Source organism: Allosphingosinicella sp. (assembly GCF_036387615.1).
Lineage (GTDB): Bacteria > Pseudomonadota > Alphaproteobacteria > Sphingomonadales > Sphingomonadaceae > Allosphingosinicella.
Map to the genome: position 1 here is coordinate 1 of NZ_DASVTH010000052.1, position 56,360 is coordinate 56,360.

Below are 56,360 nucleotides of genomic sequence, written 5' to 3' on the forward strand. Positions count from 1 at the left end.
GATCCGCTGCTCGTCCGAGATCAGGTACAGCTGCCCCGCCTTGAGCCCATTCCCAGCCGCAAGCGCGTCGAGCGCCGCCCGGCTGCCCCGCTTGTGCTGCACGTTCGGCATTCCCGCCCCCTAACCTGCTCTTTTCAAGGAACTCAGAATGTGCCGCAGTCGACATCGCCGACAGCGAGCGTGACGAAGCCGTTCCCCGCATCCTTGCTCATCAGCATCGACGCATTCATGCGCAGCACGCCGTTGGTGCCGTCAGTCCCGAACAGGTATCCCGACGTCCCGCCGGCCACCGCCGCCACCTTCTCGTCCGACGCTCCCGCCGGAATGTTCAGCGCCGTCTTGAACGCGTCGAAGGTGATCTTCTTCTCCTTCTGCGCGGCCGCCTCCGACGCGTCGTGGAGGATGAGAAGGTCGGCCGCCCCGTCCACCGCTCCCAAGGTCGCCAGATCGTCGATCGCCGGCACGATCGGCAGCTTCGCCGCCGCACCGGTCGCGACGTGCAGCGTCCCCCGATCTGTCGTCACCATCGGCTCGCCCGCCAGCATGCCGCTCACCGGCAGATTGGCCTTGAGCCCCCGCTTCAATTGCAGTCTTGGCATGTCTTCATCCTCCCAAGTGAACTCCGCTCATCCTGAGGAGCCGCTGAGCGAAGTCGAAGCGGCGTCTCGAAGGATCAGTTGAATGTCCCGCCGTCGATCACCGTGCCCTCGGGATCGCCCGGCGGCCCAGGCGGACCGGGCGGCCCGACGATCGCCGCGATCGGGCCCGGCCCGGGGTCCCCGGCCAGCACCAGCGTCCCACCGGGGCCCCGCCACCGCGTCACGATCGGCGGCCGCGGCTTTCGCCAGCGCAGCCGCATCACGACCCGCTCACCGGCTCGATGATCCGCAGGCTGATCGCATCGGTGATCACCACCCCGCTCCCGATCTCCATCCGCGCATCGGCCCGGTACAGCCCGGGCTTCAGCGCGGCGGACTGCGCAGCCCCAATCGTGAGTGTCCAGCCGCCCGGATCCTCTCCCGCCGCCGCCCGCGCACTCACCTCGAATGCAGTCCCAAGCCCTGAAGACACGACCGAGCCACCCGGCCCCACCACCTTCAGCTTGGCCGTCACGGAGGTCACCCCGGCGACCCCACCCTCCACCGCATCCAGGGCGAGCGAGATCGTTTCGCCCCGAGCAAACTCAAACGGCACCATGAGAGGCTCCCAAAAAGCCTCTCTCCCCTCGCGGGAGAGAGGTTGGAGAGAGGGGGTCGCCCGAGCAGGCTCGATGCCTGCTCGGGCGAGTGATCAAGCGCTGAACTTCATCAGCTTGATCGCCTCGCTATTCGCCACCTGCCCCCCAACCCGCTTGGTCGCGTAGAAATGCACGAACGGCTTGTGCGTGAACGGATCGCGCAGGATCTGCGTCTCCGTCCGCTCCGCGATCAGATAGCCCGCCCGGAAATTGCCGAACGCGATCGACAGCGAATCCGCCGCCACATCCGGCATGTCCTCCGCCTCCACCACCGGATAGCCGAGCAACGTGTCCGGCTGGTTCGCCACCAGCCCCGGCTGCCACAGGAACGCCCCGTCGCTGGTCTTGAACTTGCGAATCCGCGCCGCCGTCGCCGAGTTCATCACGAACACCGCCCCCTGCCGGTAAGGCGGCCGCAATGCCTGGACGAGATCGATCAGCCGGTCCTGCGGATTGTTAGCCGCGAAGCCGCCGGCTGCGCCGCTGGTCAGGAACTGCACAGTCCCGAACGGCCGCGTCGCATCCCCCAGCGCCGAGGTCGGGCTGCTGAGGAACCCCTTGGGCTTGTTCACCCCGTCCCCGCCGACGAACGCCGCCCCCTCAGCCCGCGCGAACTCGGTCGCGATCTCGCTCGCCAGCCACGCCTCGACGTCGAACGCCGCATCGTCCAGCATAGCCTGGCTCGCCGCCGGATTGGCGTAAAGCTCCCCGAACGGCGGTGCGATCTCGACGAAGCTCGGCGTCGCCGTTTCCGGCCTTGCCGCCACTTCCGACACCCAGCCCGAAGGCGTGCCGCCCGTCGTCACCAGCTTGCGGTACCCGGCCGATCCCACCTTCACCACATTGGCGATCGCCCGAATGGGAGAGATCGCCGTCAGCGCCTTGTCGATCGCCGCGTCGATCTCCTCCGGCACGGCGTAGCCGCCCGCCGCGTCTGACGTCCCCACCATCGCCTTGAGCTCGACGCCGGCTTCCAGCCCCTTGCGCAAATAACCGTCGACGAACGCCGAACTCTCCGCCTTCGCCCCGCTCAGCACCGGCCGCACCACCGGTGCCTCGATCCTCCCCTTCAGCGCCGCCACCTCCTCCCGAAGCGCCGCCACCTCGTCCGTCTCCCGCTCGATCGCCTCGAACGAAGCCTCCAGCGCATCCGCCTTCACTCCAACCATGCCCATCTCTCCCGCTCTCAGCCAATAAATCGTCATCCCCGCGAAAGCGGGGACCCAGCTTTTTCTTCTTCGAAAACTGACCTATGCCGCCCCCATGCAGCTCGCCCGCGACGGCGCCGAACACATCCGCGCCGCCCTTACCGAGCCCGAGCTCACCACCCTTGAATCCGCTCTGTCCGAACTGCCGCCGAACCGCCCAGGCACACGCATCGCCGACGACCCGGTTCTCTCAGCCCTGCTCGCTCCCGAAGGCCCGATCGGCCGTCACGCAGCCCGTCATCTCGGCCCTGCCGCCCGCCCCGTCCGCACGCTCCGGTTCAACAAGACCGCCGACCGGAACTGGTCGCTTCCCTGGCACCAGGACCGCACGATCGCCGTCCGCGCCCGCATCGACATGCCCGGTTTTGCCAACTGGACCGTCAAGTCCGGCATCCGGCACGTCGAGCCACCGATCGCGCTGCTCGAACGCATGCTCACGCTGCGCCTTCATCTCGACGATACCGGAGCCGACAACGCCCCGCTCCTGATCAGCCCCGGTACCCACCGCCTCGGCCGCATCCCCGAGCCGCAGATCGCGTCGGTCGTCGCCCGGCACGGCGCCCATTCCTGCCTCGCCGCCCGCGGCGATGCCTGGGCTTACGCCACCCCGATCCTCCACGCCTCGGAAACGGCCTGCGCACCGAAAAGCCGCCGCGTCCTCCACATCGACTATGCCGCCGAAGCACTGCCGAACGGGCTTGAATGGCTCTAATCTCGTCATCCCGGACCTGATCCGGATCAGGCTTCTTCCTTTTCCGATTGCCGAGCTTGCTTGGCCCGATGCAGCCCAACCGCTACTTGCGGCAGAGTCTGTCCTTTGCTGCTTGCTTCAGCCGATCATCGCGCCGGCGGTTTACCAGCGCCTGTCTTCTGATCGGTCGGCACCCACCTCGGGGGCTCGATCTGCTGTCCGACATCGCCCGTGAACTCGATGCGGTCCGGCCAGCGCCGCCAGATGCGCGTGTAAAGCTCCACGAACGGCACTCGCCAGCTTGTGCCCGCTTGAGGCTGGTACACGCCGAAGCTCACCTCCCGGAACTCAGGCGAGCCTTGCACGAGGATGTTCGTGCCGGGTTCCTGGCACATGCTAATTTGAAACCACTGGAAGCTCTCGTCCGGACGCACGTCAGAAATAATCGACCAGCCCTTCTCGCGGCCGAATGCTTCCACTTCCTGAGCCACTGCTCGCCATTCCTCGGTGCCGACCATCAGATTAAAGCTAGCCTCTTGGCCGATCGATCGCCGCCCATCCCGCAAGGTGTTGTGGCAGGAGCGATCTTTGGTCACCTCCGGAATGGCGACCGCCGCTCCAACCGTAGCAATCGCAGCAACCGTGAGTGCGGCAGGTTTCCAAGACGGCTTCGTTGGAGCCACCTGCTCCTCGGCAACTGTTGGCACTCCTGCTCGTCCGACGAAGCGCAAGAAGAACAGACCTGCAGCGCTACCAGCGCCCCCGAAAAGTCCTACCAGTGACAGATTCTGAAACCAGCCAAACCAAGTGTAGCTGCCGTCCATAACTGTCGCCACACCGTCAATTGAAGCGCTGTCCGGCGGCCCCGAAAGCATCACTAACGCCGGTATGGCGGCTCCGGCAAAGAACCCAGTTGCTGCGGCCGTGCGCCAGTTGGCTTCGCCTCGTGACCGAATCAGGAAATAAATCGGCAAACCGAGCAGCGCGCCGATAAGCAACACGATCACGAAAGCTGGAGTGAAAAACCGAACGTCGCCGAATGCAAACGTAAGCAAAGCCGCCGCCCCGGAAGCAAGAATAAGGCTCGATCCAACGACAAGCATTGACCGTAGCAGGGGTAAGCTCCGCATGTTCACACGACCATATGCACTCGCGCCTTTGGCTGCATCGGAAAAGTCACCAAACTGACCTCCACCAGCTCCAGCTCGACCAGCTCCCGCGGCCCCGCCCCCTTCGCCTCCCGCACCCGGTATCCGAAACTCAGCCCCGACACCGCGCCCGCCTCCAGCAAAGCCGCCGCCTTCGCATCCGCCACGCGCCCGATCACCCGCAGCCCGCGCCGATCTTCCCGCAGATACTCCACCCGCCCGATCGGCCGCCCCGCCTGGTGCTGCCACAACAAAGGCACCGCCCCGGCGCCGCGCTTCAGCGCCCCCGCAAACGCCCCCGCCCGCACCACATCGCCGCCGCGATCGACCCGGTCGAACACCGCCGCATAGCCGGCGAACCTCACTTCAGCACCAGCCCGGTCAGCCCCAGCTTCACCGCCATGCCGACCAGCAACGCCGCCAGCCCGATCCTCACCACCCACGTCACCACCGCCTGCCAGGCCGATCGCTTCGCGTCTCGCCACGCCTGCAGGAGCTCGCGCAATTCATCCATGTCCCGCCGCGCGCCCGGCCCGGCCAGTCCCAGCGCGCCCATCGCCCGCTCCGCCCCCGCCTCGCTCGCCTCCTCGGCGAGCGCCCGCAAGGTGACGAGGTCCGCCCCCTGTTCCTCCGCTTGGCGCATCAGCCGCGCCAGCATTCCCGCTTTGTCCATCAGCCCTCTCCCAACGACCCGCGCACGCCAAACGGAGCCGCCGAGCTGCCGCACGCATGCTTAGGCAGCGGCAACTCGGTCGGGTTCGCCCCAGTCTCGATCTGTCACTAGTCCGGGCGGCGCACACGGCCCGCTCGCCGCCAGAGCCGCAATGGTCTGGCTGCCGGGTCCCTCGGGTAGAACACCGGCTGAACCTGTTCTTCAGCTCCGGCTCGTCGCAGGCACCTGGCCCCGCGCAGCCGATCTTATTGCGACGATCCCGCTGGCGCCGGCGGCGCTATACCGCGATCATTCTCTTGCATCATCCGCGCGTTGTTCGCGCGACGGTCGCGCCACTGCCGCTCCGTCATGCAGACCTTCTCGAATCTTACGCGCGAGCCCGTGATCGCCTTTTTCTGGCAGATCATTTTCTCGTCGGCTGGCACTGTGGCCTCCGGAGCTGCCTGTGCCGCCGCAAGCATCGCCAGAACCGTCAAGGTGATCATCGTCGCTTCCCATACAGTGAACCGGTATTCCCGCATAACACAGTTCGCAGATGGCAGGCGAGGGCTGTCCGCGTCCCACTTACTCACGCGTCTCGAACCCAAGCATCTCCCGCTTCTCGGTTCGCGTCAGAAAATCCGCCCCGCTCACCTGTGCCCACAGCCGCTCGCGATCCTCGCTGAGCGCCGTCACCTGATCGACATCGACGCGCAGCCGCAGCCCCGGCCACCACGCGCTCAGCCCCTCCGCCAGCCCCGCCGAAATTCGCTCCGCCATCGGCAGCACGGTCAGCCGCCACAAAGCCCGGTTCGCCTCGCGATAGTTCGCGTAGGTGCTGTCACCCGGCAGTCCGAGCAGCATCGGCGGCACCCCAAAAGCCAGCGCGATCTCCCGCGCCGCCGCCGCTTTCAGCCCCACGAAATCCATCTCCGCCGGCGACAGGCTCATCGCCTGCCAGCGCATGCCGCCGTCGAGCAGCAGTGGGCGCCCGGCATTGGCCGCGCCCTGCAGGCTCGCCTCCATCTCGCTTTTCAGCCGCTCATATTGATCGCTCGACAGCACCGACCCATCGCCCGGCTGGTAGCTCAACGCCCCGCTCGGCCGCGCCGCATTGTCGAGCAGCGCCTTGTTCCAGCGCGTCGCCTGGTTGTGGATCGCCACCGCCCCCGCCGCCGCGCCCAGGCACCCCAACCCGTAATGATCGTCGAGCGGATGCAGCGCCCGCAAATGCACCAGCCCGGGCCGACCCAGCCCGTCCCGCACCGGAACGCGCAGCTTCGCCTCACCCACCTTGTACAGGTAAGCCGCGGGCCACCCGCTCGCGTCCGCCTCCACCTTCACCCGCTCCGGCCGAAGCGGAAACAGCTGCGCCAGCCGCCCCTCGCCATCCTGCAGGCACTGCACAAACGCATTGCCATGCAACAGCAGCTGCGCCGCCACCGTCTCAAGAAGCTGCGCCCCTAAGATCCTCCCCGGGACGGGGAGGGGGACCGCCGCCAAAGGCGGTGGTGGAGGGGGCCCGGAGCCCGCGCTATCCTCGGCATAAACCGAAACCGAAGCCACCCCCTCCGCCACCAGCCGCACCGCCCGCTGCGCCACCGGATTGCCCAGGAAAGCATCCCGCACCTGCGCCTCGTAGCTCCGCGGCCACCCAGCCTCCGCCGCCGCCGGCCAACTCCCCAGCCCAAGCCCGCGCAACAAGGCCGGCCGGGGCGCCGCCCCAGCCTTTCGTCCCCACCATTTCATTCAAGCTCTCCCCGCTGGAACCGGCATCGCCGGTCCCACGTATTGCCCCGCAAAACAGGAGCCTCATCCGATGCGCGTCACCACTGTCCTGCTCGCCGCCCTGCTCGGCCTCACCGCGGCCTGCGGCGACGGCCCCCGCGAAGATGCCGGCGAGGTCGCCGACAATCGGTCCGGCGCCGTCGACGGCAAGGACTCGATCGACAGCGGCCCGGCCGAGACGCTCGGCGAGAAACAGGACGATGTCGCCGAAGACATGAACCGCGCCAAGGAAGCGAAAGCCGACGCCCTGGAGGACGCCGCCGAAGAACGCCGCGAAGCCGCCGACCAGCAGGCCGACGCTCTCGAAAATCAGGCCGAGCAGACCAGAGGCAAGTAGAAGATCAGTAAACGCAAAAACTTGTCGGCCCGGACTTGATCCGGGCCAGGGCTAACCTTCTGGATCAGCAAAAAGCCCCGGCCCGGATCAAGTCCGGGGCGACGGCGGAGCGCTGCCTCGAAAACCGCGCCCGCTGCGAATCAGCTACAATTCACCAGCTTGTCCATTTAGTGCCATATCAGCGTCACGCTGTCAAGCTGTTTATCCAGATTGGTTCGCACTGGACTCGCTCTCGCTTGATCAGACACGCGGCTGCCGGCCCTGGGCAGCTACGCAGAATGCGCCCCACTGATCCAATACGCGACAGCGCACATGGTCTTTGGCGATTCACGCTGCTTGCCAACAAGGCTTGCTTAAATATGTTAGGCGAAAGCCCCGCGACGAAAATGCTCAACACCCTTATCGCTGGAGCATTGCCCTCGCGGCCTTGCTTACGCTTACAGGTAACCGCTTTGATTCAATCGCATCCGGCGCTCCAGCTCTTTGTGGACAAGCTGGAGACACATACGGCCCTCGACGACGACGATCGCGCCGCGATTCTCGCTCTGCCGCACACTCTGCGTACGCTCGAAGCCAGCGCCTATCTGTTTCGCGAAGGCGACCACGCCGCCAATTGCTGCGTGATCCTGTCCGGCTTCGCCTGCCGCCACAAGATCGTCGCCGGAGGAGCCCGCCAGATATTGTCCGTGCACATGCGCGGCGACGGGACGGATCTTCAGAATGCGTTTCTTCCGCTAGGCGATCACAGCATCCAGGCGCTGACCCGGGTGGAGGTCGCCTTCATTCCCGCCGACAAGGTGCGCGAAGCCGCTCTGGCGCGTCCGCTGGTCGGCCGCGCCCTGTGGTCCGAAACTTTGCTGGACGCCGCCATCCAGCGCGAATGGACCGCCAATGTCGGCCGGCGCGACAGCCGCACACGCATCGCCCACCTGCTTTGTGAGCTCGGCCTTCGTCAGGAAAGGATCGGCCTGTGCGATCGGCGCTATTACGCGCTGCCGATGACGCAAGAGCAGCTTGCCGACGCGACTGGCCTCACGCCCGTCCACGTCAATCGCACCCTCCAGGCCTTGCGCGCCGAGGGCGTCATCGCCCGGGAAAAGCGCACAATCGACATCGCCGACTGGGACCACCTCACCCGCATCGGGGACTTCCACATGGCCTATCTCGAGCCGCCCGCCCACAAGCCCGCCTGAGCCGACCCAAGGCCGGGACGGTGAACCGCCCGCTCCTGGCCATTCGACGCCTCAGCGCCGCGCGAGCGCTCCGCGTCCTTCGAAGCCTGCGCTGCGATCCCGCCCATAAGCATCGTCGCGAAAGGCGATCCGGTCGCCCTCGGGCGCGGCCGTGAGATAGGTGATGAACACCGGCACCGGTGCCGGCAAGTCGACCCGCTTCTCGGTCCCGCCGGCCTTCACGACCAGCGGCCTGCCGAACAGCCATCTGGCCAGCCGCGGCGCGTCCTCCACCCGCACGCAGCCCGAGCTGAAGCGCCGGTCCGCAGACGCGAACAGCTTCTTCTCCGGCGTATCGTGCAGGTAGATGCCAAGGTCGTTGGGGAACATGAACTTCATGCGCCCCATCGCATTGTCCTTGCCCGGCAATTGCCGCACCGGCAGTTCCTTGGCGCCGCTCGCGACCGCCTTCCAGTCGACCTTGGCGGGATTGATCACCTTGGCCTCGTCCGACCAGTCGTTGGTCACCTGATAGCCCTTGGCCTTCAGGAACTTGGCCCCGCCCTTCAGATATCCGGGCGCGACCCGCAGCTTCACCAGGTCCGGCGGGATGTTCCAGAACGGATTGGTCATCGCAAACCGGATCAGGCCCGCCATCATCGGCGTCTGCTCGGTCGCCTTGCCGACAATCACCTTCATCGAATCGACCGGCCGGCCGTCCTCGTACATCCACAGCCGCGCCGCGGCGGCATCGACCAGCAGGTAACGCGGCCCCGGGTCCGCCGGCAGCGCCCGCGCCCGCTCCAGGTTCAGCCGGAGCAGCCTTTTCTGGTCTCCCTCCCACCCGTCCGTTCCGCCCGCCGCGCGGTAACGCGGAGCCGCATCCTGCTCAGCGAGCGCGCCGCGCAGCTGCGCATAGATCGGGTGCATCCAGCCGACGCTGTCGAGATAGGCCTGCAACGAGGGCTTGCGCGCCAGTCCTTCCAGCGCGCCGCGAATTGTCATCACCTGCGGGGCAAGGCCCTGGTCGACATAGACCATGCTGGCGTCCCGCGGCGCCCTTACGTCCCGCAGATACATTGCGAAGCTGCGCGACAGCATCATCTCGGCCCTGGCCAGCGCCTTCGGGTTGCGGCTTTCCAGCCCGCGGTCCAGCGCCTTGGCCACTTCGCCCGGCCGGTATGCGGCGGGATCGAGCCCGTCGAGGTCGGCGGTGACGAGCAACTCGAGCGCCCGCTCAGCCTCCGGCCCGATCCTGTTGCCCTGGATCCACAACGGCCGGTAGCCGCGCCCGGCATAGAAGCCGCGCACTTCGCGGTCGCCCGGATCGGCCTTGCGCAGCGCAGCCGCGATGTCGCCGCCCCGCCTGCCTTGCGCCGCCGCTCCCGCAGGCAGCAACGCACACGCGATCGCCGCGGCCACGCACCCGCGCAGCCACGACGATCCCTTCACGCTCACATGTCTTGTCATCCGGACGCTTTAGCCGCGCTCACCTGAACGGCGGCGAACCGGCGGCGGAGGCGGCGGCATGTACGGGGCGGGCGGCGGCGGCGCATAGGCCGAAGGCGCTTCCGGCACATACTCGCCTTCGTAATATTGGCCTTCGCGGACATAGCCGTCGGCCATTCCGTCATTGTTGCGGTCGGCCCAGATCGCGCCGGCCAGGCCGCCGACGGCGGCGCCGATCACCGCGCCTTCGATCGGGTTGATACCGCCGACCACCGCGCCGACGCCCGCGCCGAGCGCGCCGCCAACCGCCGCGCCGGTCCCTGCGCCTTCCAGCACTTCGCTGTTATCGTCGCGATAGCCATATTCGTCCGTGGTCGCGCACGCGCCGAGCGAGACCGATCCCGCCAACAGGATGGCAATCATCTGCTTATTCATGGAGCATCTCCCTGAATGCTGCGGTGCCTGGGCAACATGCCCGGCTCATCCTTCCGCCCGTGACGAGTTCCCACCGAAGTACTGCTTCGACGGGTTCCCAAGAACGCTGGGCGGACCACAGCCTGAACCCGCAAACGATGCGGCCCCCGCAACGTTCCGGCAAGCGCCTCTGTCATCGAGTCCCGAAACGGAGCAGCGCCTCCGCGCTCGGTTACCGCCCCTTCGTCATCCCCCGGAAAGGGGGACTCCCGCTCCAGTGGAATGGCCGCGAACCCAGACTTCCCTGCGTTCTGCCGGGCAAAGAAAAGGCTCCCGAAGCATTCGCCCCGGGAGCCTTTCCTATCGCAAGTCAGGATGCGATGACCTTAGATCATCACGTCGCTGTGCAGCGCAGAATAGTCCGCCTGCACGCCCATCCGCGACAGGCCGGCATTCCAGTCCGCTTCGTTCAGGACGAAGTCGCTGCGCTTCAACGCGAGCTTGCCGGTCAGCTCCAGGGTGAAGTCGGCAATCCCGTCCCCGGTCCAGTCGCCGGTCACGAAAGTGGTCGTGCCGTCGTTATAGACCGCAACGTCGTAGGCACGGAGGTCTTTCAGGTCGGTCACTACCGAGAAGCCCGTCTGGGCCTCCGCAGAGCTGTAGAACCGGCTGAAGTCGATCTTGTCGAAACCCACCACGAAGTCGGTGATCCGGTCGCGTTCGCCCGCCTTCATGCCGATGTCCTCGGCGCTCTGGAAGATGAACATGTCGTTGCCGGTACCGCCGGTCAGCACGTCCGCCCCGGCGCCGCCGTCGATGATGTCGTTGCCGGTGCCGGCAAGGATGGTGTCGCCGCCAGCCCGGCCGAACAGCTGGTCATTGCCTGCGCCGCCGTCGAGCTTGTCGTTCCCAACGCCGCCGTCGAGCTTGTCGTTACCGTTGCCGCCGACGAGGCTGTCGTCGCCCGCGCCGCCGAACAGCGTGTCGTTGTTGCTGCCGCCGGTCATGGTGTCGGTGAAGCCGCTGCCTTCCAGCGCTTCGATCGAGATGAAGGTGTCGCCCGCGCCTTCGCCGCTGACGGTGATGCGCCCGCTGTTCGCGATCGTCACGGTGACGCCCTCCTTGGCGTCGCGGAAGCTGGCGATGTCGAAGCCTGCGCCGCCGTCGAGCACGTCGGCACCCTCGCCGCCGTTCAGCCGGTCGTCGCCACTACCGCCGGTCAAGCGGTCGCTGCCGGCCAGGCCCGTCAGAGTGTTGGCCAAAGCGTCGCCTTCCAGGGTGTCCCCGGCTGAGCCGCCTTCCAGGTCTTCGATCCCGGTGAAGGTGTCGCCCGCCGCCTCGCCTGCGGTCCCCTTGAGGGTGAGAAGCGAAGCCGCCACCGCCGCCGTCGCGAAGCGATAGCTCGCCACGTCGCGACCGCTACCGCCATTCTTCTTGTCCGCACCCTCGCCGCCGATCAGCAGGTCGTCGCCCTCGCCGCCATCGAGCGTGTCGTCGTCTGCGCCGCCGAGCAGGGTGTCGGCTCCGGCGCCACCGTCGATGGTGTCCTTGCCTCCCTTGCCCTCGAGCGTGTCGTTGCCCGCTGCGCCGTCGATCACGTTGGCGCCTGCGTCACCCTTCAACGTGTCGTCGAAGCCCGAACCGGTCAGGTTCTCGATCCCGCTCAGGGTGTCGGAGCCTGCGCCGGTCGCCTGGGCGACTAGGATGCTGAGGTCCACGGTCACGCCCGCCGTGGCGTCGCTGTAGCTGGCCGTGTCGGCATCGGCACCCCCGATCAGGGTGTCGTCGCCCGTCCCGCCCCGCAGCACGTCGTTGCCGCTGCCACCGTCCAGCGTGTCGTTCCCGGCCAGGCCGATCAGCGTGTCGTTGCCGCCATTTCCGCTCAGCGTGTCCGCCTTCGACGACCCGGTTAGAGTTTCGTCCAGCGAACCCTGGCCCTGCAGGTTCAGCGAACCGACCATGCCGTCGAAGTTGAAGCTGGTGAACCCGCCCGTGTAGGTGCCGGACAGCTTCGCGATCGTCACGAAGCTGCTCGCCGCACCCGTTCCGTCGCGATCGGCCTGCAGCAGCATGTCCGTGCCGGACTGAACCAGCCGGAGATAGCCGCTGTCGAACATGTCCTGAGTGGTGCTGGTGAGGCCGGTGAAGTTGGTGGTGTTCACCCAGCTGGTCGCCGCGAAATTGCTGCCCGACACGCTCCGAAGCTCGAAGCGGTCCCCCGCATCGCCCACCGTGAAGTCGCGAACGATGTTCGCACGCTCGGTGGTGGTCGCCGGGGCGCCTGAGCCCGCAAGCTGGATGACGTCCTGCCCCGTTCCGGTGGTGATGTCGTGATCGTTGAACCCGACGCCGCCCAGAGTGCTGATGCTGAGCACGTCGTTACCCGTCCCGAGATCGACCAGAGCGGAGTCGACACCGGTCAGCACAATCCGGTCGTTGCCCGATCCACCCGAGACGCTGACAACGTCGAGGAAGCGGGTGCCGCTGCGACCGGGGGCCACGTAGGTAGCTCCCGAAGACAGGCCCATCGGATCAGCGGAAGTGCCGTTGGCGTTGGTGTTGAACGTCACCGTACCGGATGTGAGCTGGATGAGGTCGTCACCCTCCCCGCCATCCATTGTGATGTTGGTCGCAACAGCGGTTGCTGCGCGAGTGACGAGAATGCTGTCGTTACCGCCGTACCCGAAGATGCTGTCGGTCTGCGCCAAGGCGACGGTGGAAGCGACAGTGTTGTCGATGATCAGGTTGAAATCGTCGTTGCCGCGTAGCGTATCGCCGAAAGTTGATCCCGTCAGGTATTCGATGCCGATCAGCGTATCGATTCCTTCACCGCCCGTGTTCTGGCTCATTCCAACGCCCTGGATGCGCAGGTCCACGTTCACGCCCGCCGTCGAGTTTACGTAGGTGGCCGTGTCCAGCCCCTCCCCGCCGTTCAGCGTGTCGTTGCCGAGCCCCCCGGACAGCGTGTCGTTGCCGAGCCAGCCATCGAGGACGTCGTCGCCGGCATTGCCAACCAGGGTGTCGAGCGTGCCGCCGCCCTTGACGATGTCGCCGCCCGAGCCGCCGCGGAAAATCACCCGCTCGACGCTTGTGAACGAGCCGGCTGCGGCACCGCCCATGGTGATGGCGCTGTTGCCGGCCAGGTTGGCGAGGTCAAAGGCGATCCCGCCGGTCTGGTCGGTGTAGTAGGCGTAAGCGATGTCGGTGCCTTCACCACCGTCGAAGGTATCCTGGCCGCCATCGTTGGTGAACACCGTGTTCTGGGAGCTCAGCAAGCCGCCGACCAGCGTGTCGTCACCGTCGCCGCCGCGAAGGGTGTCGTTGCCCGCGCCGCCGACAATCAGGTCGCTGCCAGCACCGCCATCGATCACGTCAGCGCCGTCTGACGAAGAGAAACCGCCGATAACGTCGCCGACCAGTGTATCGTTGCCCGCGCCGCCGACGATGACATCATTGCCCGCACCGCCTGAGATCGTGTCCGCGGCCGACCCGCCGGTCATCCGATTAACCCCCGCATTGCCAGTCAGGGTGTTGGCGAAGCCCGCCGCGCCGACCACGTTCTCGACGTTGGTGATCGTGTCGGAACCGCCGAACGTGCCGGTGTTCTGCGCGACCGTGGTGGTGAGGTTCACCGAGACGATCGAGGTCGCCGCGGAATAGTCCACCGTGTCCGATCCGGCCGCGCCATTATAGAGGTCGCTGCCGCCGCCTTCGAAGAAAACGTTGTCACCGCCGTCGCCCGTGATGTTGTCGCCGCCCGCAGTACCGCGGACATTCTCGAAGCCCATGATGGTCTTGCTGCCGGCAAGCGTGTCCTGCGCCGTCAGCGTGGCCAGGTTGACCGTAATCCCGGCGGTGCCACGGCTTGCGAAGGACACGGTATCCACGCCCGCTCCGCCGTCCAGCACATCGTTCCCGAGCCCGCCGTCGATCACGTTTGCGTTAGTATCGCCTGTAAGCGTGTCGGCGTTCGCGCCGCCGAGCAGGTTCTCGATGTTGCGCAGGGTGGCGACAGCCGCGCCGCCGATGCTGACCGTCCCGTCGGTCGCGCCGTTCAGTGTGGCCGTGACCCCGGTGGGGCCCGCGAAGGAAGCGGTGTCGCTCCCGGTGCCGCCGTCCAGCAGGTCGACCGCGCCGGCCGCGTTCGCGCCCGGATTGAGCGTGTCGTCGCCGACGCCGCCCGAAAGGGTGTTCGCGGCGGCGTCACCCGTCAGACTGTCATTGAAGCTCGAACCCAGCAGGTTCTCAAACCCGTTCAGCGTGTCGATCCCGGCGTTGACGGTGTTCTGCGCCGCGCCCTGCAGCGCCAGGCTGGCTGTCACGCCGGTCTTGGAACCCGCATAGGAGGCGGTGTCGTTGCCGGCTCCGCCGATCAGCGCGTCGTCACCCAGTCCGCCTTCGATGACGTTGTCGCCGGCGTTCCCGGTGAGGGTGTCGTTCAGGGCCGAGCCGATCAGGTTTTCGATACCCGTCAGGGTGTCGGAACCGGCCGCAACGGTGTTCTGAGCCATTCCCTGCGTGTTCAGATCCACGGTCACGCCCGTCGTCGAGCCGCCGCTGAAGGCGTTCACGAACGAGGCGGTGTCCGATCCGATGCCGCCGGTGAGCGTGTCGTTTGCAAGGGTACCCTGCAAAAGGTCGTTACCCTCGCCGCCATCTGCAATGAGGCTGCTGGTGTTGTTGGCAGTGACTGTCTTGGTCACCGGCACCGATGAGTCCGAGATGTGGAGAGTGTAAGTCTGACCGGCCGTGAGCGGGAGCGCCGCCGGCGGATTAGCCGTCGTCCACTGACCGACACGGATGTAGTAGGTGCCGGCAGTTGCAAAGGTATAGGTCAGTCGAGCGTCGTCATTGCCAGTTCCGCCAAAATCACCGGACGCTCCGGTGTCGTTGTTCGCGAGGACCGTGCCGCTCGCGTTCACCAGTTCAATCCAACTGTCCAGGTTCGTCTGCGCGACATTCGTGTCGATGTCGAACGTCACGACCGCCCCTGCGGCGACGTCAATCCGGTAATATTCCAGGCTGCCTCCGGTCGCCGTGGCATTGATCGTCGCATGCGCGATGCTGGTCGAGTCCGCGATATTGGGATTGGCGTCGACGTCATACGCGCCCGCAGTGGCCACAGCCGTCGCGATGCTGCCGTTGTTGACTGCTTGCGGCTTGATAATGTCGGCCTGCGAAGGCGCCGAGAAAGTCGTGGTGGTGGTAAAGCCGCCGCCGAGCAGACTGTCGTTGCCGCCGCCTCCGGACAGGGTGTCCGCGCCGCCCGAGCCGCCGGTCAGGACGTTGTCCTGGCTGTTGCCCGTAATCGAGTCGTTGCCGCTGGTGCCCCCGATATTCTCGATGCTGCGCAGCGTGTCCTTTTCACCGTCATGCTCGACGATCACATCGGCGCCCGTGTCATTCAGGGTGACGTTGACGCCCGTTGGGTTGGTGAAGATCACCGTGTCACTACCGGCGCCGCCATCCAGGACGTTGTTGGCCGTGTTGCCGACGAAGATATCGTTGCCCACGCCGCCCTTGGCGTTCTCGATCAGCGAGCGGGCATCATTGTTGTGGAGCAGCGACATGGCGATGTTGCCGGGCGCCAGCGCCGTCAGGTTCTGGGCCGCAAGGTGGTTGGCGAGCTGGGCCTGGTCGACGGTCGAGAACTCGCCCGGACGCAGGTCGATGGTGACCCCGCCGGCATAGTTGCTGCCGTCGATCGTGTCGTTGCCGCCGCCGTCCCAGATGGTCAGCAGGATCTTGTTGCCCGAAGGAGCGCCCTGGCCCACGTTGTTGATGAACATCTCGCCAGTCGTCTGGCTGAAGGTGTAGACGCTGTCGCCGGCGTTGGTCGTGTAGTCGGCGCCGTACATATATTGCAGCGCGGCGATGTCATATTGCATGAACGTCTGCGGCTGGTTGCTCTTCTCGCCGGCGAAGCCACTGTTGGTGAAGGGCGCGGGCGTATAGGTCATCAGCGACCAGGCCTGCCCGTCGCGGTCCGCGGTCAGGGACTGGCTGCCGAAACGCGGCGAGGTGCCGAAGAAAAAGGAAAGGTCGGAGTTCGTGTAATCCTGATGCCCGTGCTTCAGGCCCATCGTGTGGCCGATCTCGTGGAGCATCGTGGAGAAGCCCCAGGTGCCTTGGTGCTGGAGGTCGTAATAGGGCTGGTTGGTGCGGCCGAACCAGATGTCGCCCGCGACGCCGCGCGTGTCGGACGGGAAGCCTCCGTAGGCGGACGGCACGTCGTTGTCGGCGCTCTGCGAGATGCGGATGTTCGCGTGAACAGTGTCTGTTTCCACGATCTCGGTGAAGTTCAGGTTCGTGTACGCCGAGATCTGGGCGAAGCCCGCGCGCGCCGCGATCTGCTGCTGCGTGCCCAGATCGAGGTGATAGAGGCTGACACCGTTGCTGTCATAGCCGGCGCCGTTGTAATTCGTGCCCGAAGTCGGGAAGCTGAAGGTCAGGTCCTGGGTGCCCCACTTGGAGCCGATCAGGGTGGCGTCGACGTTGCGGTTGCCGCTGAAGAAACGGCTGCCGTCCGGATTGGTGCCCAGTGTCAGCAGCGAGCCGATGTTCCCGCTTTCCGGGTTGGCGTTGTTGACGCCGCCCTTGGTCGCGGCGCCGTCAGTCCCCGCGTCATTTAAGCTCTGGCAAATCGCACAGCCGCACCCCTCTACAACGGTCACGTGAGTCACTTCCAGCGGGTCGGAAGCCAGGTCGCCGGTGGACGCGTCGTAGCCGAGTTCGGATGTGCTCATTGGTGATCCCCCTATGTGAAGCTGGTGCAGAAGCTCGTGCCGCGCGAATCGAAATGGGTCGTCGGAATGTCGCTCACGATGCCGCTAAGTGGTTCGCCTGTTTACGGAAATCAGATGCTGGTCAAGCAGGAGCTGGTTAAGTCGTCTTCGGCTTAACAGAGTTTCGGACGAAATGGTCCAGATTGGCGACGAACTGAGGAACCGGACGGGACGAAGCGACGAGCTCAACCAAGCTTTGGGAGTAAGCCTCTGAAACATAGATAGTTTTCGTCGCCGGATTCAGCCCCTCTGCGTCACTAATTAGCTAACAGCAATGTAACCGCCCGGCTGGTGACTCCAGGTCCCGGATCGCCTATCGAGGGCTGTGTCCAAGCATGTGGAGAGCACGACCGTCCTCATCCTGCTGCCGGCCGCTGCGGCGCTTGCCGCATGCACTCCTTCGCCTCAGGAAACGACCATGCGCAGCTCCAGCCCGGCTTTAGGGACCACCGCCCAAGGTTCGAGCGCGGCAGGGCCGCATGGCCGGGGCCCAGGCGCCGGCGACCAGGAGCGAGCCGCCCAGGGACCCATGCCGGAGCCGGTGTCTGCAGCGGAGAACCCCGCCCCGGCGCTGCCGGCGGATTCGCCCGCAGAGGCCCAGGGACGCCGGACCTTGTCCACCGCCTTCGTGATGGTGGGACCCGACGGTCACCTGACGGTGGAGCTGCGCAACGGGCGCGTGCTGGTCCTTCGCAATGTCCTCATGCGCCCCAAGGACTATTGCGGCCTGCAAGTGCTCGGCGGCCAAGCCGGCGCCGAATATTGCGGCGGATACGCCGAGGTCGCGGCGGCCCAGCCCGGCGGCGCGCCGGCTCCCGAGGAGCCGGGCCTGGCGATCTCCAACCTGGTCGAGCCTCCGCGCATCCCTGCTAAACCGAATTAGTCGCGACGTCGCGGTGACCGCGCCTCGCTCGCCTGGCGCAAGCGCCGGCCGTGAGAAGTTAACCAGCGATTGCGCCGCGCCTGATATGGATTAGGTTCATCCCCCAACGTCCATGGGGGAGCCATGATGCAAACGTCCTTCTGCTCGCCGGCCCAGCCCTGGGGCATCCACCCGGCCATCACGGACAATCTGTGCCCCCGCTGTGGCTGGACCGCGCGCGAACTCGCTGAGCCCCAGGTCCCGGACGGCGACCCGCCGGCGTACGAGGCGACACCGGCCTCGGCCTGACACTCCGGCGCAACACCGCGGCACGCGCGCTTCCGCTCCCCGATCTCCCGACGGCAAAACCGTTGCGGGCTGGCAACAACCCGCCGGGATTCGATTCACCTCCCGTAAACCACGTTTCGCCTTTGTTGAGCGTGGTGGTAGAGAATACGCGAGGAGCAAGACATAGTGTCCGAACTTGTGAGGCTCGAACCGAACACGCCCTATGCGCGGGTCTACCAGGCCCTCGACACCGCGCTCGCCACCGGCGACCGCGCCGTTGCACCGGGCACGGAAGCCGCTGTCCAGGCCGCGCTCTACGAGATCCGCAGCCGCGGCGGCTGCGCCGAGGCGGTCTCCGCCCTTCAGTCCATCTCGGTCGATCTTGCGCTTCTGTTCACCGCTCTTCGCCGCGGCGATGCGCCCGAATATCATGCCCGCCGCGCCCGCCTCGCCGCCATCAAGGAAGAATGGCTCCGCCTCGCGCGGCTGCATTAGTCGCAAGGCCAGCGCCTCACCGAGAACCAGCGATGCCGCTTTCCATTGCGTCGACCGCTTCGCATCCGGCACGCAATGGCGGTAGGCGCCTGACGTGACCTCCCCCTCCCCTCGCATCGGCGCCCGTCCCTCCTTCATCCTCGCCGGCCTCGCGCTCGGCATCGCCGCCGGCATTCTCGGCCCGGCCGCGCTCGGCGCTCGCTTCGACTCCGTCCTTCCCGCCGCCGAGCTGATCGGCGGGCTGTGGCTCGACGCGCTGCGCATGACGATCGTGCCTTTGGTCTTGGCGCTGGTGGTGACCGGCATGGCCGGCGCCACCGCAACCCTGGCCGCCGGCGGGATCGCCGCCCGAGCGCTCGGCATCTTCCTCGCACTGCTGGTCGCCGCCGCGGTCGTGACGGCGCTGATCGCCCTTCCCGCTTTGGCCTTGTGGAGCCCGGACCCCGCCGCTTTGCCAGCGCTCCAGGCCGGCGCCGCCCCGGCACCGGCCGTGCCCCCGCTCGCCCAATCGATCCGCGGCTTCGTGCCCGTCAATATCGTCGCCGCCGCCGCCGAGGGCGCGATCGTGCCGCTGGTCCTGTTCGCGCTCCTGCTCGGCCTCGCCGTCACCCGCATCGCCGAACCGCGCCGCCTCGCGATGCTCGAGCTCGCTCACGCCATCGCCGATTCGATGCTGGTCATCGTCGGCTGGGTGCTGCGCCTCGCCCCGCTTGGCGTCGCCGCGCTCGCGATCGTCGCCGGAGCCCGTCTCGGCCTCGGCATCGGCGCCGCGCTGGCGACTTACGTCCTGATCCAGATCGCCGCCGCGCTCGCGCTGATCGCGCTCTGCTACCTTGCCGTCGCCCTGTTCGGCCGCGTCGGCCCTGCTCGCTTCGCCCGCGCCGCCGCTCCGGCCCAGGCGGTCGCCTTCAGCACCCAATCCTCGCTTGCCAGCCTGCCGCCGATGGTCGCCGGGGCCGAACAGCTGGCGCTTCCCGAGCCCGTCACCGGCCTTGTCCTGCCCCTCGCGGTCGCAACCTTCAAGATCTCCGCGCCGGTGTCGGCGCTGACGGTCGCGGTCACCCTTGCCCACCTGCATGGCGTCCCGATCGGCCCTGCCCAGCTGGTGCTGGCCGGCCTGCTCGCCATCGTCAGCACGCTTTCCGTCGTCGGCCTTCCAGGGCAAGTCAGCTTCTTCGCGGCGACCGCGCCCTCGGCGCTCGCGCTGGGCGCGCCGATCGAGCTGCTCCCGCTCCTGCTCGCCATCGATACGGTGCCGGACATGATCCGCACCGTCGCCAACGTCACCGCCGATATGGCCGCCGCCGCGCTGGTCGCCGCCCGCTCGCCCGCGGCGGCGCCCTGAAGCTCATTCCAGCTCGAAGGCGAGGCTGGCGAACGCCGCCGCGATCCCGAGCGCAATCAAAGCTGCAAGCATGAAAAACCCTTTTACGCCGACGCAGGCCCGGCAACGGGAGCTTGCGCCTTCTTCATGACGCCTCTGCTGCAACGCAGCACCGGCGGCGCGCCGCTCAGCACAGAACGAGCATCGGATCAAGCCGGAGCGGCTGCGCTCCGGTGTTCGGCAAGCCGCCGCTCCCGCAATTGCGCGGCCAGGCGCCGATACTCGGCCTTGGGCGCGAGCTTGGTGAAGTGGACGAAGATGGGGTCGACCTTCTGCCATGACCTCGCAAGCAGGTTCCAGCGCGGCACGATGAACCTGCTGCCCTTCTCGAAGCGCGCTCGCCCGGCATCGAAATCGAGGTCGAACCTGCGGCCGCGCCAGGTGGTGATCACGAGATCGCGGCGGCCGCCATAATCCGCGCAGGCCCGGATGCCGGCCTGGCCCATTGCGAGCCCGATGAAGGGCTCGTCGGCATATTGGCCCGGGCGATTCTTGTGGAGCGAGGAGACCACGTCCGGGTCTTCCAGGAACATGGCGTTCGCGCGCGCGAAAATGCCGGCGGCCACATCATCCTTGCGGAAGAAGTAATTGGGAATGTGGAAATTGACCGCGAAGGGTGCGCCGAAGCGCGCCAGCATGCGTCCCACGTCCCGCCCGACGATGTGCCCGTTCGTCCGCGTGAAACCCCACACCGAAAAGGATCGGTCGCTATGATCCGCCCAATAACCCTCGATGCCGCCGCCCAGCATCAGGCAATCGGCGTCCACATAATGGGTCAGCTCGAACGGCGTCTGCTCGAAGATCCTGAGCTTGTTCATGCAGCCGACGTAGCGCGGGTCGGTCGGTATCGGCCTCAGATGGTCGAAAAAGGCCCGCCAATCGTCCGTCGGCGCGATCCCGCCGTCGTGGACGAGCGCCACCTGTCGGCTCGGATCCTTGAGCCTCAGCGACGCCGCCGCGGCGACCGCCAGGTCGTAATATTTCTGGCTGCCGACCGCGACGAGCAGATAGCCCTGGCTGCCGGGACCGGTCGATGGCCGCTCTGTCACGGACGAGCGTCCGGGTCCCACCCTGTCTTCGTTGGCCACGCGATCCCCCTCCGGCGCGAGTTAAAGGTCCCGGCCGAGGTCGCGCAATGATGTTTCCTTGCATGCGAGCATCGTTGCTCGAGCCGTCCCGTCCGGAGACGTTCCCGGCATCGACATTGCCGAGGGACGCTCTAGTCGTCGAATTCCAGCTCGGCCGCCGCCCCGCCCGAGAGCAGATTCGGCTTGGATGGCTCGACCGGCTCGCCCTCCGGCTCGCCCCGCCTGGAGGGCGGACGGCTTTTCTTCGGCGTGGCATACCGGGCCATGATCCGCACGATGAAGTGCGACCCTTTCGGCATCGGCGCTCGGTGAATCAATCTCATCGCGCGGCATTACCACGATTCACGCCCTGCCCGTAGCCATTCCGCCGCGCGACGCTCAAAGCACCCGGATCGACGGCTCTCCCCGCCGCCCCAGCATCGGCTCGGTCAGCGCCCACACCATCGCGTCCGCCCGGTCCGGCGAACCCGCTCCGGTCCAGCTCTCGCTCAAGCTGAACCCGGCAAGCTCGTCCTCCAGCTCCGGAAAGCGCCCGCCCAGCAGAGCCTTGCCGGATCGGAACAGCGCCGCCACCGGCCCCGCCCGCGCGCCCTTGCCGACTTTGGCGTGGACCAGCCTCAGCGGCAGCGCACGGTCGCAGGCCCTCAGCACGCTTTCCACCATCGCCCCGCCCTGATTGGCCTCCGCAACCACCAGGGCCGCTCCATGCGCCGCCGCCGCGCCGGCCACCGCCGCCGCCCAGCCCTCAGGGCCCGCGCCCGCGACGCTGTGATCGGCCAGCACATAGCCGCGCCCGCACGGGCCCTTCGCCACCGCGACAATGCCGCAGGCATTGCCCGTCCGCCCCGCCGGCGGATCGACCCCGATCACCACCGGCCCGAGCGCCTGCCGCTCCGGCAGCTCCGCCCGGCATGCCTCGATCAGGTCGCGCGGCCACATCGGCTCGGCCAGCTCCTCGATGAGTTCACCGTCCAACTCCTGCCGCCCGAGCCGCGTGCCGCCATAAAGGTCGGTGACCGCCGCCATGAACTGCGCGGAAACATGTGCGCGATTGTCCCGGCTGCGCCCCCTCGTCACGATCACTCCCGCCTCGCCGATCAGCCGCTTCAGCAGCGGCACCGGCTTCGGCGTCGTGCTCGCCACCACGCGCGGGAACAGGCCGAGCCTGAGGCCGAACTGGAGATTGTCCCAGGCCGCCATGTCCAGGCCCCACTTGCCGATCTCGTCGGCCCAGGCGTGGCTGTGCTGCGGCCCCCGCAGCCCGTCCGGCTCCGCCGCCGAGTATAGCGCCGCGCACGCCCCGCTCGGCCAGCGCAGCCGGTTGAGGCTCGGCTCCCAGCGCGGCTCATCGGGCTGGCCTCGCGATATCGTCAGCAGGCCGCTTTCTCCTTCGACCATCACCGCCCGTGCTTCCGCCATGGTCGCGCCGACCAGCGCGATCCGCGCCGTCCCGTGCAGCGCGGCCTGGCGTCGCACCCACTCCGCGCCGATCCGCGTCTTACCGAAGCCCCGCCCCGCCATCAGCAGCCACACCCGCCACGCGCCGCCCGGCGCGCGCTGCGCGTCCTGCACCCAATAGTCCCATTCGTTCAGCAGCAGCCGCGCGTCGGCCTCGCTCAGCGTGTCGAGCAGAGCGTCGAGCTTTTTGCTGCGCGCGAGATGCTGGATGAACGATGCCGGCGCTCCTCGGCCTGTGTCCTTTTCCACCGATCTCGCCTCAGCACCCAGCCTCGCCATCGGTGCCGGGCTCCGGCAGCCCAAGCATCCGCGCCTCGATCCGCAGCAATCGCTCGCGCAGCTCGCGTATCAGCCCCGCGCGATCCGTCGGCGTCGCCTCGCCCTGCGCCCGCACGCGCTCGGCCGTCTCGCGGTGCATGCGAAGCAGAGTCAGCGCGGTGCGCGTGTCGAACTGCACCTCCTCGTCCACCACCTTGCCCTGGTAGCGGATCTTGACCCTTCGCCCGTTGAGCGATTCGTCGAGCGCGCGCGCCTCCAGCGCGTCATAGGCGCCGAGCAGAGCCTGCTCCCACCGCCGCCTGAACTCCCCATCGGCCTTTCGCCTGTCGTACACCGCATCCCGGCTCATCCCGCACGCCCGAATGGCCGCGCTGACGTTGCTGGTTTCCTCGAGCGTGGAGACGAAGTTTTCGGTCCGCCTCGCTGTCCATTTACGAGGCTTCCGCCTCGCGCGCCTCGGCTTCTCCGCGCCGGCCTGATTGCCGTTCTTCAGTTCCCCTCCCGCGATTTGCCCCTCCCCAGGCGCACGACAGCGCGTTCACGGCCGCTCCCCCGAGCAGCCGCGCCACGATCGCAATTTTCCAGAATAACCTCTGAGTACCAGAACAGCGTCACGCTGTCAAGGTGCTTTACCTTTCTGGTTAAGCGGAAAAGCCGTCGTCCATTTTACCCTCTCCACGGAGAAGCGCGACGTCACCTTTCGGATCGGCACCGCCGCGATCAGCCGCAGGTAGAAAGCGTCATAAGCCGGCATGTCCGCGACCGCGACCCGCAGCAGATAATCGAAGTCCCCGGTTGTGCGGTGCACTTCCATCACTTCCGCCATCGATTGCACCGCGCCTGCGAACCGCTCGAGCCATTCCGGGCTATGGTCGCCCGCCTCGATCGCCACGAACACGGAAACGCCGCACCCGATCTTGTCCGGATCGAGCAGCGCGACCCGCCGCTGGATCACCCCGCTCGCCTCCATCCGCTGGATGCGCCGCCAGCACGGCGTCTGCGACAGGTTCACCCGCGCCGCCACTTCGGCCACCGGCAACGACGCATCCTCCTGCAGGATCGCCAGGATCTTCCGGTCGATCGCGTCCATCTCCGCACTCCTTCACCAGTTCCCCTCATCCCGCGAAGGCGGAAACCCACCCGGCGCAATTACCCCAGCCGAATCTCCCGCGTGAGCAATATCCACCTCATCTAAGCAGCGTGCGATCAGGTAAAGGGAAAGTTCTTCTTCGCACAACGCAGTCGGCAGATAGAAACTTGCGCGCCCGGCGCTCACTTCGCCCCGCTTTCACCAAACTTGCCCAGCTGCGCGGATCAGCGTTGAAACGCCGCGCCGCGCCTGCAATGTTGCGCATCCGGAACACGAACAGGGGAACGCAATGAACAGGTTTTCGACGGCGCTGGCGGCCTCCACCCTGCTCGCGCTCGCAGCCTGCGGCGGCGGCGGCGACAATCAGGCGGGCGCGGACAATGCGGCCGCCACGGCAGGCGCCGACAACATCACCCTGCCCCCCGACGAGAATGCCGCGGCCGGTGCCGGCGACACGCTCGACAACCAGCTGAACGCGCTCCAGACCGAGAACGCGCTCGGCAACCAGGTCACGGAAAACGGCGTCGCCAACACCGCCGCGAGCGGCGAAGGCAACGCAACCGCCAACAGCGCGACCAACGCGCAGTAAGCCTCACCCGAATTCACGCGCCGCGGAAACTCCCCCCCGACCCCAGCGGTGACCCTGCCCCGGCCTCCCTAAGAGGCCGGGGTTTTCTTTGCGCGCGGGCCAGTCCGCGCGCGGCATCCTCAGGGCGCAACTCGGCTCTATCAACAAAGCTCAACCCTCTTCCCCAGGTGGGGAGAGGGTCGAGTGAGCCGGAAGAGGCAGAGCGACTGCTCCGATCCGATCAGAACAGGAAGTCGTTCATCGGCGCGAACGAACCCTGTGCAAAGGAGGTCGCAGCTGCCGCCGGTTGCGGCTGAGGCGTATTCCCGTTCTCCGCAGTCAACTGCTCGTCCGTGGGGGCATTCGCGCCACCGAGATTGAGCAGGGTGACGTCGCCGCCGCCCGCGCTGAATGTGAGCACCAGATCCTGAACCCCGTCGCCATTGACGTCGCGGCTGGCGCGGCTGCGGATGGTCAGTCCCTCTAGGACCAGTTGGTCCTCGCCCACCATGAAGTCGGTGATCGTATCCCGGCCGTTACCCGTCTTGAAGAAGAAGTCGTCCCTTCCGCTTCCACCCGTCATCCGATCGTTTCCGGTGCCGCCATCAAGGAAATCGTCACCGGCGCCGCCCTCGAGCGTGTCCGTGCCGCTCTCGCCGAACAGCCGATCGCGCCCGTTCCCGCCGATCAGCGTGTCACTGCCGGATTGGCCGTTGAGCGTGTCGGCACCGTCGCGTCCTTCAAGCCGGTCGTTGCCGCTGCCGCCATTGATCGTATCGTCGGTGCCGGGACCGGCGCCGTCCGGCGGACCCTTGTCGCCGATGATCGTGTCATGACCCGTCGTTCCGTTGGTCGTGCGGTTATCCCCGCGCTCGTTGATGACGATGGCCAGCGTCGCCTCGTCGCTTCCGCCCATGCCGTCGCTGATCCGATAGGTGAATACGTCCTGGCGGTTCCCGTCCAGCGTGTCGAGCAGCTCGCTGTTCGCAGTATAGGTGTAGCTCCCGTCCGCATTGAGCACGAGCGTCCCGAACTGCCCCTGCACCGTCGTCCCCGGCGCTTGGTTTGAACCGCCACTCGATCCCGCGCGGACCCCGGAAACGACCAGCGTATCGCCCTCGACGTCCGTATCGTTGGCGAGCACGTTGCCCGTCGCGACCTCGTCCATGTCCTCGACGATCTCGCCGTCGACATCGCCCACCGCCACCGGCGCATCGTTGGAGCCGTTCACGAGAACCGTCAGCGTCTCGAAGGTCGCCGACTCCGTTCCCGACAAGTCGGTCACCCGATAATCGATCAGGATGTTCCGGGATTCACCGACCTGAAGGGCGTCGAGGTCCGATCCCGGCGTGAAGGTGATCGTCCGGCCATCGGCGCCGATCGAGATCGTTCCGACCCCGGCGCCCTGCCCGTCCCGAATGTTGGCCCGTGCGATCCGAAGATCGCTGTTCGGATTGTCCACATCCGTATCGTTGGTGATCACGTCGACCGTAACAGAGGCGTCCTCGCCCGTCGTAGCCGAGTCCGTAACCGGCACCGGCAGGTCGTTGACCGCGGTAACGGTGAAGCTCGCCTTGCCGGTGTCCGTCCCGCCCTTGCCGTCGCTCACCGTATATTCGAACGAGGCCGGGCCGTTGAAGTTGTTCGCCGGGGTGAAGGTCACCGTACCGTCATCGTTTCGCACGGCCGTTCCGCCGACCGCATTGCCAACCGCCGACACGACCAAAGTGTCGCCCACGTCAATATCGGTGTCGTTGGTAACCAGCTCGGCCGCGGCAATCACGCGCGGGCCGCTGTCTTCGGCGACCGCGGTGAGCGTGTCGTCGTTGGCCACCGGCGCGTCATTCTCGCCGGTGACGGTTACGACCAGCGTCGAGAAGGGATCGGACTCAGCCGCCCCGTCGGTCGCGCGATAGTCAATCAGGATCTCGCGGGTCACGCCCGCGCCGAGGCTGTCGAGGTCGGAGCCCGGCGTGAAGGTGATCGAACGCCCGTCGGGGCTGATAACGATCGCGCCGACATTGGCACCCTGGCCGCTACGGATGTTGGCCTGGCTGATGGTCAGCTGGCTGTTCAGATCGTCCACGTCCGTATCGTTGGCGATCACGTCCACCATGACGGGTGCGTCCTCGGTCGTTGCGCCGACATCGTTCGCGGTCACCGGCGCGTCGTTCGTGCCGTTCACGGTGATCGTGAGCGTCTCGAACGTCGCCGATTCCACGCCCGACAGGTCGGTCACGCGATAATCGACCAGGATCGTCGCCGTCTCCCCATCGTCGAGGCTGTCGAGCGCGGAACTCGGCGTGAAGGTGATCGTGCGGCCATCGGCGCCGATCTCGATCGAGCCCAGCCCTTCCTGCCCGCCGCGAATGTTCGCCCGCGCGATCTTGAGGTCGCTGTTGGGATTGTCGACATCGGTGTCGTTGGCGATCACGTCCTTGCTGACCGCCGTGTCCTCGTCCGTCGACGCCGTGTCGGCGACCGGGACGGGCAGGTCGTTGACCGGCGCCACGGCGACCGTGACGCTGCCCGTGTCGGTGCCGCCCTGACCGTCTGAGACCAGGTACTCGAACACTGCATCGCCGTTGAAGTCGGCCGCGGGGGTGAAGGTGAAAGTACCGTCGCCGTTATTGACGACGGTGCCGCCGCTGACGGGCGTAACGCTCGTGACGGTGAGCGGATCGCCGTTGGCGTCGGTATCGTTGCCGGTCAGCTGCGCGGAGGTGAAGGTGATCGCTGTGTCCTCATTGGTCTCGCCCTTGTCATCGACGGCGACCGGAGCTGCCTGCGCGGCCGGGAGGTCCTCGCCGGCGAACTGGAGCGTCTCGAAGTTGCGCAGCGTATCGGTGCCGTCATTGCCGTTGCTCGAATCGGTATCCGTAACGGTGATGAAGTCGCCATTGGCATCACTGCCGCGCGTCAATGAGTAGCCGGAGCGCGCGCCGCTGAAGATTGCGGTGTCGTTGTCGGCGCCACCATCCAACGTGTCGTTACCCGCGCCGCCGGTCACCGTATCATTGCCGCCACCCAAGCTGACGCGGTCGTTGCCCGCACCGACGCGGATCACATCCGCGCCGCCACCGGTGGTCACGTCGAACGTCTCGATCGAGCGGAAATCGACGCTGGTGTCGACGCCATTGCTGAACTCGCCCTGCGTGCCGCCGCCATCTGGGTCGGCACCGAAGACCAGTCGCGTTTCGTCCACGAAGACCCCGGAAGTGGAAGCGCTGTAATCGACGATCAACGTGTCGCTGCCTGCGTCACCAAAGACGAAGTCGATGCCGCTGGAAACGCGAATGGTATCGTTGCCGCTGCCGCCACGGACGGTGTCGCCGCCAGCGCCGCCGTCGAGATCGTCGTTGCCGTCGCCGCCGGTCGCCTCATTGGCTGCACCGTCGCCTCGAATGACGAGATCGCCGTCGAAACCGTTGGCCACGAACGAAGCCGTGTCACCGACCAGCAGCACATCGACCGGCGCGTCGCCCAGCACCGGCGGATTGGCGCCGTCGAAGACCAGCTTCATGATTTGGTTAACGCCGCCTTTGCCTGTGTCGCTGTCGTCGATCCGGGTGTTGGCGACGGTGGAGCCGGTGATCGTGACACCTTGCAGCAGCACGCGATTCTCCGATCCAAACTCGGGGCCGGACAAGCCGAACGGGTAATTTTCCCACAGCTCCACGCCGATCCCGTTGCCCGAGAGCGTGCCGCCGGTGATGCGTATCTCTTCAAGGTTGTTCGATGTCCGGAAGCCGTACACGAAGCCGCTGATGTCGTTGTTCTCGAATACGGCCGAGCCGCCATTGTACACCGACCAGACACGGATGCCGATTTGGTTGCTGCCCGCGATCGTTGCGCCGAAGGTCAGGACGTTGTTCTTGACGATCACATCCGAGTCGCTGGTGTAGATATTGTTGATCATGATGCCGCGCTGCGCGCTGATCACGTTGCCGGAAATCTCCAGCGGAGTGCCGTTGGGATCGCCCTGGCCGAGCGTGGACGCCTGGATGCCTTCGCCAAGATCGACCATGCGGTTGTTCTTGATGTCGGCATAGCCTTCCGTCGAGAGCAGCACGCCGATGCGGTAGCTGCCGCTGGTCGCGATCCCAGCCATCCCCGAGAAGTCGTTATTCTCGACCAGGTTGCCGCCGGACCGGCTCGCTCCCTGGTTGGCGAAGACCACGCCGAAGCGCTGGCCGTGCATGATCGCGTTGTCGCTAATGGTGAGGTTGTCGGTCGCAAAGCCGCCGCCCAGCGAATCCTTGTAGTTGGAGACGATTCGGGCCGTGTGGCTCTCGACGCCGTCGGGCAGCACAACGCCGTTGGAGCCGGCGTCGAGCGCGCTGTTGGCGCCGTCAAGCGTGAACCCCTTGATGGTGACACCGTCAGCGCGCACCGTGATCAGGTTCCCGTCGGTCGCATCGCTCGATCCCGGCCGGATGGTGGAAGCCCGGCCCGGCGCTCCGACCAGCGTGATGCCGTTGGTGGTGATCACCAGGTTCTCGGCATATTCGCCGGCGGCGGCCCGAACGGTGTAGCCGCTCTGAGCCGCGTCGATCGCCGGCTGGATCTTGTCGAACGTGCCGACGAGAGCGCCATTCTGGTCGAACAGCTGCACTTTCTGAGCCGGGTTCAGCGTCACATCGCTGAAGCGAAGCGCCTCTATGCTGGTCAGCGTGTCGGTACCCTCATCGCCATTGGCGGTGTTGGCGTCGGTGACGGAGCTGAATCCCGTCACGCGTCCACTCGCGTCGGTGGTCGCGACGAAGCTGTAGCCCGAGCGCGGGCCCACATAAACCGCCGTGTCGTTGCCGCTGCCGCCATCGATCGAATCGTTGCCGCCATTGCCCGCTGCCGTGTCGTCACTGCCGCCAAGCGTCAGGGTGTCATTGCCGGGCGTCGTCGAGAAGACCACGTCGACGCCGTCGCCGCCGGTGTACACGTTTCCGGAATAGGTGCCCGGAACGCCCTGATCCTGGACCTGGATGCCGCGGCTCTGGCCGGCGCCGCTCTCGTCGAGCACGTTGCCGGTAACGTCGGTGCTCGGACCGCGCACTCGCAATGCATAGCCGAAGCGATCGGTGAAGCCGCTGAAGACGTTATCGCTGACTACGCTGTCCGCGCTGTCGATAGTGACCAGGGTGTTGCCCTGGGGTTTGCCGGTGTCGGAGCTGATGCCGCCCGCGGTGCCGGTCACCTGATTGCCCGTGAAAGTCACATTGTTGCCGGCTTGGATCAAGGCAAGCTGGCGCGGGACGTTATTGCCGACGTCGAATTGTGTGGCGAAGCCTTCGCCCCCGGGGTTCGGGCCGACAAAAGTCTGGCCGCTGAAGATGTTGCCTTTGATGACGCTGTTGGTGATTGCCTGATTGAATTCCGACGAAAGACCGCCATCCCCGTTCGCCCGGATGTCGTTGCCTTCGATCACCAGCCCGTCATGCGCGCCCTGCAGCCAGATCGCGGCATTCTCGACCGGGCCGTTGCCGTTCAGCCCGATGATCGTGAAGCCCTTGCCGGCATCGCCGATCCGCACGTTGTTGACGCCCGGATCGATCTCGATCGCCCCAAGCGCGGCACCCTGAACACCCGTGATGGTCGTAACCCCACGGCCGTTCTCCGAAACAAGGGTAAGATCGCCACGATTAATGATCACGCTCTCAGTGTAGTTACCGTCGCCGACGATGATGGTGACTGGGCCGAGGATCGATCCCGCCGCATCCACCGCTGCTTGGATGGTTGCATATGTGCGGCCGGCGCCAACTGTGAGTGTGGTCATCTGAAAATCCCCTCCGAAGATGAATTTGAACCTGTTCGCGAATTAGTCGTGGTGATTACGATGGCGCGCTGCGGCCGTCGGCGCGCGGCTGAAGGTTGGGAAGGTGCAGGGCCTCTCGCCCGATGAGCCGTAGCTCAAGTCCACCCCGATCCCCATTCGCCCCTCACGCCCGCAACGGCACCGCATCGCGCCGAAGCACGATCGAGAAATCTATGGTCTGGACCACCCCCCACGGGCAGCGCGACCCAAGCGCTTACAATCTGGCCATCAGCGGGACTCGCCCTATTTCGGCCACAGGCCAAGCTTCTTAAGACTTTCTTGGTGAAAGTCGAGAACGAATCTGCCTTTCCCGACAACTATTTGCAGCAAGCAACGGCATGCCGTTTACTTCGGTTGATGCGCAAACAATCGGACTCTTCTTTACAGGCCGAAGATCGGCACCACGACAGGACACGGGCCCCGGATCAGCGACGTGCCCTCCCGCTTAGCGCCTACCGCCCGCGCGCTTGCCCGCCCTGATCTGTTGCTGCTTGCCGTACCGCGTCTTGCGCGTGCCCGGCTTGCCCTCCGTCGCGTTGCCGCGGACCGGCGCCTTCTTCTCGTGATCGGGAATGCCGAGCTCGTCCGCCTCCAGCTTGCGGATCTCGTCGCGCAAGCGGCCTGCTTCCTCGAACTCCAGGTCCGCGGCCGCCGCGCGCATGCGCTTCTCGAGATCCTCGATATATGCGCGCAGATTATGGCCGACCATGTGCGGCCGGTCCTCGTCGCCAGTATCGATCAGCACGCCGTCGCGGCTGCTCACGTGCGCGATGATATCGGCGATGTTGCGCTTGATCGTGGTCGGCGTGATGCCGTTCGCTCGGTTATACTCCTCCTGCTTCTCGCGCCGCCGGTCGGTTTCCCTCAGCGCCCGCTCCATCGATCCGGTCACCCGGTCGGCATAAAGGATCACGCGCCCTTCCACGTTGCGCGCCGCGCGCCCGATCGTCTGGATCAGCGAAGTCTCCGAGCGCAGGAAGCCTTCCTTGTCCGCGTCCAGAATCGCGACCAGCCCGCATTCCGGAATGTCGAGCCCCTCGCGCAGCAGGTTGATTCCCACCAGCACATCATAGACGCCGAGCCGCAAGTCCCGGATCAGCTCGATCCGCTCCAAGGTCTCGACGTCCGAATGCATGTACCGCACCCGCAGCCCCGCCTCGTGCAGGAACTCGGTCAGGTCCTCGGCCATCCGCTTGGTGAGCGTGGTGACGAGCGTGCGATAGCCCTTCGCGGCGGTGATCTTGGCCTCGTGAATGAGGTCGTCAACCTGGTCCTCGACCGGCTTGATCTCGACCGGCGGGTCGATCAGCCCGGTCGGGCGGATCACCTGTTCCGAGAACACGCCGCCGGTCTGCTCCATCTCCCAGGTGCCGGGCGTCGCCGACACCGCCACCGATTGCGGGCGCATCGCGTCCCATTCGTTGAAGCGCAGCGGCCGATTGTCGATGCAGCTCGGCAACCGGAAGCCGTATTCCGCGAGCGTGATCTTCCGCCGATGATCGCCCCGCGCCATCGCCCCGATCTGAGGTACCGTCTGGTGGCTCTCGTCGATAAATAGCAGCGCGTTCTCGGGGAGATATTCGAACAAGGTCGGCGGCGGCTCCCCCGGCAGACGCCCGGTCAGGAAGCGCGAGTAATTCTCGATCCCGTTGCAGCTCCCCGTGGCCGCGATCATCTCGAGGTCGAAATTGGTACGCTGCTCCAGCCGCTGCGCTTCAAGCAGCTTGCCCTCCGCAACCAGCTCCTTGAGCCGCTCGGAAAGCTCATGCCGGATCGCTTCCGTCGCCTGCTTCAGCGTCGGCCCCGGCGTCACATAGTGCGAGTTCGCATAGACCTTGATCGTGTCCAGCGACGCGACCTTCTTGCCGGTCAGCGGATCGAACTCGACGATCTCCTCGATCTCGTCGCCGAAGAAGTTGATCCGCCAAGCCGTGTCTTCATAGTGGCTCGGGAACACCTCGAGATTGTCGCCCCGCACCCGGAAATTGCCGCGCGCGAAGCCGGCATCGTTGCGCTTATATTGCAGCGCGACCAGCTTGCGGATGATCTCGCGCTGGTCCTGCGTCTCGCCCTTCTTGAGGCTGAACACCATCGCCGAGTAGGTTTCGACCGAGCCGATGCCGTAGATGCACGATACCGACGCGACGATGATCACGTCGTCGCGCTCGAGCAGCGACCGGGTGGCGCTGTGCCGCATCCGGTCGATGCCCTCGTTCACCGAGGATTCCTTCTCGATGTACGTATCGGACCGCGGCACATAGGCTTCGGGCTGGTAGTAATCGTAATAGCTGACGAAGAACTCGACCGCATTGTCCGGAAAGAAGCTCTTGAACTCGCCATAAAGCTGCGCGGCGAGGATCTTGTTGGGCGCGAGCACCAAGGCCGGCCGCTGCACCGCTTCGATCAGCTTGGCCATGGTGAAGGTCTTGCCCGATCCGGTGACGCCGAGCAGCACCTGCGTCTGCTCGCCCGCCTCCACCTGCTCCACCAGCTCCGCGATCGCGCCCGGCTGGTCGCCCGACGGCTCATAGTCGGAGACGATCCGGAAGGCCTTGCCGCCTTCCGCCTTCTCCGGCCGCTTGGGGCGGTGCGGCACGAAGTCCGCGCCGGTTTCGGGTTCCTGGAGGCCGGTTCTGATCGCAATCGCCATGGCTTCCATATGGTCTTCCGCCCGGCTTACCGCTAGCGTCCCGCCCACATGGAAGAAGGGGCGATCACATGAGGAAACTTGCCATTGCCACGCTCCTGCTCGCCGCCGCCTGTTCGGACGGAGGCGCGGGCGAGGCAGACAAGCAGAAGGCTGCCGCATCCAAGAACGTTCAGCTCACACCGGGTCAATGGGAAACGGTCGTCGAGGTCACCAAGCTCACCCAGCAGGACAAGGCGGCCAAGCCCGCCATCGACACGCCGGCAGGCACCAAGAGCATCGCGAGCGCCTGCGTCACTCAGGCCGACGTCAAGAACCCGCCGCCCGTCCTGCTCGCCGGCAGCGACGCCTACAAATGCACCAGCAGCAACATGTATATGTCCGGCGGCACGCTCAGCACATCGCTCACCTGCACGCGCAAGGGCTTGAACGGCGAGGTCCGGATGAGCGTGGACGGCAGCTACACGGCCGACACGATCCAGGCCAACCAGAGCCTCTCGACGTTTCTCCCGGGCGAGGGCGATGTCGGCATCACATCCAACCTCACTGCCCGCCGCACGGGCGAATGCGCCGCCGCGCCCGTCAAGGCCGGCTGAGCGAGCTCGGCGCGCCGCATCGCCTCCGTCCCAAAGCACAAGGAAACCTCCCGATGCGCAAACGCCACCTTCTGCGTCTCGCAGCTGTGCTCGCCGCATCACCCGCGCTCGCCGCGCCCGATTTCGCGGCCGCCGTTAAGGCCGACTATGACAAGTCGCTCCGTGCTCTTTTCGAGGATTTCCATCGAAATCCCGAGCTCAGCTTCCAGGAAACCCGCACCGCCGGGATCATGGCGAAGCAACTTCGGGCAGTTCCGGGCATGGCCGTCACCGAACGCGTCGGCGGCACCGGCGTAGTGGGGGTTCTGAAGAACGGTGCGGGGCCAACGGTCCTTGTCCGCGCCGACATGGACGGCTTGCCCCTGCAGGAGAAAAGCGGGCTACCCTACGCGGCCAACGTCAAGCAGACCGGCGTCGATGGCGTGGAATCGCCGGTCATGCACGCCTGCGGCCATGACGTGCACATCACCTCGATGGTCGGCACGGCCCGGCGGCTGGCGGCAATGAAGGAGCGCTGGAAAGGCACATTGGTGTTCGTCGTCCAGCCCGCCGAGGAGCGCGTCGGGGGAGCCAAGGCGATGATCGCCGACGGGCTCTACACGCGCTTTCCCAAGCCGGATTACGCGCTCGCCTTTCACGTCGCTTCCAACCTGTCGACCGGGATGGTGAGCGCGTCGGAAGATATCCAATACAGCTCGGCCGACAGCGTCGACATCACCGTGCTCGGCGTCGGCGCCCATGGCGCGGCGCCTCACACCGGCAAGGACCCGGTCTATATCGGCGCGCAGATCGTCCAGGCGCTGCAGGGCATCATCAGCCGAGAGCGAGCGCCTCTGCGCCCAGGCGTGATCACGGTCGGCGCCTTTCATGCGGGATCCAAGCACAACATCATCTCCGACCGCGCCGACCTCCAGGTCACCGTCCGCGCCAATGACGAGGAAACCCGGGCCCAGTTGATCGCCGCCATCAAGCGCGTCGCGGAAGGGATCGGCCGCGCCAACGGCCTGCCCGACGACAAGCTCCCCCAGGTCCGCGTCTCCGAAGGAACCCCGACCACCATCAACGACACGGCGCTCGCCCGCCGGCTCAACGCGGCCCTGGCCCGCGGGCTCGGCGCTGCGGCGATCATGCCGTGGGAGCAGACCTCGATGGGAGCGGAGGACTTCGCCTATTTCGTCGCGGCGGAGCATGGCGTGCCCGGCTATTACTTCGCGGTCGGGGGTACGCCGCGATCCGCGCTGGAGGCCGCCCAGGCCGGCGGCCCGCCCGTCCCCTCGCACCACTCGCCATTGTTCAAGATCGATCCGGAGCCCTCCGTACGGCTCGGCACGGAGGCGATGACACTGGCCGTGCTCGAACTGCTCAAGCCCGGTGCTTCGACCGCCGACGACTGAAGGAGACCCGTTTCATGCGTAGCCTGTTCATCGCCGCCGCCCTGGTCGGCCTCGTCGCCTGCAACAGCAGCAGCGAGCAGCCCAAGGGCGACATGACCGCCGAGCAGGTCGCCGAGGAGCTCAAGGACATGGAGATCGAGCCCGGCCAGTGGGAAGCGACCAACGAAATCCTGTCGGTGAACGCGCCCAATGTACCAGGCGATGTGCTGAAGCAGATGGTTGGTAAGAAGACCACAGTCAGCAACTGCATCACCCCAGAGCAGGCGGCCAAGCCCAGCGCCAACTTCCTCGCCGCCCAGCAGAACAACCAGTGCACCTATCAGGACTGGTCGATGGAAAGCGGCCGCATGACCGGGACCATGACCTGCCAGGGCGGCCAGACGCCGGGCAAAGTGGTGATGATCATGTCCGGCGCCTACGGCTCGACCCGCTACGATCTCGACATGGACATGAAGACCACTGGCCTGCCCGGCGGCATGGTCATGAACATCAAGGCCAAGACCACCGGCCGCCGCACCGGCGAGTGCACCGCGACTTGACAGCAGCCATTTCGTCATGCCGGACTTGATCCGGCATCCACCTTCTTCTCGCCACACGGCCCAATGAGGTGGACCCCGGATCAAGTCCGGGGTGACGGGGCGTTTACGGCACCCGCACCGGCCTGCCGACCTCTGTCGCCACGAACCGCTCCACCGGCACCCAGCGCGCCCGCAACTCTCGCTGGAGCCGTCGCGGGGGATCGTCGATCCCCTCGAAGGTCAGCTGGAACGTGCCCCAGTGCACGCCCAGCGACAGCGCCGGCCGCACCGCCTGGTGAATCCGCACCGCCTCCTCCGGATCGATGTGGTTCGTCTTCATGAAGTCGCGCGGCTCATAGGCGCCGATCGGGATGATCGCGAGCCGGTACGGCCCCGCCCCGGCCGCCTCGCGCACCCACGAACCGTCGCCCCAGCCGGTATCGCCCGCGTAGAAGAAAGCGCCGGTCGGCGTCCGCACCGAAAAGGCCGACCACAGCGCCCGGTTGCGGTCCCGCGCCCAGCGCGAGCCCCAGTGGTGATTGCGCAGCACCGTCACCTCGAGCCCCGGCCGCGCGGCGACCCGCCCACCCCAGTCGAGCGCCCGCGATTGCACGCCCTCGTTGCGCAGGATGGTGTCGTTGCCCAAGCTGGTCACGATAACCGGCCGGTCCCGCTGCCACAGCCGCTTCAGCGTCGGCAGGTCCATGTGGTCATAATGATTGTGGCTGATCAGAACGAGGTCGATCTTGGGCAGGTCCTCGAACCTGATCCCCGGTGCCCGCGCCCGCTGCGGCCCGATCCACTGGAAGGGCGAGGCCCGCTCCGACCAGATCGGGTCGGTGAGGATGTTGAGCCCGCCCGCCTGCACCAGCACGGTCGAATGCCCGATCCACGTCGCCCACATCTCGCCCGGCCCCGGCCTCGCCGGCTTGCCCGGCTCAACCGCCACCCGCTTCGGCCATTCCGCCCTGCCCCCGGAGAACCAGCGACTGGCGAAGTTCGCCGGCCCGCCATGATTGTCGCCGCGAAAACCCGGATTGTAGAACCGCTCGCCGTCGAAATGATCGCTGACCGGCCCCCGATGATAGATCCGGTCCAGAAACGGCGGGATCAGGGTGGGGGCGAGGCATAGCGCGATGACTGCGAACAGCAGCGCCGTGCCGATCCGCTTTAGAAACTTGGGCATGACCTGAACAACGTTGATCTTGCCCCTGAGTTCGGCGACCAGTGAGCCTGATGCCTTATTCCGACGAACAGTTGCGCGCTTACTTCACCCGCATCGGCGCAGGCGGGGTGACGAGCAGCCTCGGCGCCCTTGCGCAAGTCCAGCGCGCCCACCGCCTGGCGATCGCTTTCGAGAATCTCGACATCCCGCTCGGCCGCGGCATCCGGCTCGATCCGGAGCATCTGTTCGACAAGCTCGTGACCCGCCGGCGCGGCGGCTATTGCTTCGAACAGAACGCGCTGCTTCTCGGGATGCTGCATGCCCTGGGCTTCGAAGCGCGTCCGCTCCTTGCCCGCGTTTGGCTGCGCACCGACCCGCGCGATCCGGTGCCGCCGCGCAGCCACACCCTGAATCTGGTCACTCTCGACGGGATCCACCACATCGCGGACGCCGGTTTCGGAGGCAGCTACGCCCCGCCGATGCCGCTCGTCGCGGACGAGATCAGCCACAGCCCCGACGGCGCCCGCCATCGCCTGGTCCGCGACCGCGAGCATGGCTGGATGCTCCAGCGCGACGCGGGCGAGGGCTGGGAGCGACAGTACAGCTTCACGACGGAACGGATCTGGCCGTCCGATCTGGAGGCGGCGAACCACTGGACCGCTTCGCGCCCCGACACCCGCTTCACGCGGCTGCGCATCGTCTCGCGCGCCCTGCCCGACGGCTATGCATCCCTGGTCGATCGCCAGCTGACGTTGAGCCACGCTGGCGAGAGCCAGACCGTGGAGGTCGCCGGACCGGCCCAATATCGTGAGTTGCTGCACGAGCTGTTCGGGTTGGACCTGCAGCGCGAGGAAGTAGACGCTCTTGGTCTGTTCAATGGGGGAGAAGAATGATGTGGTTGATCGTTGGCGGCGGCGCGGCCCTTGTCGGCTTTCTGATCTGGAACAGCCGCCGTCCGAAGAACTTCAGCTATCGCGGCAAGAGCTACGCCCGCCATTCGGACGGCAGCTTCACTTATGCCGACGGCGGCTTCATCGCGACCAGCGAGTTGGACGAAGTCCGCGACCATTGGGACAGCAGCCACGACAGCAGCTCCAGCGACAGCTCGGACAGCGGCAGCAGTGACGGCGGCGGGGATGGCGGCGGCGGCGGCGACTGAGCAGCCGCTTCTCCGCTCATGCTGAGGAGGGACTGAGCTTGCTGAAGGCCCGTCTCGAAGCACGCAACGGTCCTTCGAGACGCCGCTTCGACAGGCTCAGCGGCTCCTCAGGATGAGCGGGTCAGTTTGATCCTGATCAAGCCTGAGACATCTCACCGCCCGATCCGAAACCCCGCCGGCGCACGCGCCTCCTGATTTTCCTCGTGATAGCGATCCATCACCAGGCTCACCTTGCCCGGCGCCGCCGGCCCGCAATCCAGCGCGTAGGCGTCGACCAGCGATCCATAGGCGCCCACCCCGGCCGCCGAACGCGTCCCGATCGTCGGCGCGCGCCCGTCCGAGCAGCGCAGCCGCGCGAGATATGCCCGCTCGCCCTCCGGCCCGGCCACCCGCACCGGATTGGCCAACGTCCCCAACGGATGTGCCCCGGCCTCCGCGATCGCCTGCGCCAGCGCCGCGTCCGTGTTTCCGGACCCGACCGCCGCCAGCACGTCCCGCGGCGCCGGCGATTGCTGCCGCGGCGGCTGGGCCGAAGCTGGGCCTGCGAGGAGCAGGAGAGGAAGCGACAAATACAAACGCATGCTGAAACTCCGGCTTGTAGCATGATCGCTCATCTTGAAGCGAAAAACATCGTCGCCCCGGACTTGATCCGGGGCAGGGCTAACCGTCTCTACGTCGCTTCGTCAAAACAGCAGCCCTGGCCCGGATCAAGTCCGGGCCGACGAAATATATCTCAGCTTGGCTCGAGCACGCCCGGATTCGGTCCCTGTCTCGTCATGCCGGACTTGATCCGGCATCCACCTTCTTTCCAGACGCCTGAAAAAAGGGGAACCCCGGATCAAGGGACCCCGTCAAAGTACCGCTTTGACGGGAACCCTGTCCGGGGTGACGATGCGAGTCCTATCCCGTTGCAGCCGCAACTGACATCGGCTTTTCACTGGCGGCGCGCCCAAATGGTTAATAAGCTCCAGCCCATGCCCCGCCCCTGTTTCAAGATCGAACGTGACTTTCCCGAGCCCCTCGCCGGCGTCGACGAGGCCGGGTGCGCGCCGCTCGCAGGCCCTGTCGTCGCAGCCGCCGTTGTGCTGGACCGCAACCGCTTCCCGCGCGGGCTCGACGATTCGAAGGTGGTGCCGGTCAAGGAGCGCGAATCGCTCTACCGGCGCCTCCAGGACCAGGCCCGGATCGGCGTCGGCATCGCCAGCGTCGAGGAGATCGAAGTCCTCAACATCTACTGGGCTCGCATGCTCGCCATGACCCGCGCCGTCGAGGCGCTCGGCTTCGAGCCCGCCTGGATCCTGGTCGACGGCAACGCCTGCCCGCGCTGGTCGCGCCCGTCGAAGGCGATCGTCAATGGCGACGCCCGCTGCCGCTCGATCGCCGCCGCCTCCATCATCGCCAAAGTAACGCGCGACCGGCTCATGGCCGAATATTGCGCCCGCTACCCCGGCTACGGCTGGTCCCGGAACAAGGGCTATCCCACCCCCGACCACCGCCGCGCCATCGCCCGGCTCGGCGTGACACCCCTCCACCGCCGCAGCTTTGCAGGTGTCCGCGAGCACCTGCCCGACCTCCTCAGCGAAGCCGCGGAGTAGGTCCGGCCAGATACGAGGCCGCCCAGCTGATTCGGCTACCTCAGCTATCGATCCTAAACGGACGCTGGGCGCAATCTCGTGCAGGCTCCCAACGCGCGAATGGTCTCTGAAACGTCAGCGCATCGAACGTGCCGTCATCTGAAACGATGCGGAAGTGCCAATAGGTCGCATCAGGTACCCAGAGCCTGCCGCGATAGGATGCCAGCCAAGTCGAGTTGGTAACTTCCATCAGAGGCCAAATGTATCTGGAATAAACCGGGTGCTTGAGCCTCGGGTAATCATCAGCGGCCGTTGCTGGCGGTGCAGCAATCTCACTGAAAAAGCCATAAACCTCGGCCTCGAACCCAATTAACAGGTCGCGGTCTCCTTCGTAAAACGAGTAAACTGCCCTCACCGTCACCTCCTCGGGTGCGCCCTCCGCTTCGATACCGCAGGGTGTCTGGGGCAGGTCTGGCAACGGGAACCAAGGGATAATCTGGTCGTCCATGCCCGTTCAGGTAGCGCAGTGCATCGATGGAGCCAACGTCGGCTAACCACACGTAACAGACTCCGCCCCTGCTCCCGCCCCGCCGTCGCTCAACTCACCGCAAAGGAGTCGGTTGAGTCTTTCGAGTCACACCACCACGCGTTGAGAGGGTTCTCGCGCTGTTCGCACTACATCTTGTGCTCAGCTGCCGCTGGCAGCACAATATTAACCTCTCTTAACACCGCGTGTGAACTGTTCCGCTTGACCGCGACGCGGCCCTGACTCACCCTGCCTGTCCAAGGGGTCGATTGGGGGCAAAGACTGCATGAGCGTCATGGGACGGGTTGGAACGGCTGCGCTGCGCGTCAAGCCGAAGGAAACACGGCTTGACTTACCCGTCGGGCGCATCCTGGAGAGCGATTGCATCGCCGCCATGGCCGCTTTGCCGGACGCGAGCGTCGACATGGTTTTCGCCGATCCGCCCTACAATCTCCAGCTCGGCGGAGACCTGTTCCGGCCCGAGGGCGGGCGGGTCGACGCGGTTGACGACGATTGGGACAAGTTCGACACGTTCGAGGCCTATGACCGCTTCACCCGCGCCTGGCTGAAGGAAGCTCGCCGCGTCCTGAAGCCCAACGGCACACTGTGGGTGATCGGGTCCTACCACAACATCTTCCGCTGCGGCGCCGCGCTCCAGGATCTCGGCTACTGGATCCTGAACGACATCGTCTGGCGCAAGTCGAACCCGATGCCGAACTTCCGCGGCACCCGCTTCACCAACGCGCACGAGACGCTGATCTGGGCGTCGCGCTCAGAGGATAGCCGCTACACGTTCAATTATCGCGCGATGAAGGCGCTCAACGACGAGCTCCAGATGCGCTCCGATTGGGTAATCCCGATCTGCTCAGGGGGCGAGCGGGTCAAGACGGACGGGGTCAAGGCGCACCCGACCCAGAAGCCCGAAGCCCTGCTCTACCGCGTCCTCCTCGCCTGCACCAATCCGGGCGACGTGGTCCTCGACCCCTTTTTCGGCACCGGCACCACCGGCGCCGTCGCCCGTCGCCTGGGCCGGCAGTGGATCGGCATCGAGCGCGAGAAGAAATATGTGAAAGTCGCACGCGAGCGCATCGCCGCCACACTGCCGCTCGACGAAAGCGCAATGCGCACTATGGCTTCCAAGAAGACCGCGCCGAAGGTCGCGTTCGGGGTCCTCGTCGAAACCGGCATGATCGAGCCCGGCGCGATGCTGACCGACACCAAACGCCGCTGGCAGGCCCGCGTCGGCGCCGACGCGTCCATCGAACATGCCGGCAAGCTGGGCAGCATCCACCAGATCGGCGCGGCGGCGCAGGGCGCTCCCTCGTGCAACGGCTGGACCTTCTGGCACGTCGAGCAAGGCGGGGGCCTCGTCGCACTCGACGACCTCCGGCAGAAGTACCTCGCCGCCCTCGGCTGAGATCGCCCGGTCGGAACGGGTGCGTATTCGCTGCAACCGGCACGCCCGGCGCTCGTTCGACGCGCTGATCCAGATCAGTTTCGAGGTGTAGGCGTGCAGCAGTTCCAGAATTCAGCCCCGGCCGAGTGTTCGACGGCCCGGCCCTGGGGCATCCATCCCGCATTCTTCGGCTATCGCTGCCCGCGCTGCGGCTTCCTTGCCCGCGGCGCGACGAAGGTACGGAGCACGCGCGAAGCCCAGCGCGCCGTCTAACCCTCCCAGCTTCGCCCAGGCTGAGCCCCATCTGAGCCCTCTCCCCTGGGGAGAGGGAGATTATACTCAGCCCGGAATCACGTTACACGCGGCGCATGCTTCGCACCTATCTTCGCCCCACCGGCTTCGTCGACGCGCCGTTCGGCCATGACGGCAAGCTCGCCCGCCTTGCCGGCGGGCTGCTGTGGTTCTCCGCCGTCGAGCTGATCAGGACCGAGGACGCTCGCACCGTCTCCGCCGAACTGATCCCGGTCGAGCGCTTTGAGCCTGCGCCGGAACTCGCCGATATCTGGGCCCGCCTGACCAGCCCCCGTCCGCCGCTCGAGGCAGGCGAGCGCACCATCCGGCTCGACCAGCCCCAGGTCGTCGGCATCCTCAACGTCACTCCGGACAGCTTTTCGGACGGTGGCCGGCACGAGGACCCGGCGGCCGCTGCCGAAGCCGGCCACGCCATGTCGACGGCAGGCGCAGCGATCGTCGATGTCGGCGGCGAATCCACCCGCCCCGGCGCCAAGCCGGTCTGGGAGGGCGACGAGATCGAGCGCATCCTGCCCGTCGTTCAACAGCTTGCTCGCTCCGGCACCGCGGTGTCGGTCGACACGCGCAAGGCGGCGGTCATGGACGCCGCGCTCGGGGCCGGCGCGACGATCGTCAACGACGTTTCCGCACTCACCTACGACGATCGCGCGCCGGCGACGATCGCACGAGCAAATTGCCCGGTCGTGCTGATGCACCACCAGGGCCCGCCCGAAACGATGCAGCAATCGCCGCGCTACGACCGGCCCGTCCTGTTGGAGGTCTATGACTGGCTCGAAGCCCGCATCGAAGCCGCGGTTGCGGCCGGCATCGATCGCTCGCGCATCATCGTCGATCCGGGCATCGGCTTCGGCAAGACGATCGCGCACAACCTCCAGCTGCTGAACGGCCTCGCCATGCTCCACGGCCTTGGCTGCCCGATCATGCTCGGCGCCAGCCGCAAGCGCATGATCGGCGCGCTCGCCGGAGAAGCCCCCGCAGACCAGCGCCTCCCCGGCTCCCTCGCCCTGGCACTGAAGGGCACCGACCAGGGTGTTCAGCTGCTACGGGTCCACGACGTGCCGGAGACGATACAAGCCATCCGCATCTGGCGCGGATTGAAGGACGCGGCGCTGACGCCAAGTTGATCCTCCCCGGGACGGGGAGGTGGCAGCCCGCAGGGCTGACGGAGGAGGCTCGTCAGGCAAACAATGCCGGCGAGCCCCCCTCCACCAGCTTTCGGCTGGTCCCCCTCCCCGTCCCGGGGAGGATCCTTAGGCGCTCACCACCCTTGCATCGTCCGCCGCCACCGCCAGCTTGGTCCGCGTGCTCAACGCGCCTTCCCGGTCGCTGACCTTGTCCAGCACCTTGAACTCGCTCTCCCACCGCTCCGGCGTGACATCGCAGATCATGTAGCCGCGCTGCGCATTGTTGAACTTGAGCTGCGGATTTGCGCGCTGGATCTCGATCATGTCCGGGCGCTGATCCTGGCCGTTCCCGCCCGAACTGATCGACGTCACCACGAACTCGCTCGCGATCGGCCGAGGACCGGGGGTTGCGCCCGTCAGATGCAGCTCGCCCGCAAAATTCTGATGTTCGTCTCCGGTGATGACGATCGCATTCTCAATCCTGCGATCCCGAATCTGCCGCAGGAGCCGATCGCGCGGTTGAGCGTAGCCCGCCCAGCTGTCGAGATTGTAACCGACCGCCTTGCCCGGCGCGCGATCCAGGTCCATCATCATGATCTGCTGAGCCAGCACCTTCCAGCGCGCTCGCGAACCCGACAGGCTGTCCAGCAGCCACTTCTCCTGGGCCGCGCCAAGCACCTGCGCTTCGCGCGCGGCGACGCCGGCGCAGGTGGCGGCCCACTCGTCGCCGCAGGGCTGGTCGGTCCGGTACTGGCGCGTGTCGAGCAGGTTGAGGTCCAGCAATCGCCCGTAGCTCGCCCGCCGGTAAAGCTGCACCGACGGCCCGATGGGGAAGGAGCGCGCCCTCAGAGGCATGTTCTCGAAATACGCCTGCGCCGCCGCCTGCCGCCTCAGGCGAAACACCTCCGCCGGCGTACCGTCCTGATCGATGTCGCCGACCCAGTTGTTGTCGATTTCGTGATCGTCCCAGGTGGTGAACCAGGCCGCGGCCGCGTGCGCCGCCTGCAGGTCCGCGTCCATCTTGTACTGGGCATAGCGACGCCGGTAATCGTCGAGGCTGTAGATCTCGCCTTCATTATGCTGGCGGATCGTCTCGATCGGTCCGGTCCCGCCATTGGCCAGCCGCTCGCCGCGATATTCGTAGATATAGTCGCCGTAGCAGAAGACGAAATCGAGGTCGGGCTCGGCAGCGAGCTTGCGATAAGCGGTGAAGTAGCCCTGCTCGTAATGCTGGCACCCGGCCACGCCGAAGCGGACCCGCTGCAGATCGGTCCCGGCCAGCGGCGTCGTGCGCGCCCGCCCGTACAGGCTGCGCTCCTTGCCCGCGGTGAACCGATACCAATAAGGCCGGGCCGGCTCCAGGCCCGCCACTTCGACATGCACGCTGTGGCCGAGCTCGGGCCGCGCCACCGCCGTCCCGCTCCGCGCGACCGTCCGGAAACCGGCGTCGGCCGCGACTTCCCACTTCACCTCGACCGGCTCGCTCGGCATGCCGTAGCCCAGGTCGAGCGGTTCGGGTGCGAGCCGCGTCCAGATCACGAAGCCGTCCGGCTGCGGATCGCCCGCCGCCACGCCAAGCTGGAACGGATAGACGCGAAAGACGGGCTGCGCGAACGCCTCGTGGCTGAGCAGCGGCATCGCCGTCAAGGCGCCGAGCCCTCCGACCGAACGAAGCAACGCACGGCGGGACAAAGCATAACGCTTCTCGAAGACACGGCTCATCTGGTCAGAAATCCTCGTTGTGGCGGGCAGGCTAGAACAACGTCGTGACAGTTTCGCGCCGCCCCATGCTTAGCCGATCCGAAGCCGGTTGCCGAAGTTGATTTTCGCGACCGCCGCTCACAGATGACGCCCTCCCCGCCCGCCCGGGCAGCAGATCAAGGGCTATCGATGCAATCCGATCTGGCGGTGCTGTACGAGCATCCCAAATGGTTCGAGCCGTTGTTTGCGGCGCTGGAGCGGAGGGGGATCGCGTTCGAGGCCATCCGGCTCTCGGACCACAATTTCGATCCTGCGTCGCACGGCGTCCCGGCCCCCGTCATCCTCAGCCGCGTCGCCATGTCGAGCTTCCTGCGCGAGAGCGATCACGGCATCTTCTACGCGCAGAGCCTGCTCGCCCACTGGGCCGCCCGCGGCGCGCGCGTGCTGAACGGCGCGGACGTCCTCGCCATCGACACCTCCAAGGCGCGGCAGCTCTCACTCATCACCGGCCTCGGCTACGCGGTGCCGGAGACTCGCGTCGTCCATCGCCCGGACGATCTGCTCGCCGCCGCGCGAACCATGACGTATCCGCTGCTCGTCAAAGCGAATATCGGCGGCTCGGGCGCGGGCATCGTCCGCTACTCGAGCGAGGACGAACTCGCCGCCTCGGTGCGCCAAGGCACCACGCCGAACAGCATCGACAAGGTCCTCCTGGTCCAGGAGTATGCCCCCGCGCGTGGCGGCGTCATCACCCGCATCGAGACGCTCGCCGGCAAGTTCCTCTACGCCATCGAAGTCGAAACCGGCGGCGAAAGTTTCGATCTCTGCCCCGCCGACGCCTGCCTCGCCGCCCCCGGCCGCGCCGCCACCCGCATGACCGCCGTCACTCCCGCTCCGGACATCGTAGAAGCTGCCGAGCGAATTGCGCAGGCGGTCGGAATGGATGTCGGCGGCGTCGAACTGCTGATCGACGATCGCGACGGCACGCCGCGCTTTTACGACATCAACGCCCTGTCCAATTTCGTCGCCAATCCGCTGGACGTGCTCGGCTGGGACCCGCACGAGCGGCTTGTCGATGACATCGTGTCCGCGATCGGCAGAAAGGAAGCAGCATGAGGTTTGGCTACTGGATGCCCGTCTTCGGCGGCTGGCTCCGCAACATCCCCGACGAGGGGATGGAGGCGAGCTGGAACTATGTAAAGCACCTCACCCAGCGCAGCGAGGAGACCGGCTGGGACCTTACCCTGATCGCCGAGCTCAACCTCAACGACATCAAGGGCGTCGAGGAGCCCGCGCTCGACGCCTGGTCCACCGCCGCCGCGCTCGCGGCGGTCACGTCCAGCATCGAGCTGATGGTCGCCGTCCGCCCCAACTTCCACCACCCGGCCCTGTTCGCGAAGCAAGCCGCGAACATAGACAACATCTCCGGCGGCCGGCTTGCGCTCAACGTCGTTTCCTCCTGGTGGGCCGACGAGGCGAAGCAATATGGCCTGCAGTTCGACGAGCATGACGACCGCTACGCCCGCACCCGCGAATGGCTGACGGTGGTCGACGGCCTGTGGACCGAGAAGCATTTCAGCTTCGAAGGCGGCCGCTATCACCTCACCGAAGCAATCTGCGAGCCCAAGCCGGCTTCAAAGCCGCGCCCGACCATCTATGCCGGCGGCGAGAGCGACGCGGCAAAGACGATGATCGCCACGCAATGCGACGCCTATGTCATGCACGGCGATCCGGTCGAGGCGATCGCGCCCAAGATCGCCGACATGGAGGAGCGCCGCGCCAAGGTCGCCGGCGGGCCGATGCAGTTCGGCATGGCCGCCTTCGCAATCGTCCGCGACAGCGAGACCGAAGCCAAGCGCGAGCTCGAGCGCATCACCGCCCTTCCGCCGCAGCCGCCAAAGGGCTTCGACAATTTCGACCAATGGCTGTCCGGAACCCAGTTGGAGCGCGAACTCAAGCTCCAGGAATATTCGGTAAGCAATCGCGGCCTGCGCCCCAATCTGGTCGGCACGCCCGAACAGCTTCAGGAGCGCATCGCCGAATATGAGGAAGCCGGCCTTGACCTGCTCCTCCTCCAGATGAGCCCGCAAGCGGAAGAAATGGACCGCTTCGCCGCCCAGGTCATCGCACCGATGAAGAGCGTCGGCTGATATCTGAGCTTTTATTCGGGCTCGAAAAGTGGCCAACATCCCCTGAACCGCTCATCCTGAGGAGCCGCTGAGCGAAGTCGAAGCGGCGTCTCGAAGGACGCACAAGCCCGGGTCCTTCGAGACGGGCCTTCGACTTCGCTCAGTCCCTCCTCAGGATGAGCGAGATTCGCTGTAAACTAATCCCGTACTAAGCGGCGCGGCTGCCGATCGCCTTTTGGCGGCGGCGCTGGACGGAGGAGCCGATCCCCATCGCCTCCCGGTATTTCGCGACGGTGCGTCGGGCGATGTCGAAACCTTTGGCGCGAAGCAGCTCGACCAGCTGATCGTCGGACAGGATTGCGCGCGGCGCCTCCGCCGCGATCAGCGCCTTGATGTGGCTCTTCACCGCCTCGGCCGACACGGCATCGCCTCCGTCCGAGCTCTGAATGCCGCTCGTGAAGAAATATTTCAGCTCGAACAGACCGCGGTCGCAGCTCAGATATTTGTTCGAGGTGACCCGGCTTACCGTCGATTCGTGCATCCCGATCGCGTCGGCCACCGCCCGCAGCGTCAGCGGGCGCAGATGCGCGACACCGCTGCGGAAAAAGCCGTCCTGCTGCTTCACGATCTCCGTCGACACCTTGACGATGGTGCGGGCGCGCTGGTCGAGCGCCTTCAGCAGCCAGTTGGCGCTGGCCAGGCATTCGGACAGCCAGGCCTTGCTCTGCTTGTCCTGCGGACCTGTGCTCAGCTCCTGGTAATAGCTGCGGTTGACCAGCAGCCGCGGCAGCGTGGCGCTGTTGAGCTCGATCGCCCAGCCGCCGGCGCGTCGTCCGACAAAGACGTCCGGTACGATTGCGTCCGCGCCGCCGCCCTGCGCGTAGCGGCAGCCCGGCTTGGGGTCGTAGGCGCGCAGCTCGCGGATCATGTCGGCCAGATCCTCGTCGTCAACCTGGCAGATGCGCTTCAGGGCGGGGAGATTGCCGCGCGCGAGATAATCGAGATTGTCGATCAGGCGCGCCATGGCGGGATCGTAGCGGTCCGCATCGCGCGCCTGGATGGCGAGGCATTCGGACAAGGAGCGCGCGCCGACGCCCGCCGGATCGAAGCCCTGGACGATGCCGAGCACCCGCTCGACATCGCCGAGCGGGACGGCGAGGCGGCAGGAAAGCTCCAGCAGCGATCCGGTGAAATATCCGGTCTCGTCGATCCCGTCGATGATCTGGCCCGCAATGATGAGATCGGTGCCCGACAGCACCGATCCGGCCTGCGCCATCAGATGCTCGGCGAGCGAAACTTCGGCGCTTGCATAGCTTTCGTAATCGGGCGCTTCGCCGACCGCGCCGCTCGAAGCAATGCCATCCATTCCGAGGCCGCCGTCGAGACCGCCCATGCTGTCCGCCGCGCTGTCCTGGTGGAAAGTCTCGCTGTTGTAATCGATGTCGAGCGGCGCGTCGGCCTCCGCATCGCCGCTTCGCACCAGCGCGTCGACCGTCACAGGCTCGTCGCTCTCGGCTGTCGCAGGAGCGGCGTCCACGTCCGGAGCTTCGCCCCCGCCTTCGTCCTCGCCGCCGCTCTCGAGCAAGGGGTTCCGCTCGACTTCCTCGGCAATGAACCCCTCGATCTCGAGGTTCGACAACGCGAGCAGCCGGATCGCCTGCTGCAGCTGCGGCGTCATCACCAGCGACTGGGTCTGACGCAGATCGAGGCGGGGGGCGAGGCTCACGGCTACAACGCGAAGCCCTCGCCGAGATAGAGCCGCCGGACGTTCGGATCGGCGACCAGCGCCTCGGGGCTGCCTGCGAACAGCACCTGACCATCGTAGATGATGCAAGCACGATCGACGATATCGAGCGTCTCGCGGACATTGTGATCCGTGATCAGCACACCGATGTCGCGCTGCTTCAGCTCCATCACCAGCCCGCGAATGTCGGAAATGGAGATGGGGTCGATCCCGGCGAACGGTTCGTCGAGCAGCATGATCGAGGGCTCGGCGGCAAGCGCGCGGGCGATCTCGGCGCGGCGGCGTTCGCCGCCCGAAAGGGCCATCGCGGGCGCGTCGCGCAGTCGCTGTATGTTGAACTCATCCAGCAGCTTCTCCAGCCGCTCGCGCCGCACCGCCTTGTTGGGCTCCGCAACCTCGAGCACCGCCATGATATTCTGGCTGACCGTCATGCCGCGGAAGATCGAGGTTTCCTGCGGCAGGTATCCCAGCCCCAGGATGGCGCGGCGATACATGGGCAGGCCCGTGATATCCTGGCCATCGAGGAGGATGCGGCCGCTGTCGGGCTTCACCAGTCCCATGATCGAGTAGAAGCAGGTGGTCTTGCCGGCCCCGTTCGGGCCGAGCAGGCCCACGACCTCGCCCTGGTCGACGTGGAGCGAAACGTCGGTCAGCACCGCCTTGCGGTCGTACGACTTGGCGATCGAGACGACGCTCAGGCCATGCGATCGATCGCCCGCAAGGACGTCCGCGCTCGGCCTTTGGATGGTCGCGTTCTCGTTCATGGCTCCCCGCTACCACGCCCCCTGCCCCAGGCGAAGCACCCTGGCAGACTTGTTGCATGAGATTTGGGCCGGGTCGAGCGCTCGCCGCCCCAAGCCCTTCTTTTCACGCCGAACTGTGGCTCACTGGCTCCGCTGCGGGACGGTGAAGGTTCCGGTCACCCGGCCGCCCGGCGTGGTGGTCGTCCCGGGAGCTGCGCTGCTGGGGCCGCCGCCGTCCATCACCGCGCGGCCTGTTGTGAGATCGAGCACCAGCCGACCACCCCGCACCAGCGATTCCCCTCGGGTCAGCGTCACGCCGCCCAGCATGGTGATCAGCCGGCTGTTGACGTCGTAAATGGCATATTGGCCGCGCGCGGTTTCGGACGGGCTGCGGACGGTCACGCCGCCGGTCGCATCGATGCGCTGCAGCTGAGTGCTTCCCGCGCTCGTATAGGCGAGCGTCACCCGCGGCGCGCTCAGCGTGAGCTCCGCCTGCTTGGCGATCACGTTTCCGGAGAAAACCGCCCGGTCGGCGCGCGTCTGGACCTCGATCCGGTCGGCCGCGACGTCGATCGGCGCATTGGTGTTGTGCCCGCGTAGCGCCGACACCGCGCCCTGCCCGAGCGCGGGCGCGATCAAGGCGAGCCACGCCGCCGCCGCTCCGAAGCCCAATGCTGCCACTCGCTTGATCATCGTGTTTACTTGAGCTTGCCCTGCTCGATATGCAAGCGGGCGCGGCCTTGCAGCACCACCTTGCGGTCATTCATGTCGACCTGCATCCGGTCGGCGGAGAAGGTGCCGAGCGGCATCTGCCCGTTGATCGGGCGGTCGCTCACCATCCGGCGCTGGTCGATATCGACGGCGGCATTGCTGGTGCGCAGCCGGTAACCGTCCGGCGCGACGAACAGGACCGGCTGATCGCTGGCGATGCGCCGGTTGTTGAGATTGACGACTGCCGAACGCGTCTCGACCCTGCGGCCGTCCGGCGCGACCAGGGTGGCGGGCTCGCGCGTCGTCAGGACTTGCGAGCCGACATTCAGCACCGACGCGCCCGCCGCCAGGCGATAACCCTGCGCGTCCTGGAAACGGACCGGCCCGGACATCGCGATCGTTTCCGCCTCCAGGTCGTAACGGGCGGCGGGCGCCGTCACCGTTGCAAGGCCGGTGTCGAGCCGCATCTGCGCCTGGATGTTCTGGATCGTGACGACCGGGTCTCCCCCGCTCATCTGCGCCGCATTCTCGGCGCTCAGCAGGAACGGCCGGCCGCGATCGTCCTGCCCGCGATAACGCGCCTGCGTGACCCGCAGCCGCTCCCTGGTCAGCTCGACCTTGTTCTTGTCGAGCAGGAAGCTGATCTCCCGGCCACGGTTGAGCGGCGCCAGCGCGAGGAACGCCATCAGCACGCCGATCGCCGCCGGCAGCGCGATCTTGAGGATGCGCACCAGGCCGTCATGCACGCCGCCGGGCGCGGCCCAGCCCTGCTTGCGCACGCGTTCCCGGATCGCCGCTTCAGACATGGGCGAAGATGTCGTCCTCGGCCCAGCCGGCCAGATCGAGCGCGGCGCGGTGCGGCAGGAAATCGAAGCAGGCCTGGGCGATCGCCGTCCGCCCTTCCCGCGCCAGCCGCTCGTCCAGCTTCTCCTTGAGCTGGTGCAGGTAGCGCACGTCCGACGCCGCATAATCCTTTTGCGCGTCGCTGAGCTCCGGCGCGCCCCAGTCGGACGTCTGCTGCTGCTTCGAGATCTCCGTGTGGAGCAACTCCTTGACCAGCTCCTTCAGGCCATGCCGGTCGGTATAGGTGCGGATCAGCCGCGACGCGGTCTTGGTGCAATAAACCGGCGCCGCCACTACGCCGAGATAACGCTGGATCGACGCGATGTCGAAACGCGCAAAATGGTACAGTTTCAGCCGCCCCGGATCGGTGAGCACCGCCTTCAGATTCGGCGCGGCATAGTCGCTCCCCGGCCCGAACCGCACCAGATGCTCGTCGCCCTGCCCGTCCGCGATCTGGACGACGCACAGCCGGTCGCGCCCCAGCCTCAGCCCCATCGTCTCGGTATCGACCGCAACCGCGCCGGGGCCAAGCGCGCCCTCCGGCAGATCTTCTTCATGAAAGTGAACAGCCATGAATACCCGCATAGGACGCGGAGCGCCGCGCCTCAACCGGCGCGATGCTCCTCGCGCGCCGCTTCCCACACCTCCTTGGCCGCGCCGATATTGACCAGCACGATGGCGAGCCCGACGAGGAGGTCCGGCCAGGCCGATCGCCACAGGAAGGCGGTCACCAGCCCGGCCGAGATGATCGCCAGGTTCGCGAACGCATCGTTGCGCGCCGACAGGAACGCCGCCCGCGTCAGGCTCCCGCTCTCCTCGCGAAACCGCACCAGCAGGTAGGCACAGGTCAGGTTCACCGCCAGCGCCCCCAGCCCCGCCAGCGTCAGCGGCACCGGATCGGGCGCCACCGGCAAATTGAACTTGGCCCAGGCCGTCCACAAGGTCGCGACGCTCGGCAGCAGCAAGATGCCCGCCAGCGCCATCCCCACCCGCGCCCGCGCCCGCACGCTCCAGCCGAGCGCCAGCAGGATCAGCAGCGACACCGACGCATCCTCCAGGAAGTCCACCGAATCGGCGAACAAGGCCACCGATCCGATCGCCAGCGCCACCGTGAACTCGACCCCGAAATAGCCGAGGTTCAGCGCCGCCACCCACCCCATCGCCCGCCGCAGCCCGGGCGTCGCCGCCGCCTCGGCGGGCGCGTGATGATGATGGTGATGGTGCGCCATTTGGGTGTTCCTCGCGCCTGATAAAGCAGCCGAAAAGCCCGCCCGCAAGCCGCTCCGCAAGAGCCCTCTCCCCAGCGGGGAGAGGGTTGGGTGAGGGGGAGCGAGCGTCCAGCGAGCGCCAGACCGCCTGATAAATTTCGAACTCAGAACCCCCTCACCCCAACCCTCTCCCCGCCGGGGAGAGGGAGCCGCGCCCGTCACACCCCCGCCCCACGCCGTCCCGCCGCGGGACGCGCCGGACAAGGGCATAGCCACTTAGCCCCTTCACGCGTTAACAGCTTCTACACCAAGTTCCTGGAGGCGCACCGATGGCGGCGATGTTCGCAAATCCCTGGCTCATCAAGGGCTTGTCCACCCTGGCGGTGCTCGGCGCCGCCTTCATCTTCTCCGACGAGCTCACGCTCGAGCAACCCCCCGCCCCCGCCCCGGCCCCGGCCACCGCTGTCGCCAGCGCCGCCCCCGCCCCCCTCCAGCCGCAACCCGCCCCGCTCCAGCCCACCTCCCCCACCGGCCCGACCGTCGCCCCCACCCTCGCCTCGTCGACCGGCGGCTTCGCCGTCCGCGGCGTGCTCGCGCCGGACCGGCCGATGGGCGCGGGCGACTATGCCTGGGAGGATGCGGGCGTGCCGCAGGGCGAGCTCACGATCGTCGTCGATCTCGCCTGGCAGCGCCTCTACGCCTACCGCGCCGGCGTCGAGATCGGCCGCGCCGCGATCCTCTACGGCGCCGATGACAAGCCGACCCCGACCGGCGCCTTCAAGATCCTCCAGAAGAAGAAGGATCACATCTCCAACCTGTACGGCGCGCCGATGCCCTTCATGCTGCGCCTCACCAACGACGGCATCGCCATCCACGGCAGCGAAGTCGAGGACGGCTACGCCACCCACGGCTGCATCGGCGTCCCCGACGAATTTGCGCAATTGTTGTTCAAGGAAGCCAAGATCGGCAGCAAGGTGCTGATCACCAAGGAGTGGATGCGGCAGACCTACCAGGCATTGGACGCGCCGAGCAATGAGGTGTGATGGTAGCCAACGTATTACCCGCTCGTAGCCTTCGGGCATGCATGAAAGGGCAGTTCCCGAACAACGGGTTTGACCGCAGGTTTAGCTATTTACGTCGCCAGGTCGCCTTGTTCCCCCTTAGATCGGGGTCAAGATAGATAACGTTTTGATCCCGAAGTCGGTACAGAACCTCTTTCATCTGATTTTCGCTCTTTATGCCGGTAAGCTCCCTTGCTTGTCGGTTAGTGATCGTATCATTCGTAAGCATGAATTCGATCACAGCCTCTTCTGGCGAGGCGAGTGGGGCATGAGCGATGGTCACTTTGAGGTAGTTGTTAAGCGCCTCGATAGAAGGCGGTCGCAGTCTTCGGTCCTGCATCTTCTGATAGGCGGTATTGAGCCCCTCACCAAGATCCTGGTTGGGCGGATTGGGATATCGCCTCAGAGTACGCACGATTTTAGGATTTCGACTGTAGCGAACGTCAAGAATATTCTTCAGGTTAACAAATGCCGGCAAAGAGCCGGGACTGATTACCTCAATCCGATTCTGAAAGATCACGATCTGAACGTCGTCGGCTATCGAATAGTCACGATGGATTATTGCATTTGTCACGATCTCCCAAATCGCCTCGGGGGGATAATCGACCTTCTTTATCCCCTCCGGAGTTAAAATACTTATCCCCGTCAGAATTTCGGTCACTCTCTTAACGACAGCGTGGATTTGTCTGTAGAGTGATCCACCGACGGTCTCGTTTAGTTTGAGGTGCTCACGCTCAGGCTTATCACTACGAGTGTCGTAGAATACTACTCGGCACTCGCACCGAGTGGTAATCATACCTTGAGGAGATGGGTTTAGAAGAAGAGCTCCGGCTACTAAGGGTGTCCAGTCGTTCCGGTCTACCAAGCCCTCGTTCAGGGCGAACGCCAAGCTATCAGGCCCCTCTGGGATTGCCTGTGTCAGGTAAATGGCTTCTGCTGTCTCGACCACGTCCTCGGGGACTCTGCCCTCTAGTTTAACGTTCTCGAAGCTGACCGCTCCCTTGGCGAAAGCTATTCTGTTAATCTCATTCGGATCTCTTACCGGCACACTGGAGGCGCCGAGTCGCTTGTAAACAGTCCCGTCTGCGGTGGCGTATACATGCTGGCCCTTATCGACGAAGACGCGAAGAAGGTATCCAGCCTCGCCCTCTACTCGGACAAAGCTGTACCGAAAAGTCAGCGCGGGATTGATCTGGAAAATGGCCTGCAGCACGGCGTTGGCCGCTTCAGGATCCACAAACGGATCCATTCTTTTTTGTGGATCAGGTTCGTCCGCGTCGTCCTTTATACCGAATGCGACTTCCCCACCCTCGGTATTGCCGAACGCGACAACTATCTTCTGTGCCGTCCGGCCGTTGGCGTCTTTCGATTTCCGATCGAAAAATTGATCTTCTGGTCGCGAGCAGAGAGCTAATGCCTGCTCGCGAGAGATTGTCGAAATTGGCTCGGTCACCGACTGTCTCCCAGAAGCTTGAGGCATCGGCCGTCTAACACACAACCGAAGGCTGCTACATTCAGGCCTGTCTGGCGATCTGCGGCGGCGACTTACCACGCCCGAAGATTCCGGAGACAAGATTCTGAACTCACCCGCTCCGCTTCGTCACCCTCATCCGCCCCGCTGCCACATGCGCCCGCATGGCGCCGCGCACCCGCTCCAGCAGTTTGCCCGGTATCTTGCCGTAAAAAGGCGAGCGGTGCTCGCGCGCAGGGATAGGCCGGATGTCGGGACCGGGCCAGTTGAAGCGGTTGAGCTCCCCCGTCACGATCCAACAGCGCCGGTCCTCGAGCCCCAGATGCGTTTTCACGGCGACCGGCATCTCAACCGCGTCGTCTTTGGGGCGCGGCGGCTGCGTGGTGACGGGTGCGACGATCACTTCGGTCAGCCCGCCGCGCGCCGTCACGGCAAGCACGACCACTACCGGCCGGTCCTTGGCCGCTTCCTCGCGCCCGGCCTCCGCTTCCCGCGCCCACAGATAGGCGTAGGAGAGAACGTCAGTCGGCTGCGGGATCGTCCATGAGGTGGTCGAGCCGCCGGGCTTCGTCGGGGATTTCGGCGTTGAGGATGGCGTCGAGCGTTTCATCATCAAGGTCTTTCGTCAGAATGACCTGGCGATCGCGGCGTAGGAGGCGCTCATATTCCTTCAGCGAGATCATCACGACGCGTGTGGTGCCGTGACGCTGGATACCCACCGGATGCAGCATCGCCTCATCCGTATAGTAGCCGAACTTGTTCGCCACCTCCCGCGCCGGGACCGACAAGAGTGGTTCCGTCACGACAAACCTCCACCTTCTGCTAAATAGCGTCAATAGCTACTTTCGGTATAAAACATACCGATGCCAGCAGCAACGCTTTTGAACTGCTGGTTCAAAAGGCCGGCTCAGCGATTTAGGCTAAGTGTCACTTCGGGCCGCTCAGCCCCTCGCCTCCCTCACCAACCGTTTCCGCTCCGCATCGCTGCTCGCCCGGTACCAGCGCTCCTTGTCCACGCCGATCGGCACAGGCGGGCCCGGGGGCGGCGGGGGTTCGTGGTCGGCGGGGCAGGTGCCGGCGAGCCAGGACGGCATCGCCCCCTTGGTGGCGAGCAGCAGGAATGGTTCGTGCCGCCCCGCCGCCGCGACGAAAAGCCCGCGCGCCCGGCACTTGCTCGCCTTGCAGCGCGCCCGCCGGTCGATCAGGCTCCACTCGGCGCCGCGCAGCACCGCCAGCGCGGTGAGGTCGACGTCGAACAGGCGCCGGCAGCCCCCGCAGGCAAACCGCACCGCCGCCCCGCCCGCCAGCATCCCCCCGATCGATCGCGCCCAATGCGGCCAGATGCGCGGCATGGTCGGCCGCCCATCGCCCAGCTTCCCCGTCCCCCATCGCCGATCCGCCATCGCCCCTCTCTGGAACAGAGCAAGAACGACTGCAACTTGGATGTAGGGAGGATCACTCCGCCTCGCCACGTGATCTTCACCCACGAGACGCCACCCCATTTCCGATCACGTCGCGCTATTCAGCGTTTCCGGTCCCCTCCAGCGCCGCCCCGCACGCCTCCCGGAGCGCTGGAACGCTGGTCGTGGCGGTATCCCAGATCGTGTGGAGGTCGATCAGCTCATAGGCATGCCGCAAGCGGTTGCCGAGGCCGCGCACCTGCCGCATCGGCAGATCGGGCGCGATCTGCGTCATCCGCTCCGGCCCCATCCGGATCGCCGCTTCCGTCAGCCGCATCAGGCAGCGCTCCACCGCGTCGATCCGCATCGGGTCCGCTTCGAAGGCGGGCAGATCCAACCCTTGCACATAGAGGCCGATGCGCTCGGCATTATCGATGATGTCGAGCAGCAGCAGAGCCTCGCTTCTAGAAGACATTCACCCGGTCCCGGTCGATCTCCGCCTGCATCCTCGGCTTGCGGGCCGGCTCCGTCAGCAGGTCCACCTTGACGCCGAGCAGCGCCTCGAGCCGCTCAGCGATGGCGCCATAATGGAAAAGGTCGATCTTCCGGCTTCTGTCCAGCTCCGCCGCCAGGTCTACGTCCGAGCCGGCCCTGGCCTCCCCGCGCGCCACGGACCCGAACAGCGACAGACGCTCGACGCCCATGTCCTTCAGCTCCGCCTCGTGCGCGCGAA

At 66.2% G+C, this 56,360-nt stretch carries 54 protein-coding genes (1 of these 54 running past the window's edge); 19 read left to right on the plus strand and 35 right to left on the minus strand.

Annotated elements, in window-relative coordinates; translation table 11 throughout:
• Window positions 1–143: 143 nt before the first annotated feature.
• The 4 genes from VF631_RS10610 to VF631_RS10625 form a co-directional block, all read right to left on the minus strand.
• Window positions 144–599 (minus strand): hypothetical protein, encoded by a 456-nt coding sequence (locus VF631_RS10610; RefSeq protein WP_431850274.1) that lies wholly within the window; start codon window positions 597–599, stop codon window positions 144–146.
• Window positions 600–673: 74 nt separating this feature from the next.
• The gene (locus VF631_RS10615) at window positions 674–823 is read right to left on the minus strand and encodes a hypothetical protein (RefSeq protein WP_431850275.1); all 150 of its coding nucleotides are present in this window, start codon (window positions 821–823) and stop codon (window positions 674–676) included.
• Window positions 824–858: 35 nt separating this feature from the next.
• Complete coding sequence (locus VF631_RS10620) at window positions 859–1,197, minus strand: hypothetical protein (RefSeq protein WP_431850276.1); 339 nt, start codon at window positions 1,195–1,197, stop codon at window positions 859–861.
• Between the two features lie 93 nt (window positions 1,198–1,290).
• Window positions 1,291–2,442 carry a phage major capsid protein gene (locus VF631_RS10625; RefSeq protein ID WP_431850277.1) on the minus strand — a complete coding sequence of 384 codons (1,152 nt, stop codon included), beginning with the start codon at window positions 2,440–2,442 and terminating at the stop codon, window positions 1,291–1,293.
• Window positions 2,443–2,500: 58 nt separating this feature from the next.
• Here VF631_RS10625 and VF631_RS10630 point away from each other — a divergent pair, with 58 nt between their 5' ends.
• Window positions 2,501–3,157 (plus strand): phytanoyl-CoA dioxygenase family protein, encoded by a 657-nt coding sequence (locus tag VF631_RS10630; protein ID WP_431850278.1) that lies wholly within the window; start codon window positions 2,501–2,503, stop codon window positions 3,155–3,157.
• A gap of 125 nt (window positions 3,158–3,282) precedes the next feature.
• Here VF631_RS10630 and VF631_RS10635 read toward each other — a convergent pair whose 3' ends face one another.
• From VF631_RS10635 to VF631_RS10655, 5 genes are all read right to left on the minus strand, one after another.
• Window positions 3,283–4,191 carry a hypothetical protein gene (locus tag VF631_RS10635; RefSeq protein ID WP_431850279.1) on the minus strand — a complete coding sequence of 303 codons (909 nt, stop codon included), beginning with the start codon at window positions 4,189–4,191 and terminating at the stop codon, window positions 3,283–3,285.
• A 77-nt stretch (window positions 4,192–4,268) separates the two neighbouring features.
• Window positions 4,269–4,649, minus strand: a complete 381-nt coding sequence (locus VF631_RS10640) for an HK97 family phage prohead protease (protein WP_431850280.1) — start codon at window positions 4,647–4,649, stop codon at window positions 4,269–4,271.
• Complete coding sequence (locus VF631_RS10645) at window positions 4,646–4,957, minus strand: DUF6127 family protein (protein WP_431850281.1); 312 nt, start codon at window positions 4,955–4,957, stop codon at window positions 4,646–4,648. Before VF631_RS10645 ends, VF631_RS10640 begins: the two co-directional genes overlap by 4 nt.
• A gap of 245 nt (window positions 4,958–5,202) precedes the next feature.
• Complete coding sequence (locus VF631_RS10650; RefSeq protein WP_431850282.1) at window positions 5,203–5,442, minus strand: hypothetical protein; 240 nt, start codon at window positions 5,440–5,442, stop codon at window positions 5,203–5,205.
• Window positions 5,443–5,521: 79 nt separating this feature from the next.
• Entirely contained in the window at window positions 5,522–6,685 is a 1,164-nt protein-coding gene (locus tag VF631_RS10655; protein ID WP_431850283.1) for a phage portal protein, read from the minus strand.
• 70 nt (window positions 6,686–6,755) lie between these two features.
• Between VF631_RS10655 and VF631_RS10660 the strand changes: the two genes are divergently transcribed.
• Both VF631_RS10660 and VF631_RS10665 read left to right on the plus strand, forming a co-directional pair.
• On the plus strand, window positions 6,756–7,061 hold the full coding sequence (locus tag VF631_RS10660) for a hypothetical protein (RefSeq protein WP_431850284.1): 306 nt from the start codon (window positions 6,756–6,758) through the stop codon (window positions 7,059–7,061).
• Window positions 7,062–7,546: 485 nt separating this feature from the next.
• Entirely contained in the window at window positions 7,547–8,254 is a 708-nt protein-coding gene (locus VF631_RS10665) for a Crp/Fnr family transcriptional regulator (RefSeq protein ID WP_431850285.1), read from the plus strand.
• A gap of 51 nt (window positions 8,255–8,305) precedes the next feature.
• Here VF631_RS10665 and VF631_RS10670 read toward each other — a convergent pair whose 3' ends face one another.
• The 3 genes from VF631_RS10670 to VF631_RS10680 form a co-directional block, all read right to left on the minus strand.
• Entirely contained in the window at window positions 8,306–9,703 is a 1,398-nt protein-coding gene (locus tag VF631_RS10670) for a L,D-transpeptidase family protein (protein WP_431850286.1), read from the minus strand.
• A 9-nt stretch (window positions 9,704–9,712) separates the two neighbouring features.
• On the minus strand, window positions 9,713–10,117 hold the full coding sequence (locus tag VF631_RS10675) for a YMGG-like glycine zipper-containing protein (protein WP_431850287.1): 405 nt from the start codon (window positions 10,115–10,117) through the stop codon (window positions 9,713–9,715).
• A 365-nt stretch (window positions 10,118–10,482) separates the two neighbouring features.
• Entirely contained in the window at window positions 10,483–16,842 is a 6,360-nt protein-coding gene (locus VF631_RS10680) for a M10 family metallopeptidase C-terminal domain-containing protein (RefSeq protein WP_431850288.1), read from the minus strand.
• A gap of 457 nt (window positions 16,843–17,299) precedes the next feature.
• On the opposite strand from VF631_RS10680, the gene VF631_RS10685 reads away from it, so the two are divergent.
• The 4 genes from VF631_RS10685 (at window position 17,300) to VF631_RS10700 (ending at window position 19,871) form a co-directional block, all read left to right on the plus strand.
• The gene (locus VF631_RS10685; RefSeq protein ID WP_431850289.1) at window positions 17,300–17,764 is read left to right on the plus strand and encodes a hypothetical protein; all 465 of its coding nucleotides are present in this window, start codon (window positions 17,300–17,302) and stop codon (window positions 17,762–17,764) included.
• 123 nt (window positions 17,765–17,887) lie between these two features.
• Window positions 17,888–18,052 carry a hypothetical protein gene (locus VF631_RS10690; RefSeq protein WP_431850290.1) on the plus strand — a complete coding sequence of 55 codons (165 nt, stop codon included), beginning with the start codon at window positions 17,888–17,890 and terminating at the stop codon, window positions 18,050–18,052.
• Window positions 18,053–18,217: 165 nt separating this feature from the next.
• Window positions 18,218–18,526 (plus strand): hypothetical protein, encoded by a 309-nt coding sequence (locus VF631_RS10695; protein ID WP_431850291.1) that lies wholly within the window; start codon window positions 18,218–18,220, stop codon window positions 18,524–18,526.
• Window positions 18,527–18,620: 94 nt separating this feature from the next.
• Complete coding sequence (locus tag VF631_RS10700) at window positions 18,621–19,871, plus strand: dicarboxylate/amino acid:cation symporter (protein WP_431850292.1); 1,251 nt, start codon at window positions 18,621–18,623, stop codon at window positions 19,869–19,871.
• Window positions 19,872–20,059: 188 nt separating this feature from the next.
• Here VF631_RS10700 and VF631_RS10705 read toward each other — a convergent pair whose 3' ends face one another.
• The 5 genes from VF631_RS10705 to VF631_RS10725 form a co-directional block, all read right to left on the minus strand.
• Complete coding sequence (locus VF631_RS10705; protein WP_431850293.1) at window positions 20,060–20,998, minus strand: hypothetical protein; 939 nt, start codon at window positions 20,996–20,998, stop codon at window positions 20,060–20,062.
• 131 nt (window positions 20,999–21,129) lie between these two features.
• On the minus strand, window positions 21,130–21,297 hold the full coding sequence (locus VF631_RS10710) for a hypothetical protein (RefSeq protein ID WP_431850294.1): 168 nt from the start codon (window positions 21,295–21,297) through the stop codon (window positions 21,130–21,132).
• A gap of 79 nt (window positions 21,298–21,376) precedes the next feature.
• A complete protein-coding gene (locus tag VF631_RS10715) occupies window positions 21,377–22,666 on the minus strand; it encodes a DNA-packaging protein (RefSeq protein WP_431850365.1) in 1,290 nt (429 codons plus the stop codon).
• 49 nt (window positions 22,667–22,715) lie between these two features.
• Window positions 22,716–23,084 carry a hypothetical protein gene (locus VF631_RS10720; protein WP_431850295.1) on the minus strand — a complete coding sequence of 123 codons (369 nt, stop codon included), beginning with the start codon at window positions 23,082–23,084 and terminating at the stop codon, window positions 22,716–22,718.
• A gap of 270 nt (window positions 23,085–23,354) precedes the next feature.
• Entirely contained in the window at window positions 23,355–23,825 is a 471-nt protein-coding gene (locus tag VF631_RS10725) for an Lrp/AsnC family transcriptional regulator (RefSeq protein WP_431850296.1), read from the minus strand.
• A 289-nt stretch (window positions 23,826–24,114) separates the two neighbouring features.
• Here VF631_RS10725 and VF631_RS10730 point away from each other — a divergent pair, with 289 nt between their 5' ends.
• On the plus strand, window positions 24,115–24,414 hold the full coding sequence (locus tag VF631_RS10730; protein WP_431850297.1) for a hypothetical protein: 300 nt from the start codon (window positions 24,115–24,117) through the stop codon (window positions 24,412–24,414).
• A 220-nt stretch (window positions 24,415–24,634) separates the two neighbouring features.
• On the opposite strand, the gene VF631_RS10735 is transcribed toward VF631_RS10730, so the two are convergent.
• On the minus strand, window positions 24,635–30,166 hold the full coding sequence (locus VF631_RS10735; RefSeq protein ID WP_431850298.1) for a beta strand repeat-containing protein: 5,532 nt from the start codon (window positions 30,164–30,166) through the stop codon (window positions 24,635–24,637).
• A gap of 484 nt (window positions 30,167–30,650) precedes the next feature.
• Window positions 30,651–32,855, minus strand: a complete 2,205-nt coding sequence (gene uvrB / locus VF631_RS10740) for an excinuclease ABC subunit UvrB (RefSeq protein ID WP_431850299.1) — start codon at window positions 32,853–32,855, stop codon at window positions 30,651–30,653.
• A gap of 68 nt (window positions 32,856–32,923) precedes the next feature.
• On the opposite strand from uvrB, the gene VF631_RS10745 reads away from it, so the two are divergent.
• Genes VF631_RS10745 through VF631_RS10755 form a run of 3 tightly spaced genes read left to right on the plus strand, consistent with a single transcriptional unit; the run spans window position 32,924 to window position 35,381 of the window.
• Window positions 32,924–33,448 (plus strand): DUF3617 domain-containing protein, encoded by a 525-nt coding sequence (locus VF631_RS10745; RefSeq protein WP_431850300.1) that lies wholly within the window; start codon window positions 32,924–32,926, stop codon window positions 33,446–33,448.
• 53 nt (window positions 33,449–33,501) lie between these two features.
• On the plus strand, window positions 33,502–34,842 hold the full coding sequence (locus tag VF631_RS10750; protein ID WP_431850301.1) for an amidohydrolase: 1,341 nt from the start codon (window positions 33,502–33,504) through the stop codon (window positions 34,840–34,842).
• Window positions 34,843–34,856: 14 nt separating this feature from the next.
• Window positions 34,857–35,381, plus strand: a complete 525-nt coding sequence (locus VF631_RS10755) for a DUF3617 domain-containing protein (RefSeq protein WP_431850302.1) — start codon at window positions 34,857–34,859, stop codon at window positions 35,379–35,381.
• A 103-nt stretch (window positions 35,382–35,484) separates the two neighbouring features.
• Here VF631_RS10755 and VF631_RS10760 read toward each other — a convergent pair whose 3' ends face one another.
• On the minus strand, window positions 35,485–36,546 hold the full coding sequence (locus tag VF631_RS10760; protein WP_431850303.1) for an MBL fold metallo-hydrolase: 1,062 nt from the start codon (window positions 36,544–36,546) through the stop codon (window positions 35,485–35,487).
• Window positions 36,547–36,596: 50 nt separating this feature from the next.
• On the opposite strand from VF631_RS10760, the gene VF631_RS10765 reads away from it, so the two are divergent.
• The gene (locus VF631_RS10765; RefSeq protein WP_431850304.1) at window positions 36,597–37,418 is read left to right on the plus strand and encodes an arylamine N-acetyltransferase family protein; all 822 of its coding nucleotides are present in this window, start codon (window positions 36,597–36,599) and stop codon (window positions 37,416–37,418) included.
• Window positions 37,415–37,684, plus strand: coding sequence for a hypothetical protein (locus VF631_RS10770; RefSeq protein ID WP_431850305.1), 270 nt, complete (start codon window positions 37,415–37,417; stop codon window positions 37,682–37,684). Before VF631_RS10765 ends, VF631_RS10770 begins: the two co-directional genes overlap by 4 nt.
• 152 nt (window positions 37,685–37,836) lie before the next feature.
• Here the strand turns inward: VF631_RS10770 and VF631_RS10775 are convergent, their stop codons facing one another.
• Complete coding sequence (locus tag VF631_RS10775) at window positions 37,837–38,265, minus strand: hypothetical protein (RefSeq protein WP_431850306.1); 429 nt, start codon at window positions 38,263–38,265, stop codon at window positions 37,837–37,839.
• Window positions 38,266–38,658: 393 nt separating this feature from the next.
• Between VF631_RS10775 and VF631_RS10780 the strand changes: the two genes are divergently transcribed.
• Window positions 38,659–39,279 (plus strand): ribonuclease HII, encoded by a 621-nt coding sequence (locus VF631_RS10780; RefSeq protein ID WP_431850307.1) that lies wholly within the window; start codon window positions 38,659–38,661, stop codon window positions 39,277–39,279.
• Between the two features lie 40 nt (window positions 39,280–39,319).
• On the opposite strand, the gene VF631_RS10785 is transcribed toward VF631_RS10780, so the two are convergent.
• Window positions 39,320–39,766 carry a hypothetical protein gene (locus tag VF631_RS10785; protein ID WP_431850308.1) on the minus strand — a complete coding sequence of 149 codons (447 nt, stop codon included), beginning with the start codon at window positions 39,764–39,766 and terminating at the stop codon, window positions 39,320–39,322.
• A gap of 304 nt (window positions 39,767–40,070) precedes the next feature.
• Between VF631_RS10785 and VF631_RS10790 the strand changes: the two genes are divergently transcribed.
• On the plus strand, window positions 40,071–41,201 hold the full coding sequence (locus tag VF631_RS10790; RefSeq protein WP_431850309.1) for a site-specific DNA-methyltransferase: 1,131 nt from the start codon (window positions 40,071–40,073) through the stop codon (window positions 41,199–41,201).
• A 347-nt stretch (window positions 41,202–41,548) separates the two neighbouring features.
• A complete protein-coding gene (gene folP / locus VF631_RS10795) occupies window positions 41,549–42,616 on the plus strand; it encodes a dihydropteroate synthase (protein WP_431850310.1) in 1,068 nt (355 codons plus the stop codon).
• Between the two features lie 126 nt (window positions 42,617–42,742).
• Here the strand turns inward: folP and VF631_RS10800 are convergent, their stop codons facing one another.
• Window positions 42,743–44,338 (minus strand): alkaline phosphatase D family protein, encoded by a 1,596-nt coding sequence (locus VF631_RS10800; RefSeq protein WP_431850311.1) that lies wholly within the window; start codon window positions 44,336–44,338, stop codon window positions 42,743–42,745.
• Between the two features lie 168 nt (window positions 44,339–44,506).
• Here VF631_RS10800 and VF631_RS10805 point away from each other — a divergent pair, with 168 nt between their 5' ends.
• On the plus strand, window positions 44,507–45,433 hold the full coding sequence (locus VF631_RS10805) for an ATP-grasp domain-containing protein (protein WP_431850312.1): 927 nt from the start codon (window positions 44,507–44,509) through the stop codon (window positions 45,431–45,433).
• Window positions 45,430–46,467 (plus strand): LLM class flavin-dependent oxidoreductase, encoded by a 1,038-nt coding sequence (locus VF631_RS10810; protein WP_431850313.1) that lies wholly within the window; start codon window positions 45,430–45,432, stop codon window positions 46,465–46,467. Before VF631_RS10805 ends, VF631_RS10810 begins: the two co-directional genes overlap by 4 nt.
• Before the next feature lie 187 nt (window positions 46,468–46,654).
• Here VF631_RS10810 and rpoN read toward each other — a convergent pair whose 3' ends face one another.
• The 6 genes from rpoN to VF631_RS10840 form a co-directional block, all read right to left on the minus strand.
• Window positions 46,655–48,172: an RNA polymerase factor sigma-54 gene (gene rpoN / locus VF631_RS10815; RefSeq protein WP_431850314.1), complete on the minus strand. Its 1,518-nt coding sequence runs from the start codon at window positions 48,170–48,172 to the stop codon at window positions 46,655–46,657.
• Window positions 48,173–48,174: 2 nt separating this feature from the next.
• Entirely contained in the window at window positions 48,175–48,954 is a 780-nt protein-coding gene (lptB, locus tag VF631_RS10820; RefSeq protein ID WP_431850315.1) for an LPS export ABC transporter ATP-binding protein, read from the minus strand.
• A gap of 120 nt (window positions 48,955–49,074) precedes the next feature.
• Window positions 49,075–49,626 carry an LptA/OstA family protein gene (locus tag VF631_RS10825; protein ID WP_431850316.1) on the minus strand — a complete coding sequence of 184 codons (552 nt, stop codon included), beginning with the start codon at window positions 49,624–49,626 and terminating at the stop codon, window positions 49,075–49,077.
• A 5-nt stretch (window positions 49,627–49,631) separates the two neighbouring features.
• Complete coding sequence (gene lptC, locus VF631_RS10830) at window positions 49,632–50,450, minus strand: LPS export ABC transporter periplasmic protein LptC (protein WP_431850317.1); 819 nt, start codon at window positions 50,448–50,450, stop codon at window positions 49,632–49,634.
• A complete protein-coding gene (locus tag VF631_RS10835) occupies window positions 50,443–51,060 on the minus strand; it encodes a ribonuclease D (RefSeq protein WP_431850318.1) in 618 nt (205 codons plus the stop codon). The genes lptC and VF631_RS10835 overlap by 8 nt, the downstream gene beginning before the upstream one ends.
• A 32-nt stretch (window positions 51,061–51,092) precedes the next feature.
• On the minus strand, window positions 51,093–51,716 hold the full coding sequence (locus tag VF631_RS10840; protein WP_431850319.1) for a cation transporter: 624 nt from the start codon (window positions 51,714–51,716) through the stop codon (window positions 51,093–51,095).
• 308 nt (window positions 51,717–52,024) lie between these two features.
• Between VF631_RS10840 and VF631_RS10845 the strand changes: the two genes are divergently transcribed.
• The gene (locus VF631_RS10845) at window positions 52,025–52,738 is read left to right on the plus strand and encodes a L,D-transpeptidase family protein (RefSeq protein ID WP_431850320.1); all 714 of its coding nucleotides are present in this window, start codon (window positions 52,025–52,027) and stop codon (window positions 52,736–52,738) included.
• 85 nt (window positions 52,739–52,823) lie between these two features.
• Here the strand turns inward: VF631_RS10845 and VF631_RS10850 are convergent, their stop codons facing one another.
• From VF631_RS10850 to VF631_RS10875, 6 genes are all read right to left on the minus strand, one after another.
• A complete protein-coding gene (locus VF631_RS10850) occupies window positions 52,824–54,209 on the minus strand; it encodes an ATP-binding protein (RefSeq protein ID WP_431850321.1) in 1,386 nt (461 codons plus the stop codon).
• Window positions 54,210–54,339: 130 nt separating this feature from the next.
• Window positions 54,340–54,840, minus strand: coding sequence for a hypothetical protein (locus tag VF631_RS10855; RefSeq protein ID WP_431850322.1), 501 nt, complete (start codon window positions 54,838–54,840; stop codon window positions 54,340–54,342).
• Window positions 54,749–55,030 carry a type II toxin-antitoxin system Phd/YefM family antitoxin gene (locus tag VF631_RS10860; RefSeq protein ID WP_431850323.1) on the minus strand — a complete coding sequence of 94 codons (282 nt, stop codon included), beginning with the start codon at window positions 55,028–55,030 and terminating at the stop codon, window positions 54,749–54,751. Before VF631_RS10860 ends, VF631_RS10855 begins: the two co-directional genes overlap by 92 nt.
• A gap of 138 nt (window positions 55,031–55,168) precedes the next feature.
• The gene (locus VF631_RS10865) at window positions 55,169–55,630 is read right to left on the minus strand and encodes a hypothetical protein (protein ID WP_431850324.1); all 462 of its coding nucleotides are present in this window, start codon (window positions 55,628–55,630) and stop codon (window positions 55,169–55,171) included.
• Window positions 55,631–55,745: 115 nt separating this feature from the next.
• A complete protein-coding gene (locus tag VF631_RS10870; RefSeq protein ID WP_431850325.1) occupies window positions 55,746–56,102 on the minus strand; it encodes a HepT-like ribonuclease domain-containing protein in 357 nt (118 codons plus the stop codon).
• Window positions 56,092–56,360: the final stretch of a type II toxin-antitoxin system ParD family antitoxin gene (locus tag VF631_RS10875; protein ID WP_431850326.1), read on the minus strand. Its footprint extends 304 nt past the window's final position; 269 of the gene's 573 nt are visible here — the last part of the coding sequence; its start codon lies beyond the right edge, outside the window; the stop codon is at window positions 56,092–56,094. Before VF631_RS10875 ends, VF631_RS10870 begins: the two co-directional genes overlap by 11 nt.

Bases quoted from the DNA above. Each gene is read 5' to 3' on its own strand.
- VF631_RS10755 (WP_431850302.1), top strand. From the start codon at position 34,857: ATGCGTAGCCTGTTCATCGCCGCCGCCCTGGTCGGCCTCGTCGCCTGC.
- lptB (WP_431850315.1), bottom strand. From the start codon at position 48,954: ATGAACGAGAACGCGACCATCCAAAGGCCGAGCGCGGACGTCCTTGCG.
- VF631_RS10730 (WP_431850297.1), top strand. From the start codon at position 24,115: ATGAACAGGTTTTCGACGGCGCTGGCGGCCTCCACCCTGCTCGCGCTC.
- VF631_RS10690 (WP_431850290.1), top strand. From the start codon at position 17,888: ATGATGCAAACGTCCTTCTGCTCGCCGGCCCAGCCCTGGGGCATCCAC.
- VF631_RS10825 (WP_431850316.1), bottom strand. From the start codon at position 49,626: ATGATCAAGCGAGTGGCAGCATTGGGCTTCGGAGCGGCGGCGGCGTGG.
- VF631_RS10625 (WP_431850277.1), bottom strand. From the start codon at position 2,442: ATGACGATTTATTGGCTGAGAGCGGGAGAGATGGGCATGGTTGGAGTG.
- VF631_RS10865 (WP_431850324.1), bottom strand. From the start codon at position 55,630: ATGGCGGATCGGCGATGGGGGACGGGGAAGCTGGGCGATGGGCGGCCG.
- lptC (WP_431850317.1), bottom strand. From the start codon at position 50,450: ATGTCTGAAGCGGCGATCCGGGAACGCGTGCGCAAGCAGGGCTGGGCC.
- VF631_RS10775 (WP_431850306.1), bottom strand. From the start codon at position 38,265: ATGCGTTTGTATTTGTCGCTTCCTCTCCTGCTCCTCGCAGGCCCAGCT.
- VF631_RS10790 (WP_431850309.1), top strand. From the start codon at position 40,071: ATGAGCGTCATGGGACGGGTTGGAACGGCTGCGCTGCGCGTCAAGCCG.
- VF631_RS10630 (WP_431850278.1), top strand. From the start codon at position 2,501: ATGCAGCTCGCCCGCGACGGCGCCGAACACATCCGCGCCGCCCTTACC.
- VF631_RS10655 (WP_431850283.1), bottom strand. From the start codon at position 6,685: ATGAAATGGTGGGGACGAAAGGCTGGGGCGGCGCCCCGGCCGGCCTTG.
- VF631_RS10645 (WP_431850281.1), bottom strand. From the start codon at position 4,957: ATGGACAAAGCGGGAATGCTGGCGCGGCTGATGCGCCAAGCGGAGGAA.
- VF631_RS10685 (WP_431850289.1), top strand. From the start codon at position 17,300: ATGCGCAGCTCCAGCCCGGCTTTAGGGACCACCGCCCAAGGTTCGAGC.
- VF631_RS10785 (WP_431850308.1), bottom strand. From the start codon at position 39,766: ATGGACGACCAGATTATCCCTTGGTTCCCGTTGCCAGACCTGCCCCAG.
- VF631_RS10720 (WP_431850295.1), bottom strand. From the start codon at position 23,084: ATGAGCCGGGATGCGGTGTACGACAGGCGAAAGGCCGATGGGGAGTTC.
- VF631_RS10750 (WP_431850301.1), top strand. From the start codon at position 33,502: ATGCGCAAACGCCACCTTCTGCGTCTCGCAGCTGTGCTCGCCGCATCA.
- VF631_RS10680 (WP_431850288.1), bottom strand. From the start codon at position 16,842: ATGAGCACATCCGAACTCGGCTACGACGCGTCCACCGGCGACCTGGCT.
- VF631_RS10760 (WP_431850303.1), bottom strand. From the start codon at position 36,546: ATGCCCAAGTTTCTAAAGCGGATCGGCACGGCGCTGCTGTTCGCAGTC.
- VF631_RS10620 (WP_431850276.1), bottom strand. From the start codon at position 1,197: ATGGTGCCGTTTGAGTTTGCTCGGGGCGAAACGATCTCGCTCGCCCTG.
- VF631_RS10735 (WP_431850298.1), bottom strand. From the start codon at position 30,166: ATGACCACACTCACAGTTGGCGCCGGCCGCACATATGCAACCATCCAA.
- VF631_RS10650 (WP_431850282.1), bottom strand. From the start codon at position 5,442: ATGATCACCTTGACGGTTCTGGCGATGCTTGCGGCGGCACAGGCAGCT.
- VF631_RS10835 (WP_431850318.1), bottom strand. From the start codon at position 51,060: ATGGCTGTTCACTTTCATGAAGAAGATCTGCCGGAGGGCGCGCTTGGC.
- VF631_RS10780 (WP_431850307.1), top strand. From the start codon at position 38,659: ATGCCCCGCCCCTGTTTCAAGATCGAACGTGACTTTCCCGAGCCCCTC.
- folP (WP_431850310.1), top strand. From the start codon at position 41,549: ATGCTTCGCACCTATCTTCGCCCCACCGGCTTCGTCGACGCGCCGTTC.
- VF631_RS10805 (WP_431850312.1), top strand. From the start codon at position 44,507: ATGCAATCCGATCTGGCGGTGCTGTACGAGCATCCCAAATGGTTCGAG.
- VF631_RS10660 (WP_431850284.1), top strand. From the start codon at position 6,756: ATGCGCGTCACCACTGTCCTGCTCGCCGCCCTGCTCGGCCTCACCGCG.
- VF631_RS10870 (WP_431850325.1), bottom strand. From the start codon at position 56,102: ATGTCTTCTAGAAGCGAGGCTCTGCTGCTGCTCGACATCATCGATAAT.
- VF631_RS10670 (WP_431850286.1), bottom strand. From the start codon at position 9,703: ATGACAAGACATGTGAGCGTGAAGGGATCGTCGTGGCTGCGCGGGTGC.
- VF631_RS10675 (WP_431850287.1), bottom strand. From the start codon at position 10,117: ATGAATAAGCAGATGATTGCCATCCTGTTGGCGGGATCGGTCTCGCTC.
- VF631_RS10725 (WP_431850296.1), bottom strand. From the start codon at position 23,825: ATGGACGCGATCGACCGGAAGATCCTGGCGATCCTGCAGGAGGATGCG.
- VF631_RS10855 (WP_431850322.1), bottom strand. From the start codon at position 54,840: ATGATGAAACGCTCGACGCCATCCTCAACGCCGAAATCCCCGACGAAG.
- VF631_RS10745 (WP_431850300.1), top strand. From the start codon at position 32,924: ATGAGGAAACTTGCCATTGCCACGCTCCTGCTCGCCGCCGCCTGTTCG.
- VF631_RS10610 (WP_431850274.1), bottom strand. From the start codon at position 599: ATGCCAAGACTGCAATTGAAGCGGGGGCTCAAGGCCAATCTGCCGGTG.
- uvrB (WP_431850299.1), bottom strand. From the start codon at position 32,855: ATGGCGATTGCGATCAGAACCGGCCTCCAGGAACCCGAAACCGGCGCG.
- VF631_RS10710 (WP_431850294.1), bottom strand. From the start codon at position 21,297: ATGCCGAAAGGGTCGCACTTCATCGTGCGGATCATGGCCCGGTATGCC.
- VF631_RS10770 (WP_431850305.1), top strand. From the start codon at position 37,415: ATGATGTGGTTGATCGTTGGCGGCGGCGCGGCCCTTGTCGGCTTTCTG.
- VF631_RS10765 (WP_431850304.1), top strand. From the start codon at position 36,597: ATGCCTTATTCCGACGAACAGTTGCGCGCTTACTTCACCCGCATCGGC.
- VF631_RS10800 (WP_431850311.1), bottom strand. From the start codon at position 44,338: ATGAGCCGTGTCTTCGAGAAGCGTTATGCTTTGTCCCGCCGTGCGTTG.
- VF631_RS10810 (WP_431850313.1), top strand. From the start codon at position 45,430: ATGAGGTTTGGCTACTGGATGCCCGTCTTCGGCGGCTGGCTCCGCAAC.
- VF631_RS10840 (WP_431850319.1), bottom strand. From the start codon at position 51,716: ATGGCGCACCATCACCATCATCATCACGCGCCCGCCGAGGCGGCGGCG.
- VF631_RS10845 (WP_431850320.1), top strand. From the start codon at position 52,025: ATGGCGGCGATGTTCGCAAATCCCTGGCTCATCAAGGGCTTGTCCACC.